55 protein-coding genes and 5 pseudogenes (2 of these 60 only partly in view) are annotated in these 55,371 nt (G+C 63.3%); 25 read left to right on the top strand and 35 right to left on the bottom strand.

Annotated features, from left to right (window positions below; translation table 11 throughout):
* Together ACE10X_RS02840 and ACE10X_RS02845 are read left to right on the top strand one after the other, a co-directional pair.
* On the top strand, positions 1 to 204 hold the 3' portion of the coding sequence (locus ACE10X_RS02840; RefSeq protein WP_375764034.1) for a Panacea domain-containing protein. The gene continues 297 nt to the left of window position 1, outside the view; 204 of the gene's 501 nt are visible here — the last part of the coding sequence; the start codon falls outside the window, past its left edge; the stop codon is at positions 202 to 204.
* Positions 205 to 216: 12 nt separating this feature from the next.
* Positions 217 to 981, top strand: a complete 765-nt coding sequence (locus ACE10X_RS02845) for a hypothetical protein (RefSeq protein WP_375764035.1) — start codon at positions 217 to 219, stop codon at positions 979 to 981.
* A 57-nt stretch (positions 982 to 1,038) separates the two neighbouring features.
* Here the strand turns inward: ACE10X_RS02845 and ACE10X_RS02850 are convergent, their stop codons facing one another.
* Positions 1,039 to 1,962: a tyrosine-type recombinase/integrase gene (locus tag ACE10X_RS02850; RefSeq protein WP_375764036.1), complete on the bottom strand. Its 924-nt coding sequence runs from the start codon at positions 1,960 to 1,962 to the stop codon at positions 1,039 to 1,041.
* A gap of 161 nt (positions 1,963 to 2,123) precedes the next feature.
* On the opposite strand from ACE10X_RS02850, the gene ACE10X_RS02855 reads away from it, so the two are divergent.
* Complete coding sequence (locus ACE10X_RS02855) at positions 2,124 to 2,561, top strand: hypothetical protein (RefSeq protein WP_018268855.1); 438 nt, start codon at positions 2,124 to 2,126, stop codon at positions 2,559 to 2,561.
* Here ACE10X_RS02855 and ACE10X_RS02860 read toward each other — a convergent pair whose 3' ends face one another.
* The 6 genes and pseudogenes from ACE10X_RS02860 to ACE10X_RS02885 all read right to left on the bottom strand — a co-directional run bounded on the left by ACE10X_RS02860 (position 2,562) and on the right by ACE10X_RS02885 (position 7,796).
* Positions 2,562 to 4,145, bottom strand: a complete 1,584-nt coding sequence (locus ACE10X_RS02860; RefSeq protein ID WP_018268856.1) for an IS66 family transposase — start codon at positions 4,143 to 4,145, stop codon at positions 2,562 to 2,564. It abuts the gene before it with no gap.
* 99 nt (positions 4,146 to 4,244) lie between these two features.
* Entirely contained in the window at positions 4,245 to 4,595 is a 351-nt protein-coding gene (tnpB, locus tag ACE10X_RS02865) for an IS66 family insertion sequence element accessory protein TnpB (protein ID WP_026191835.1), read from the bottom strand.
* Positions 4,592 to 4,759 carry a hypothetical protein gene (locus tag ACE10X_RS02870; RefSeq protein ID WP_244436053.1) on the bottom strand — a complete coding sequence of 56 codons (168 nt, stop codon included), beginning with the start codon at positions 4,757 to 4,759 and terminating at the stop codon, positions 4,592 to 4,594. Before ACE10X_RS02870 ends, tnpB begins: the two co-directional genes overlap by 4 nt.
* Before the next feature lie 93 nt (positions 4,760 to 4,852).
* A pseudogene (locus ACE10X_RS02875) lies at positions 4,853 to 5,056 on the bottom strand (hypothetical protein); the annotation flags it as partial.
* A gap of 59 nt (positions 5,057 to 5,115) precedes the next feature.
* A complete protein-coding gene (locus ACE10X_RS02880; RefSeq protein ID WP_375764037.1) occupies positions 5,116 to 5,877 on the bottom strand; it encodes an Arm DNA-binding domain-containing protein in 762 nt (253 codons plus the stop codon).
* 137 nt (positions 5,878 to 6,014) lie between these two features.
* Positions 6,015 to 7,796, bottom strand: a complete 1,782-nt coding sequence (locus ACE10X_RS02885) for an adenylate/guanylate cyclase domain-containing protein (protein ID WP_051003056.1) — start codon at positions 7,794 to 7,796, stop codon at positions 6,015 to 6,017.
* Between the two features lie 304 nt (positions 7,797 to 8,100).
* Here ACE10X_RS02885 and ACE10X_RS02890 point away from each other — a divergent pair, with 304 nt between their 5' ends.
* The 3 genes from ACE10X_RS02890 to ACE10X_RS02900 are packed head-to-tail and all read left to right on the top strand — an operon-like array spanning position 8,101 to position 9,606.
* Positions 8,101 to 8,910, top strand: a complete 810-nt coding sequence (locus tag ACE10X_RS02890) for a sterol desaturase family protein (RefSeq protein WP_375764038.1) — start codon at positions 8,101 to 8,103, stop codon at positions 8,908 to 8,910.
* Positions 8,897 to 9,184 carry a DUF5658 family protein gene (locus ACE10X_RS02895; protein WP_244435841.1) on the top strand — a complete coding sequence of 96 codons (288 nt, stop codon included), beginning with the start codon at positions 8,897 to 8,899 and terminating at the stop codon, positions 9,182 to 9,184. Before ACE10X_RS02890 ends, ACE10X_RS02895 begins: the two co-directional genes overlap by 14 nt.
* A gap of 50 nt (positions 9,185 to 9,234) precedes the next feature.
* Complete coding sequence (locus tag ACE10X_RS02900; RefSeq protein ID WP_038385612.1) at positions 9,235 to 9,606, top strand: hypothetical protein; 372 nt, start codon at positions 9,235 to 9,237, stop codon at positions 9,604 to 9,606.
* A gap of 111 nt (positions 9,607 to 9,717) precedes the next feature.
* On the opposite strand, the gene ACE10X_RS02905 is transcribed toward ACE10X_RS02900, so the two are convergent.
* The 6 genes from ACE10X_RS02905 to ACE10X_RS02930 all read right to left on the bottom strand — a co-directional run bounded on the left by ACE10X_RS02905 (position 9,718) and on the right by ACE10X_RS02930 (position 17,263).
* Positions 9,718 to 11,214, bottom strand: a complete 1,497-nt coding sequence (locus ACE10X_RS02905; protein ID WP_038385611.1) for a sugar ABC transporter ATP-binding protein — start codon at positions 11,212 to 11,214, stop codon at positions 9,718 to 9,720.
* Positions 11,211 to 12,308 carry a hypothetical protein gene (locus ACE10X_RS02910; RefSeq protein ID WP_304557446.1) on the bottom strand — a complete coding sequence of 366 codons (1,098 nt, stop codon included), beginning with the start codon at positions 12,306 to 12,308 and terminating at the stop codon, positions 11,211 to 11,213. Before ACE10X_RS02910 ends, ACE10X_RS02905 begins: the two co-directional genes overlap by 4 nt.
* A complete protein-coding gene (locus ACE10X_RS02915; protein ID WP_038385609.1) occupies positions 12,305 to 14,428 on the bottom strand; it encodes an SMP-30/gluconolactonase/LRE family protein in 2,124 nt (707 codons plus the stop codon). Before ACE10X_RS02915 ends, ACE10X_RS02910 begins: the two co-directional genes overlap by 4 nt.
* A gap of 77 nt (positions 14,429 to 14,505) precedes the next feature.
* A complete protein-coding gene (locus ACE10X_RS02920; RefSeq protein WP_028340412.1) occupies positions 14,506 to 15,522 on the bottom strand; it encodes a sugar ABC transporter substrate-binding protein in 1,017 nt (338 codons plus the stop codon).
* Between the two features lie 42 nt (positions 15,523 to 15,564).
* On the bottom strand, positions 15,565 to 16,536 hold the full coding sequence (locus tag ACE10X_RS02925; protein ID WP_018269503.1) for an ABC transporter permease: 972 nt from the start codon (positions 16,534 to 16,536) through the stop codon (positions 15,565 to 15,567).
* A 19-nt stretch (positions 16,537 to 16,555) separates the two neighbouring features.
* Positions 16,556 to 17,263 (bottom strand): TetR/AcrR family transcriptional regulator, encoded by a 708-nt coding sequence (locus ACE10X_RS02930; RefSeq protein ID WP_375764564.1) that lies wholly within the window; start codon positions 17,261 to 17,263, stop codon positions 16,556 to 16,558.
* A 391-nt stretch (positions 17,264 to 17,654) separates the two neighbouring features.
* On the opposite strand from ACE10X_RS02930, the gene ACE10X_RS02935 reads away from it, so the two are divergent.
* Entirely contained in the window at positions 17,655 to 17,831 is a 177-nt protein-coding gene (locus tag ACE10X_RS02935) for an MJ0042-type zinc finger domain-containing protein (RefSeq protein ID WP_311986722.1), read from the top strand.
* Positions 17,832 to 17,898: 67 nt separating this feature from the next.
* Here ACE10X_RS02935 and ACE10X_RS02940 read toward each other — a convergent pair whose 3' ends face one another.
* The 5 genes from ACE10X_RS02940 to ACE10X_RS02960 all read right to left on the bottom strand — a co-directional run bounded on the left by ACE10X_RS02940 (position 17,899) and on the right by ACE10X_RS02960 (position 21,095).
* The gene (locus ACE10X_RS02940) at positions 17,899 to 19,161 is read right to left on the bottom strand and encodes an MFS transporter (RefSeq protein WP_375764039.1); all 1,263 of its coding nucleotides are present in this window, start codon (positions 19,159 to 19,161) and stop codon (positions 17,899 to 17,901) included.
* Entirely contained in the window at positions 19,158 to 19,487 is a 330-nt protein-coding gene (locus ACE10X_RS02945; protein WP_016848133.1) for a hypothetical protein, read from the bottom strand. The genes ACE10X_RS02940 and ACE10X_RS02945 overlap by 4 nt, the downstream gene beginning before the upstream one ends.
* Positions 19,474 to 20,064, bottom strand: coding sequence for an isochorismatase family protein (locus tag ACE10X_RS02950; protein ID WP_304557447.1), 591 nt, complete (start codon positions 20,062 to 20,064; stop codon positions 19,474 to 19,476). Before ACE10X_RS02950 ends, ACE10X_RS02945 begins: the two co-directional genes overlap by 14 nt.
* Before the next feature lie 41 nt (positions 20,065 to 20,105).
* Positions 20,106 to 20,558: a MarR family winged helix-turn-helix transcriptional regulator gene (locus ACE10X_RS02955; RefSeq protein WP_038385605.1), complete on the bottom strand. Its 453-nt coding sequence runs from the start codon at positions 20,556 to 20,558 to the stop codon at positions 20,106 to 20,108.
* 222 nt (positions 20,559 to 20,780) lie between these two features.
* Positions 20,781 to 21,095 (bottom strand): hypothetical protein, encoded by a 315-nt coding sequence (locus ACE10X_RS02960; protein ID WP_244435840.1) that lies wholly within the window; start codon positions 21,093 to 21,095, stop codon positions 20,781 to 20,783.
* Between the two features lie 248 nt (positions 21,096 to 21,343).
* Here ACE10X_RS02960 and ACE10X_RS02965 point away from each other — a divergent pair, with 248 nt between their 5' ends.
* The 9 genes from ACE10X_RS02965 (at position 21,344) to ACE10X_RS03005 (ending at position 27,851) form a co-directional block, all read left to right on the top strand.
* Entirely contained in the window at positions 21,344 to 22,414 is a 1,071-nt protein-coding gene (locus ACE10X_RS02965; protein WP_038385603.1) for a sensor histidine kinase, read from the top strand.
* 49 nt (positions 22,415 to 22,463) lie between these two features.
* On the top strand, positions 22,464 to 23,120 hold the full coding sequence (locus tag ACE10X_RS02970) for a response regulator transcription factor (RefSeq protein WP_018269507.1): 657 nt from the start codon (positions 22,464 to 22,466) through the stop codon (positions 23,118 to 23,120).
* Between the two features lie 139 nt (positions 23,121 to 23,259).
* Entirely contained in the window at positions 23,260 to 23,646 is a 387-nt protein-coding gene (locus ACE10X_RS02975) for a hypothetical protein (RefSeq protein ID WP_225161526.1), read from the top strand.
* A gap of 1 nt (position 23,647) precedes the next feature.
* Positions 23,648 to 25,399, top strand: a complete 1,752-nt coding sequence (locus ACE10X_RS02980) for an OmpA family protein (RefSeq protein WP_375764040.1) — start codon at positions 23,648 to 23,650, stop codon at positions 25,397 to 25,399.
* Positions 25,399 to 25,899, top strand: coding sequence for a Rab family GTPase (locus tag ACE10X_RS02985; protein ID WP_038385598.1), 501 nt, complete (start codon positions 25,399 to 25,401; stop codon positions 25,897 to 25,899). Before ACE10X_RS02980 ends, ACE10X_RS02985 begins: the two co-directional genes overlap by 1 nt.
* A gap of 467 nt (positions 25,900 to 26,366) precedes the next feature.
* A complete protein-coding gene (locus tag ACE10X_RS02990) occupies positions 26,367 to 26,771 on the top strand; it encodes a DUF3597 domain-containing protein (protein WP_304557449.1) in 405 nt (134 codons plus the stop codon).
* A 78-nt stretch (positions 26,772 to 26,849) separates the two neighbouring features.
* Positions 26,850 to 27,134, top strand: coding sequence for a hypothetical protein (locus ACE10X_RS02995; RefSeq protein WP_157788016.1), 285 nt, complete (start codon positions 26,850 to 26,852; stop codon positions 27,132 to 27,134).
* Between the two features lie 79 nt (positions 27,135 to 27,213).
* A complete protein-coding gene (gene mscL, locus ACE10X_RS03000; protein WP_038385595.1) occupies positions 27,214 to 27,633 on the top strand; it encodes a large conductance mechanosensitive channel protein MscL in 420 nt (139 codons plus the stop codon).
* Positions 27,634 to 27,683: 50 nt separating this feature from the next.
* Positions 27,684 to 27,851 carry a hypothetical protein gene (locus ACE10X_RS03005; protein ID WP_162832428.1) on the top strand — a complete coding sequence of 56 codons (168 nt, stop codon included), beginning with the start codon at positions 27,684 to 27,686 and terminating at the stop codon, positions 27,849 to 27,851.
* Positions 27,852 to 27,896: 45 nt separating this feature from the next.
* On the opposite strand, the gene ACE10X_RS03010 is transcribed toward ACE10X_RS03005, so the two are convergent.
* Together ACE10X_RS03010 and ACE10X_RS03015 are read right to left on the bottom strand one after the other, a co-directional pair.
* The gene (locus ACE10X_RS03010) at positions 27,897 to 28,715 is read right to left on the bottom strand and encodes a class I SAM-dependent methyltransferase (RefSeq protein ID WP_038385594.1); all 819 of its coding nucleotides are present in this window, start codon (positions 28,713 to 28,715) and stop codon (positions 27,897 to 27,899) included.
* Entirely contained in the window at positions 28,702 to 29,166 is a 465-nt protein-coding gene (locus ACE10X_RS03015; protein ID WP_038385593.1) for an Rrf2 family transcriptional regulator, read from the bottom strand. The genes ACE10X_RS03010 and ACE10X_RS03015 overlap by 14 nt, the downstream gene beginning before the upstream one ends.
* Positions 29,167 to 29,506: 340 nt before the next feature.
* Between ACE10X_RS03015 and ACE10X_RS03020 the strand changes: the two genes are divergently transcribed.
* Positions 29,507 to 31,594 (top strand): tetratricopeptide repeat protein, encoded by a 2,088-nt coding sequence (locus ACE10X_RS03020; RefSeq protein WP_051003055.1) that lies wholly within the window; start codon positions 29,507 to 29,509, stop codon positions 31,592 to 31,594.
* A gap of 35 nt (positions 31,595 to 31,629) precedes the next feature.
* Here the strand turns inward: ACE10X_RS03020 and ACE10X_RS03025 are convergent, their stop codons facing one another.
* From ACE10X_RS03025 to ACE10X_RS03035, 3 genes are all read right to left on the bottom strand, one after another.
* Complete coding sequence (locus ACE10X_RS03025; RefSeq protein WP_244435836.1) at positions 31,630 to 31,875, bottom strand: helix-turn-helix transcriptional regulator; 246 nt, start codon at positions 31,873 to 31,875, stop codon at positions 31,630 to 31,632.
* Positions 31,876 to 31,907: 32 nt separating this feature from the next.
* Entirely contained in the window at positions 31,908 to 32,231 is a 324-nt protein-coding gene (locus ACE10X_RS03030; protein ID WP_038385591.1) for a type II toxin-antitoxin system RelE/ParE family toxin, read from the bottom strand.
* A gap of 66 nt (positions 32,232 to 32,297) precedes the next feature.
* Entirely contained in the window at positions 32,298 to 34,028 is a 1,731-nt protein-coding gene (locus ACE10X_RS03035) for an ATP-dependent Clp protease adaptor ClpS (RefSeq protein WP_375764041.1), read from the bottom strand.
* A 311-nt stretch (positions 34,029 to 34,339) separates the two neighbouring features.
* On the opposite strand from ACE10X_RS03035, the gene ACE10X_RS03040 reads away from it, so the two are divergent.
* From ACE10X_RS03040 to ACE10X_RS03050, 3 genes are all read left to right on the top strand, one after another.
* Positions 34,340 to 36,682 (top strand): mechanosensitive ion channel family protein, encoded by a 2,343-nt coding sequence (locus ACE10X_RS03040; RefSeq protein WP_038385589.1) that lies wholly within the window; start codon positions 34,340 to 34,342, stop codon positions 36,680 to 36,682.
* 321 nt (positions 36,683 to 37,003) lie between these two features.
* Complete coding sequence (locus ACE10X_RS03045; protein WP_038385588.1) at positions 37,004 to 38,104, top strand: LLM class flavin-dependent oxidoreductase; 1,101 nt, start codon at positions 37,004 to 37,006, stop codon at positions 38,102 to 38,104.
* 156 nt (positions 38,105 to 38,260) lie between these two features.
* A complete protein-coding gene (locus ACE10X_RS03050) occupies positions 38,261 to 38,815 on the top strand; it encodes a flavin reductase family protein (RefSeq protein ID WP_038385587.1) in 555 nt (184 codons plus the stop codon).
* Between the two features lie 99 nt (positions 38,816 to 38,914).
* Here the strand turns inward: ACE10X_RS03050 and ACE10X_RS03055 are convergent, their stop codons facing one another.
* Positions 38,915 to 39,448, bottom strand: a complete 534-nt coding sequence (locus ACE10X_RS03055) for a LysR substrate-binding domain-containing protein (RefSeq protein ID WP_244435837.1) — start codon at positions 39,446 to 39,448, stop codon at positions 38,915 to 38,917.
* 206 nt (positions 39,449 to 39,654) lie between these two features.
* Positions 39,655 to 39,801, bottom strand: a pseudogene (locus tag ACE10X_RS03060) (LysR family transcriptional regulator); the annotation flags it as partial.
* A 72-nt stretch (positions 39,802 to 39,873) separates the two neighbouring features.
* Between ACE10X_RS03060 and ACE10X_RS03065 the strand changes: the two are divergent.
* Positions 39,874 to 40,648 (top strand): annotated as a pseudogene (locus ACE10X_RS03065) (MBL fold metallo-hydrolase).
* Between the two features lie 144 nt (positions 40,649 to 40,792).
* On the opposite strand, the gene ACE10X_RS03070 reads toward ACE10X_RS03065, so the two are convergent.
* Positions 40,793 to 41,269 carry a hypothetical protein gene (locus tag ACE10X_RS03070; RefSeq protein ID WP_038385586.1) on the bottom strand — a complete coding sequence of 159 codons (477 nt, stop codon included), beginning with the start codon at positions 41,267 to 41,269 and terminating at the stop codon, positions 40,793 to 40,795.
* 449 nt (positions 41,270 to 41,718) lie between these two features.
* Between ACE10X_RS03070 and ACE10X_RS03075 the strand changes: the two genes are divergently transcribed.
* Positions 41,719 to 42,474, top strand: a complete 756-nt coding sequence (locus ACE10X_RS03075) for an SDR family oxidoreductase (protein ID WP_038385585.1) — start codon at positions 41,719 to 41,721, stop codon at positions 42,472 to 42,474.
* 9 nt (positions 42,475 to 42,483) lie between these two features.
* Here the strand turns inward: ACE10X_RS03075 and ACE10X_RS03080 are convergent, their stop codons facing one another.
* From ACE10X_RS03080 to ACE10X_RS03110, 7 genes and pseudogenes are all read right to left on the bottom strand, one after another.
* Positions 42,484 to 42,888, bottom strand: a complete 405-nt coding sequence (locus ACE10X_RS03080; protein ID WP_038385584.1) for a hypothetical protein — start codon at positions 42,886 to 42,888, stop codon at positions 42,484 to 42,486.
* Positions 42,888 to 44,321, bottom strand: a complete 1,434-nt coding sequence (locus ACE10X_RS03085; RefSeq protein ID WP_375764042.1) for a hypothetical protein — start codon at positions 44,319 to 44,321, stop codon at positions 42,888 to 42,890. Before ACE10X_RS03085 ends, ACE10X_RS03080 begins: the two co-directional genes overlap by 1 nt.
* A gap of 191 nt (positions 44,322 to 44,512) precedes the next feature.
* Complete coding sequence (locus ACE10X_RS03090) at positions 44,513 to 46,420, bottom strand: sigma-54-dependent Fis family transcriptional regulator (RefSeq protein ID WP_051003054.1); 1,908 nt, start codon at positions 46,418 to 46,420, stop codon at positions 44,513 to 44,515.
* Between the two features lie 339 nt (positions 46,421 to 46,759).
* Positions 46,760 to 48,895, bottom strand: a complete 2,136-nt coding sequence (glgX, locus tag ACE10X_RS03095) for a glycogen debranching protein GlgX (RefSeq protein ID WP_038385582.1) — start codon at positions 48,893 to 48,895, stop codon at positions 46,760 to 46,762.
* 330 nt (positions 48,896 to 49,225) lie between these two features.
* Positions 49,226 to 49,390: pseudogene (locus tag ACE10X_RS03100) on the bottom strand (JAB domain-containing protein); the annotation flags it as partial.
* A gap of 246 nt (positions 49,391 to 49,636) precedes the next feature.
* On the bottom strand, positions 49,637 to 50,776 hold the full coding sequence (locus ACE10X_RS03105) for a 5'-methylthioadenosine/S-adenosylhomocysteine nucleosidase (RefSeq protein ID WP_223153803.1): 1,140 nt from the start codon (positions 50,774 to 50,776) through the stop codon (positions 49,637 to 49,639).
* A gap of 96 nt (positions 50,777 to 50,872) precedes the next feature.
* A pseudogene (locus ACE10X_RS03110) lies at positions 50,873 to 51,061 on the bottom strand (hypothetical protein); the annotation flags it as partial.
* Positions 51,062 to 51,347: 286 nt separating this feature from the next.
* On the opposite strand from ACE10X_RS03110, the gene ACE10X_RS03115 reads away from it, so the two are divergent.
* From ACE10X_RS03115 to ACE10X_RS03125, 3 genes are all read left to right on the top strand, one after another.
* A complete protein-coding gene (locus ACE10X_RS03115) occupies positions 51,348 to 53,159 on the top strand; it encodes a hypothetical protein (RefSeq protein ID WP_375764043.1) in 1,812 nt (603 codons plus the stop codon).
* A 115-nt stretch (positions 53,160 to 53,274) separates the two neighbouring features.
* Entirely contained in the window at positions 53,275 to 53,829 is a 555-nt protein-coding gene (locus ACE10X_RS03120; protein WP_011082907.1) for a restriction endonuclease, read from the top strand.
* Positions 53,830 to 53,834: 5 nt separating this feature from the next.
* Complete coding sequence (locus ACE10X_RS03125; RefSeq protein WP_071908403.1) at positions 53,835 to 54,062, top strand: restriction endonuclease; 228 nt, start codon at positions 53,835 to 53,837, stop codon at positions 54,060 to 54,062.
* Between the two features lie 129 nt (positions 54,063 to 54,191).
* Here the strand turns inward: ACE10X_RS03125 and ACE10X_RS03130 are convergent, their stop codons facing one another.
* Positions 54,192 to 55,328, bottom strand: a complete 1,137-nt coding sequence (locus ACE10X_RS03130) for an SAVED domain-containing protein (RefSeq protein ID WP_375764044.1) — start codon at positions 55,326 to 55,328, stop codon at positions 54,192 to 54,194.
* A protein-coding gene (locus ACE10X_RS03135; protein ID WP_202557271.1) for a hypothetical protein crosses the window boundary here: on the bottom strand, positions 55,312 to 55,371 show its end. Its footprint extends 390 nt past the window's final position; the window shows 60 of its 450 coding nt (coding positions 391–450); its start codon lies off the right edge, out of view — the gene reads right to left on this strand; it ends in the stop codon at positions 55,312 to 55,314. The genes ACE10X_RS03130 and ACE10X_RS03135 overlap by 17 nt, the downstream gene beginning before the upstream one ends.

Genomic DNA, 55,371 nt, shown 5'->3' on the forward strand with positions numbered 1-55,371 from the left:
GCCACAACAGATGTGCTCACAAAAGTTGTTGAGTTCTATTCGCGCCTCCGGCCAGGTGACCTAGTCGAACTTACCCATGCTGTAGGTGGGCCGTGGTACACTGTGTGGAATCACTCAGGGGCGATAAACCCCGGCATGAAGATCAGCGACGACCAAATCGTAAGTTTCTACTCTAAGCGCGTGCCAAAATTCATTCTGCAATGAAGAGGGGACGGCGTGTCAAAGCTCAAAGTGCCATCAGTACAGCACCTCGCACGGAATTGGCGCAGTTCGCCCGAGCGGATTTGTCGCAAGCTTGTTTCACTGGCCGAAAGTCCTCCCAGCTTCAATTACAATCCATTATTCGGCGCCGTACGGGACATGCTGGTGTTCAATCAGCCGTACGATGAGATTGTGGAAGGTGTCCGCCGGCACATCAAACGATCTGATGTTCGAGAGAATTTGCTAGGCGTCCTTCCATTGATCAGGAGTCACTTTGCCAACGTATCTCCTGATTTTGTGCAAGCTATCGATCGTCGCTACTACTCTATCGGGCGCGGCTTGAGGGTGCCCTTCGATCCACCTCTGCTCTACGGAGTTGGCGGCAAGCTGATCTTTCCCTGGTTCAGCTTCTGGCGTTCAAATCCGTTGGCGGATGTGCGGCTATCGCTGTTTGCCAGCTTGGTGGATGAACTTCTCGCGGATGATCCCGATCTCGCGGCGGCCGATTTCCAGATATTGGATTTCAGTGTGCCGAAGGTGAAGACGAAGCCCGGCGAGCAGAAGCCACCCCGGCAACTTCGCGTCGTTGATGCTCGTGATATTCCCCGTGTCAGCGACGAGATAAAATTGGAAATGCTGACAATCTTCGCGGAAGGCTATCGCATGGCGGTAGCGGAGTTGTCCTCTACAGTGAAGACCACACCATCGGATGAGCAAACTCGCCAGCGGGACGTTAGGCAGGCCGATCTTTTTGACGATGATCCCCAGGCCAATTCCTAAGCTTTAGTTTTCCTTGGTGTGGCTTGCGAGAGCTAAGTCGAACAATAATAGTTCGCACTATCCCTTGAATGTGCTCCGCAGCCGGATCACCTCAGCGGCCGGACGCCCTTCAAGGCTGGCCGCGATCCTTTCGCCGACAAGATCATTAAGAGCCCTCACCGGATCGTCGGCCTTGTTCACATATCGGCCAGTCATTGCTACGTTGGCGTGCCGGAGAAGGTCACGGACGAGGAAGGCATTGGCGCCGGACTGCCCCGCGTAGGTGCCAACCGTGTGACGAAGATCGTGCATCCTTACATCGTTGATGTTGGCAACAGCGCGTATCCTCTGCCATGCGGCCTCCATCGCGTCCTTTGCCAGCGGCTTCCATTGATCTTTGTCTGATATTCGCTTGCCGGGAAGCACCCACGGGCAATCTTTGTCACGGCTGAGGCTGTTCAACACTTGCCGTGCCGGTGCATTGAGCGTCACCGTTTGCGGCTTACCGGCCTTTGTCTTGCGCAACAGGATCGTGCCGGCATTAAAATCGATTTGGTCCCATCGAAGCGACAGAACTTCCGAAAGGCGACATCCGGTGTACAGCAGAAGTTCGACTACCGCCGTGGTGACACGGGAGTAAACCGTGAAGCGATGTTCTGCACCGGGCAAGTGCTTGGAGTTGGGTTTCGATTCGTCCACCTTCCAAGGCAAGCCAGTGGTTTCGGCCTGACGCAAAACAGCGCCGAGGCGAGACAATTCGTCGCCCGAAAGGAAGCGCTCTCGGTGCATTTCGGCGTTGCGTTCAATCCGCTTGCAGGGATTGGTGCCATCCGGGCGCATGTCCCACAGTTCGGCGAGGCAGAATGCCTTTGAGCAAACGGATAGCGCAAAGTTGGCCTGTCGGGGCGTGCCTGACAGGGCGCGATGGAGTTTCGATATATCGTTGCGAGTCACGGCCGCCACCTTGAGGCCGCCGAGCGCCGGGCGGATGTGAATTGTCACCAACCGTTCCACCTCAGCTTGCGTGTGAGCGTCACGAGAGGATCACCGGTTCCCGGGCTTGACCTGCGCGGAATGCTCTGGATAGCGCGGTCGGGATGATTGACGCCGCCGGCGCACGATGATGGGTTGATCCCGGTTCGGAGTGGGCGACGGGGATCAGAATGACCAGCGAGTCGCAGCTGCGCGAGAAGCTTCGGAAGATCGAGGCGTTGTTCGTGGGTGCCGGAACTGCTGGCGAGCGCCTTGCAGCGGAAGCCGCACTGCAGCGGGTGCGGGCCCGGGTCGAGGAACTTGCTCGCCACGATCCACCGATCGAACAGCAATTCTCACTTCCCGACCAGTGGTCTCGGCACCTGTTTCTGGCACTTTGCCGCCGATATGGGCTGCGGCCGTTTCGTTATCGCCGGCAGCGACGCAACACGGTGATGGTCCGTGCGTCACGGGGCTTCGTTGATCGAGTCCTGCTGCCGGAGTTCACAGAGCTTGAGGGTGCGCTACAAGTGTATCTGCACGAGGTGACGCTGCGCGTGATCCGCGAAGAGATTTACGACGACGCCAGCGATGCGCAGGAAGTTCCCGACGCCTTGCCGTCGAACTGATCAAGCGGCGAGCTTTGCCTCGGAACCGTCGCGCGCGGCTTTCCAATGCCACGGCAACAGCGTGTTCAGCTGATTGATCTTGGTGCGTCCGGAGACGATGCGCTCGAGAACGTCAGTAAGATAGTGCCGCGGGTCGATGTCGTGAAGTTTTGCCGTGTTGATGAGCGACGCGAGAATGGCCCACGTCTCGGCCCCGCCTTCACTACCGGCGAACAGATAGTTTTTCTTTCCCAACCCGATCGGCTTGATGCTGCGCTCGACCGTATTGCTGTCAATCTCGATGCGCCCATCATCGATGAATCGCGTCAGGCCTTCCCAATGGTTGAGGGTGTAGCGGATTGCCTTGCCAAGGCCGGATTTCTTCGAGACTTCCAGCAGTCGCGCTTCGAGCCAGGGCTTGAAGTCCTCGATCAGCGGTCTGGTGTCGGATTGTCGCACCGCAGCTCGCTGCGTCGCCGGCAAACCGCGAATGCGATCCTCAACGGCGTAGAACATCGCGATCCGCTGCAGCGCTTCCGCGGCAATCGGCGACTTCGTCGCGACGTGAACGTCCCAGAACTTCCGCCGCGCATGCGCGAAGCAGAACGCCAGCTGCATCAGACGGCTGCCGCTCTTGATCAAGCCCTTGTAGGCGGCATAGCCATCAACCTGCAGGATGCCGCGATAGTCCCCGAACAGCCGCTTGGCGCGGATCGCCTTGCGATCCTCGGCGAACACGTAGACCACCGCCGGCGGCGCCGGGCCGCCCCATGGGCGGTCATCGGTGGCGATCGCCCAGAACTGGCAGATTTTGGTTCTGCCACGGCCGGGATCGAGAACTGGCAGCGGCGTCTCGTCGGCAAACAGCCGCGGATAGGACATCACCGCGTGGTGCAACAGCGCGTGAAGCGGCTTCAGCCACCAGGCGACGCGGCCCATCCACGAGGCCAGTGTTTGCCGGTCGAGCGTGATGCCTTGGGCGGCAAACATCTGTTCCTGGCGATACAGCGGCAGCTGGTAGCCGTATTTCATCACCGCGACGTGGGCCAGCAAGGCTTCCGTCACCATTCCACCGTCGATCGCCTGGGCCGACGCGGGTGCCTGTACCACACCCTGGCGGCAGCGCCGGCAGCCGTACCGCGGACGCACGATGCGCTTGATCCGGTACTGCATCGGAATGACGTCGAAGGCTTCCTTGACGGTCTCCCCGATCTTGTGCAGCTGCTCGCCGCAGCAGGGGCAGCTGTGGCTCTCGATATCGATCACGACATCGATGCGCGGCAAATGCTCCGGAAGCTTCCCGCGGTTGCGTCGCGCCGGTCGCTTTCCACGGCCCTCCGCTCCGTCAGGCAGCCTGCCTCCGGCCACATCGTCGTTGGCAGCGGCACGAGCCGCCTGTGCGCTGATGGTGAAGAGAGACAGCTGTCCGATATCCAGTGTCTCGGAGCGCGGACCGAAGATCATGCGCTTGTACTGGGACAGGATCATCAGGAGCTTGTCGTTCTCCTGGATCGCAGCGTCGCGGTGAGCGATCGCTGCATCACGCTCGGTCGCCAGTGTGCTGCATTCCTCCGACAACGCCGCAAGCCGTGACGATAGCGCCATCACGGTTTGTCGGAGCAATGCTGGATCGGAAGGCAAATCACTCATGCAGAGTAATTCTACAACAACTCCGCATGAGTGACGAACGCCTCTTGATAATGATCAACCAGCTCGTACCGGCTGATCCACAGGTCGCATCGGCACACGCTTCCAGTCCGAGCCATCGAGCAGCACCGAGAGCTGAGCATGAGATAGCGACATGACGCCTTCCTTGATCGGCGGCCAGGTGAACTGCCCCTCGATTCTTTTGTAGTAAAGGACAAGGCCGCTTCCATCCCAGGTCAGGATCTTCACGCGATCTCGGCGCTTGGAGCGGAAGACATAAAGTCCGCCGTCGAACGGATCGGCTCCAAAGGCCTCGCTCACCAGCATCGCCAGCGAGTCCATGCCGCGGCGGAAATCGACCGGCTGCGTCGCAATCCAGATCGACAACCCAGCTCGAAGCCCGATCATCGACCAACCGTCCCGACCGCCGCCAGCACCTCGCACAGTGCCTGCCGGTCGACTGTCCCCCTAACACGGATGCGAACCGCGCCGACCTCGATCTCGATCGTCGCCTGCTCCTCACTCGGGCCGCTACGGCCGGTGATCGCGACCGGCACAAAGCCAACTGGCATGCCTCTGTCCCCGTGCTCCGCGACCTGCGACCGCGTGGCCTGGCGACGCCACAGGAACAACAAGCTTGGACTGATGTCGTGTCGCCGAGCCACCGCGGACACGCTTGCACCCGGCGCAAAACTCTCCGCGACAATCGTCGCCTTTGCATCGGTCGACCAGCGCCGACGCCGGCCCGTCCCGGTGATGATCTCGACACGCTGCAGCGTGTCAGCGCCGTGTTCGAGGATAGGTATATGCCTATCCTTATCGCTATCCTTACGACTATCCTTGGACATTGTGACCTCGCGACAAACCATTCCGCGAGATCTTCCTAGCCGACCAGATCAACCCTCAGTGCGTGGTCTCTGCATGACGCTCACGCTTGCGTGGTCGCGGCGTTCCTTTTTTTGACATGCTCCGTGAGATAGCGGTCCAATAGATCGCTTACAGTCGGCGCCGTGCGGAAGGTTTCACGCTCGGCGGCAGGGTCCTTGCCATCGGCCGCGCTATGGAGCACGCGCTTGGCGATGGTGCGCGCCTGATCGACAGTGACTTTGCCGTGAGCGCCGATCGTGTACCAGCGGGAACGCCCTTCCTTATTCCGATACTGGACGAAATAGGATCGATGGCCGCTCGGCATCACCCTGACACCAAACCCGGCCAGGCCGGCGTCAAAAACCACCACTGGCCGTGCCCCGGGCTTGAGGCTTTCGACGTACCGTTTTGTCAGAGCGCGGTCATTGGCCTGGCGCATAGCTCTCCTCAAACGTTTGGACGCAGCTGGACGGCCACGGGCGGCAACACCGTTGCGCCGCAAGTACTTGCAGCCATTGAGATCGGGCGGCGCCGGACGGCTCGGACGGCCTTTCGCGGCCATAGGCCACACTGCCGCATCGCCTATACATATTCGCGTGCCAGATGGTTCAAGCCGTGCAAGCACCGTGCAAGCAGGAAACATAGAAATCGATGGAAGGCGCTCGAACGTTGTAGCAAAGAAAAAAGCCAATCTGTAAGCATTTTCAGTAGTGCACAGTACACTACTGAAATCCATGAAAATCAACATAAACAGACTACGAATCTGAGGGTCGGACGTTCGAATCGTTCCGGGCGCGCCATTTTCGTTCAAAATCACGAACATTGCCGTTCTCGACCCGGTTGCCTGCGATGGTGGCGCGGACCGAGGCGCCGGGTCGCAAGCCGACGTTAAAAGATGGTCAGGATGCGGGGTGAGATCGGGCCGGGAATCGGCTGTCGGTGTCGGGCGCTTCAGAGGATCTATTCGGGCATGCCGGACAGTCGCCAGGCCGCCGCGACCTTCTCGACATCCTCGCTGCGCACAAAGGGCGTCGTTCTCTTGTATTCCGCGATCGTCAAGCCCGGGCTCAATCGACGGACCTGATCGCTGCATTTGGTAGCTTCGTCTATCCGGCCCAGCATCGCGAGAGCCGCCATCATCTGACGATGGAGTTGAACAAAGTCAGGCCATCGCCGGACGCCGTCGGATGCCCATACCAAAGCCTCGTCGTACCGTCCTGCCTGGAAGTGTGCACTCGCCAATCCTTGATAGGCGAGGAAAGTTCGTGGATCGAGCGGGCTCAATCGCAATGCAAGGTGCAACTGCTCGATCGCCTCATCATACTCGCCGAGGAAATTCTTGGCTCCGCCGAGCCATAATCGCGCCGTCGCAAGATTAGGGTCCAGATTGACTGCGCGCGAGAGGAGTGCCTCGCCTTCCGCAACCTTCTTCACGACATAGTTCAAGACTTGACCCGCGAAAGCGAGCACTCGCGGATCGTCATCGCCCAGCCGCAATGCTTCGCGCGCGATTCGCTCGGCATGCTCTATCTCGACGCGTCCGATGCTAACCCAGTCGAAGGCCTTGGCCGTGATGTACCATCCAGCATGAACTGCGTGCGCAAGTGCAAAGCCCGGATCGAGTTCGGTGGCGCGCACAAAAAGAGGCAAGGCCCTGCGATGCGCCTCTCTTGTAAACAGATAAAAGGACGAGAGGCCGCGAAGGTAGTGGTCATAGGCGGTGAGGCTCGCAGGCGGCTTGCGAGCTGCAAGCGCAATCTCCGCCTTTTCGATGCTGGGAAGGATCGCTCCGATTACGCTTGACGCAACCGTGTCCTGCAGCTCGAACATGTCGTTTAGATATCCGTCGAAGCGATCCGCCCAGATATGGGCCTGGTTTGTCACCTCGATCAATTGTCCCGTTATTCTTATTCGGTCGGCCGACCTTCGCACGCTGCCCTCGAGGACATAGCGGACTCCGAGCTCCCGTCCGACACGGCTTATGTCGATCGCCCTTCCCTTGTATGTAAAGGCGGAGTTGCGTGCGACGACAAAAAGGGCGCGACTGCGCGATAGTGCCGTCGTGATCTCCTCAACCATCCCGTCGGCAAAATACTCCTGCTCGGGATCGCCGCTCATGTTCTGAAACGGCAAGACCGCGATCGAAGGTTTGTCAGGAAGAGTGAGCGGCTGCGGATGGGCCGAAGCTGACCTTTCGCCGGATGACGTTTGAGTGCTCAACCGGGATCGCCAAGCCTGAATTGGTTCTGCGATATTCTTCAGAGACTGCAGGCCGATATCCTCAAATACAATGTCGACCTTGCTTTTGATCTGTCTGTAAGCGTCGTCGGATACGCAGATCCCGCCCGGTTCGGCGATGCTTTCGAGTCGAGCGGCGATGTTGACGGCATCCCCGAAAATATCGCCTCGATCGATGATGATATCGCCGGCATGAATGCCGATGCGAAATTCTATCTTTTGATCCAGGGGCACGGCGATCGTCTGTGCCGCCAACTTGTTTTGAATTTCAACGGCGCTGCGTGTCGCGTCGACGACGCTTGCAAACTCGACGAGCAAGCCATCTCCCGTCGTCTTGACGATGCGGCCCCGATGGGCGGCTATCGTCGGATCAACGATGGTCTCTACAAGGGTCTTCAGGCAAGTCAGCGTGCCTTCCTCGTCCCGTCCCATCAGCCGGCTGTACCCAGCGACGTCAGCCGCGAGCACTGCAGCCAATCGCCGCTCGATGCGATCGGAGGCCAAGGCATGCCCTCAAAATATTCTCAAAATAATGCCAGCGATCAAAGCACGGCGGGCTGCGCCTGAGCCAGCGAAAACTTCCGAAATGGGTTCGAAAGGCGACGCCGGTCGGCTTCTTCAGACCAGAAATAGGGCCCCAGCGCGTCTGGATGCAACCTGTCCCGGGGCCCCCACTCGGACCCGCCCCCCGTAAAAACCCTGCTTGCCCCCGCCGGAACGTTGAGAAAAAATAAGCTTTTTTAGCTTATAGGCACACAAATGTTTTTATTCTTATTGTCTGTCCCTTTGAACCGGCGAGTCATCCCTCATGCAGAGTGACATCGCGAACGCCGTATTTTATGCGGCCGTATTCCTGGGCATCGTCTACACCAGTCGCATCCTGGAAAAAAGATGGCCGATCGCGGACGTTCCCTACGGCGAGTTTCGCGATGACTGGCTCGCGGTGATCGTGAGCCTCGGGCTGTCGTCCATGCTCGCTCCGATCGCGGCGATCAGCGCGGGGAAAATTGCCAGCTATACCGGTCTCGGCTGGATCAAGCTGCCGACCGACGGTTACTGGTGGTACGTCTCCCTCGCAATCATCGTGGTCGCATTCGATCTCTACAAGTACGCATACCATCGCCTGCAACATGCGATCCCCTTTCTATGGGCGATGCATTCCTTCCATCACAGCGCGAACGGCGTGACGTTCATTACCGGCGGCCGGCATTTCTGGCTGGAGCGGGTGTTGTCCGACGCCTTCCTTCCGATCATGGCGATCCTGTTCCGCATCCCGCCGGACATGGTGATAGCGGTGGGATTTATCTTCTTCATGCCCGATGCGTGTGCCCATCTCAATGTCCGCATTCCGCTCGGTCGGTACGTGACATGGATCAACAATCCGCAATGGCACCGGATCCATCACTCGGTCCTTCCCGAGCACAGGGACAAAAACTTCGCTGCCTGCTTTCCGCTCCTCGACATTCTGTTCGGCACGGCCTGGGTACCGACGCCGGACGAATATCCTGCAACGGGCCTCGTGCCTGCCGAGCGCGTGGACATCATCAATAGCGTGATCTGGCCAATCCGGCATCTTCGGCATTACTGGCATCGGGAGTCTCGGAATGAATTGGGTTAAGGGTCTCTTGGTGCTCCTCGCCCTGCTGCTGGGTTACGCCGACCTCGTGTCGACGAATGTGATCCTGAGTCTCGGACTGGGTGAGTTGAACCCATTCATGCATCTGGCGCAGACATGGTTCGGCGTATGGTGGCTGGTGCCCAAGCTTGGCCTGACGTTCGTGGTCACGTGGCTGCTTTGGCGGAGCAACAACGTTTACAACATCGCTCTCGTCGTCGCCTTCTGCTCCACGCCTGTCCTGAACAATCTCGTCATCATCGCGGGCACGAACTGAATCAATCCCTTCGCCGGTTGCCGCAACTGGCGAAATCAGGAGGATCAGCGATGTCGGACAGGTATGTCGTCGCCTGCATGGTCTGGTGTGTCCTGGTCCTGGGGGCTCCGGGGGCCGTGCACGCGCAGACGCCGTCGAGCTGCAAGGAGCCGCAGACCGGCACCAGCCGCGTCCCGATGCTGTCGCCGCCGCTGGCCAATGTGGTGACGGGCACGGGACGGCTGCAATTCTACTCGGCGCCGAACCTGCACTGTCCGATCCGCGGGGTGTTCGTCATTCCAAACGACGCGCTGATCGCGTATGCGCAAACCAGTGACGGCTGGTCGTCGGTGATGTACCTCAATCCGGGGACGGGCAACGACGTCTCGGGTTGGGTGAGGTCGGCGAGACTGAAGGTGACTGGAACGGTCGGGCCAAAGTAGCGCGCGACCGGGATTGCAGCAGGCGGCTTCCCGCACACACCTGCTTGAGCGATGCCTGCACGAATGCACTGCGCGCGGCGAGCCGGCCGTGACGCATGTCCGCTGCGGCGATCAATGAATCGCCGCGTACATGATCTTCTCCTCGGTCGCTTCGAGCGCGGAGAATTCCTCGACCACCTTGCCCTGGCGCGAGACCAGGATGCGGTCGGACAGTGCCATGATCTCCGGCAGATAAGACGAGATCACCACCACCGCCTTGCCCTCGTCGGCGAGCTGGTTGATCAGCTCGTGGATCTCGACAATGGCGCCGACGTCGACGCCGCGGGTCGGCTCATCGAAGATGATCAGCTCGGGCTCCTGCACCAGCGATTTGGCGATCACCACCTTCTGCTGGTTGCCGCCCGACAGCTCGACCACCTTGGCCTCGTCGCCGATGGCGCGCACCTTGAGGCGCTGGGTCCAGGTCTTGCCGACCGAATTGGTCTCGCGCCGCGACAACATCATGCGGCCCCCGGGAAACTTGGAAAGCAGACCGAGATAGATGTTGCGGGCGATCGAGGCGGTCTCGAAGAAGCCCTCGACCTTGCGATCCTCGGTCACATAGGCGATGCCGGCCTTGACCGCCGGCGCCGGAACCCGGTAGCGCACCGGCTTGTCGTGCAGCAGGATCTCGCCGCCGTGGAAGAAGTCGCGTTTCAACACGCCGGAGACGATCTTGAAGGTCTCGGTGCGGCCCGCGCCGACCAGGCCGAACACGCCGGTGATCTGCCCGGCGAACACCGATAGCGAATTGTTCTTCACCATCGGCGCCATCTTGAGGTTTTGCACCGTGAGCACGCGCGCCCCGGCCGGCCGGACGCTGCTCTTCCGCGCGCCGTACAGCGTGTTGGAGAGGTCGCGCCCGACCATCGCCTGCACGATCGCAGCGCGATCGAATTTCGCGGCGTCGTCGGTGATGACGTGCTTGCCGTCGCGCAGCACGGTGATGCGATCGGCGAGCAGCAGAGCCTCTTCCAGCGCGTGCGAGATGAAGATGATCGAGACGCCGCGCTTCTTGAGGTCGCGGACCAGGTCGAAGAAATACTTCTTCTCTTCCGGCGTCAGCGACGCGGTCGGCTCGTCGAAGATGATGACCTTTGCCTTGTGCAGAACCGCGCGCGCGATCTCCACCATCTGCTTCTTGGCGGCGCCGAGCCCGCTCACGGTCGCGGTCGGCGTCACGTCGAAATTCAGCGATTGCAGGAATTGCTGGGCGGCGATGTAGATGCCGCGCAGCCGGTTGTAGAATTTCTCCTGCCCGAGAAACAGATTTTGCGCGACCGTCATGGTCGGCACCAGGCTGTTCTCCTGGAACACCATGGCGATGCCGAGATTGCGGGCCTCGAGCGGCGTGCGGGGCGCGACCTCCGCGCCGTCGACACTCATGCCGCCGGAGGTCAAGGTCACGACGCCGGCCATCACCTTGGTCAGCGTCGACTTGCCGGCGCCGTTCTCGCCAACCAGCGCGTGGATCTCGCCGCGGCGCAGATCGAAGTCGACGCCCTCGATGGCGGGCACGCCGGCGTAAAGCTTGGTGGCCTTGCGCAGGGAAAGCACGGTGTCGCTCATGAGCCGACCTCCTCGGCGAGCCCGGCGAGGGGCAGTTTCAGCACGCGACCCGGTCCCTTGGCGATCAGCACAAGGTCGCCGCCCAGCTCGAGCGCCGCGACGATGCCGTGATTGACGCCGTCGACCCGGCTGTGCAGCGAATATAGCGGCTTGCCGTCCTCGCTCAGCCGGATGACGAGGCCATAGGAGCGCGGCGGCGCCCACGGCTTGATCACGCCCATCGTCTTGATGTGGGCGCCCTGCATCGGCTCCTTGAACGAGAACCCCGAGCGCAGCCGCGGCGCGACCCAATAGGCCGGGTCGATCTCGGCCATCATGCGACGCCGATAGGCCGGCTCGCGCAGCACGAACTCGATCAGCTGGGTGCGTGCGGTGAACGCGGTGAGCCAATAGCCGCCGCCCGCGGCCTTCGACAGCCGCGACGGATACACCGGCAGGTGGCCGAGCACGACCTGCGGCGGCCTTCCATTGGAGACGAGGACGAGACGATGCCGCCAGCTCTCGCTGACCAGCACGCCGTCGCCGCGCGCGCAGGCGCCGAAGGCGTAGCCGAGCTTCGACGCCAGCGGCTGCGCCGATTTGGTCCTGGGATCGAGCCGGAACACGCGGCCGCTCCGGTTGAGCTCCATCAGGTCGCGCGCCCAATCATCGATGCCGCAGGTCGCCGAACCGTCGGTTGCGATCAGGGTCCCGTCGCCGGCCTGCGTCAGCGCGTTGATCGCGTTGAAGGCGGCGTCGTTGAACGTCGCGCTCGGCTCGCGCGACGAGGGATCGGCATAGAGCCGCACCTCGCGGCCGCCGAGCGCGACCGCGATGCCGCCGCCGGTGAGCGCGCAGAGCGCCGAAATCGGCTGCTCGAAGCTGCGCAGCTCGGCCGCTCCGCCGCCGTCGAGGCGCAGCAGACGCCGGCCGTCGGCGACATAGAGGTTGCGGCCGTCGGTTGCGAGATCCTCTAGCGCCTCGCATTCCAGCAAGGTGGTCGCAGATTCCAGTTTCTGGTTCGGCTTGAGCGCGCCGTCGAACGACGGCACGGTGATGGTGGCCTCGCCACGGCCGAGAAAGCGGTTGGCGAATTCCCTGACGGCCGCGATCACGACAGCTTCCCCCAGCGCTTGTCATACTGCACGAAGTTCGGGTCCGCGTTCTCCAGCTTGTAGCGGCCGATCCGGTTGTTCATGATGCCGCCGAGATAGAGATAGCCGCGATGCTCGCGCATCGAGGTGATCATCGGATGGTTCTCTCCGCGCAGGTCCCAGAACGATTCGAGGATCTTGCCCTGTTCGTTGAACTTGACCACGCAGCCGGTGTTGATGTTCGGGAACAGCCATTCGTCGACCGGGACGCGCTTGGCCATGCGGCGGCGGAAGCCCGGCATCTTCCAGGCGAGGTCGAGCGAGGGGCTGCGCATGCCGACCAGCGCCAGCCAGTAATTGCCGTCGGAGGCAAGATTGATGTTGTCGGGGTAGCCCGGCAGATTGTCCATCACGACCTCGACCTGGCCCTTCTTCGGTCCCGCGAACCACAGCCGCTTGATCGAGCAGCCGAAGGTCTCGGCGAACAGGATCGACTGGCCGTCGCTGGCGACGCAGATGCCGTTGGGGAATTTGAGGCCGCGCAGCGCCGTATGCGTCGCGCCGGTCTTGGTGTCGTAGCAGATGATGCGGCCGTTGCCGCGCGCCTCGAGGCCGTCGATCGGCCATTCGTCCATCTCGTAGCGCACGGTGGCTTCCGAGAAGAAGATCAGGCCATCGTCGGTGATGTCGAGGTCGTCGGCCAGCCGCAGCCGGCTGTCGTCGTTCACCGAATGCATGCTGCGGTTGGTCTCGTCGGTCGCCTTCTCCACGGTGCCGTCAGGCGTGATGCGGTAAAGGCCCATGCCGCCGATGCAGACATAGAGATTGTCCTGCCGGTCGAACGCCATGCCGAGCGGCTGACCGCCGATATGGGCGAACACCTCCATGCGCTGATAATCGGGCGCATGGAAGCGGATGATGTCGCCATGGCGCGAGCCGGCGTAGAGATTGTTGTTGCGATCGAGGATCACGTCCTCCGGCGCCTCGATGCGGCCGAGGCCGATCAGTTCGACGTCACGCAGCTTGTCGTTCTGCTCGAACGGGCCGCCCTGGCCGATCTCGGTGGCCGGTGGCGGCGGCAAGGCGTGATAGGTCGGCGCGACATAGACCTTGCTGATGATGCGGGTGCGGTTCTTCTGCCAGCGGATGTCGACCATCGCGGCGACCAGCAGGATGCCCGCCAGCGCCATGCGGTTGATGCCGCCCCGTGCGTTGAGCGTGGTCAGGCCGTTGGTGATCAGGAGCACGATCAGCACGCCGACCAGCGATTTGGCGACCGAGCCCTTGCCGCCGCCGAGCGTGATGCCGCCGAGCACGGTCGCGGTCAGCACGATCACCTCGAGGCCGACGCCGATGTCGCCGCCGACGGTGCCGAGCCGGGCCGCGAAGAACAGCGCGGCGATGCTGGTCAGCACGCCGCTTGCGACATAGCAGAGCGCGATGGTGCGGCGGACCGGAATGCCGGAATTGTAGGCGGAACGGCGCGAGCCGCCGATCGCGGTGATGTGCCAGCCCGGGCGCAGCCGCGTCATGAAGATATGACCGAAGATCGCGATCGCGATATAGACCAGGGCGACGCTCGGAATGCCGAACACGTCGCCGCCGCCGATGAAATTCCAGGACGGGATGTCGGGGAAGGCCGCGGCGATCGAATTGGAGTAGCGCTGGATCAACAGATCGAACGCCGAGCGGTAGATGATCAGGGTGATCAGCGTGGTGATGAAGGCGCGTAGCCGTAAATAGCCGATCAGGACGCCGTTGACGGCGCCGAGCAATGCGCCGCAGATGAGGGTGGCGACCACCACCGCGGGCACCGGCCAGTTCAGCACGTCGAGCAGATAAAGCGCGCAGAAATCCGTCAGCGCGAAGATCGAGCCGACCGACAGATCGATGCCGCCGACGATGACGACCAGCGCCATGCCGAGGCCGATGAAGCCGATCTCGCCGGCCTGCCGCGCGGTGTCGGCGAGGCTCGACGGCGACAGGAAGTGATCGATGGAACGGCTGAGCGCGAAGCCGACGATCAAAAGCAGGATCACCGGTATTGCGGTCTCGGTCCAACGCTTGGACAGGATCTCGCCGAGGAGATGATCCGGCCAGTAGCGGTAACGCAGGCTCGTCAGGGTGTCGCGCATCGGCATTCCAGCAAGGCGTTCGATTTGGGAAGATCGACGTCCCGAGGTGAAATCGCCCGGGACGTCGAGCGGGAATGGCCGGACTATTTCTTCAGGTCACTGAGATTCCAGCACGCGGTCTGGCTGTCCGCGTTCTCCTTGGTGATCGGAATCAGCGTCGTGTATTCCGAACCCTTGATCGAGCCGGCCTTGGCGCCCGACGACAGCAGCCATTTGATCGTGCCGGCCATCTGCGCGGCCTGGGTCGGCACGTCGTAGCTCATGTTGAGATCGAACGCGCCCGACTTCACGAGCTCGCAGGCGCCCTTGCGCTCGCCGCCGCCGGAGGTCGCGACGAACACCTTGCCGGTCAGGCCGGCTTCCTTCACCGCGGCGGCGGTGCCGATGTCCATGCCGTCCCAGAACCCGACGATGCCGCAAAGATCGGGATTCTGCTTCAGCACGGTCTGGGTGATCGCCTTGGCCTTCGCTGCATCCCAGTCGGCAGCCTGGCTCGAGACCACCTTGATCTCCGGATGCTTGGCGAGCACGTTCTCGACGCCCTTGAGCGTGTAGGCGCTGGCGGCCGCCGAGAGCGCGCCCTGCACGATGGCGATCTTGTTCGACTTGCCCTGGCAGGCCTTCACCACGGCTTCGGTGTCCCGCTCGCCGATCTCGATCCAGTTGGCGCCGACGAAGGCCGAAGAGCGATAGGCCGACCCCATGTTGATCTGAATGACGTAGATGCCTTCGTTCTCGGCGCGCTGCAGCAACTTGGCGTAGGTCTGCACGTCCGGATTGTGGATCACCATCACCGCCGGCTTCTCCGAGATCAGCGAGGTTACCGCCTGCGCGCCGGCATTGGTGTTCCAGTTGGGATCGCGGATCTCGAACTTCACGCCGAAGGGCTCGAGCTCCTTCTTCATGCCGGCGTACCAGCCTTCGGTGAGGTCGAAGTTCATGGCGACCGGGACGTAGGCCACCGTCTTGCCGGCGAGGGCTTCCCTGAACGGCTTCTGGAACGGCTCGTCCAGGCCCTGCTGGGCCAGAGCCGGAGCGGCGATGGCTGCGAGCCCGAGCGCTGCGGCGATCACCTTTGCAGTCCTGACAGCGTATTTCATTGCTTCCTCCTTGGTCGTGATTGAATGTTCTTGTGGCTTGGTTCAGATGTCGCCCTGCTGTGCCGTTTCTTCGTTGCGCGGATTCAGGAACGAATCCGTGATGACGGCGAGCAGCAGGACGACACCCTTGACGAGATTTTGTCCGGCGTAGGAAATGTCCATGATGGTCATGCCGTTCAGCATGGTGCCGATCAGCAGCGTGCCGATGATGACGTTGAGGACGCCGCCGCGGCCGCCCGACAGGCCGATGCCGCCGAGCACGACGACGAGGATGACGTCGTAGATCAGGGTCGAATTGAAGATGCGGGTCGGCATCGAGTTGACCGATGCCGCCATCACCAGGCCCGCGAAGCAGCCGATCAGCGCCGCGACGACATATTGCAGCACGATGATCGGGCGAGAGGGGATGCCGGTGACGCGGGCGGCGTAGGGATTATCGCCGATCGCGTAGATATAGGCGCCCCAGCGCGTCTGGCGCAGCAGGAACGCGACCACGACGCAGGCGATCGCGAACATCACGATCGAGGTCGGAATGCCTGATATGGTGCCCTGTCCGAGCCGCTCGAAGCCCTTCATGCCGTCGCTCCACTGCACGACGTCGAGCTGAAACAGCGCGGCCTGCCCGAGGCCGGCGAGCAGCAGGCCGGTCGCCAGCGTCGCAAACAGCGAAGGGACCTCGGCGTAGGCGATCAGCCAGCCATTGACGAGGCCGAAGGCGATCGTGAGCAGTACGGCCGTCACCAGCGCGGTCGGCAGCGAGTGGCCGTTCTGCACCATCTGCAGCACGAGCCCCGGCGGCACCGCGAGGGCTGCGATCAGCGAGATGTCGATGCCGCGCCCGATCACGACGATCGCCATCGCAAGCCCGAGGATGCCGAGCACCGCAACGTTCTGCAGCAGCGTCAGCATGTTCTCCGGCGTCAGGAAGCCGCGCAGGAAAATCGAGAACGCCAGGAACAGCACGGCAAAGACGGCGAAGACGATCTCCTGTTGATTGAACCGCAATCGCTTCATTGCCTCGTCCTTCCTGCGGCTATGGGTGCGCCGTCTGCCTGGATCTTGTGCGGGAGCCGGTCGCGATGCGGCCGGGCCGCGTCCTGGCTGCGACCGCGGCATCGACGAACGTGCCGACGACGTTGATGTAGGTTTCGATCGAGGTGCCCCGCCTGCGGTACTTCGGGCGTTTGACGTACCAGTCCTGCAGCAGCGGCTTGATCAGCGATGCCGTCAGCGTGACCTGGTCGATCGCGAAGACGCCGCTGGCGACACCCTGCTTGAGGACGCCGGCGATGATCTTCTCGGTCATCACCTCCATCTCGATGGCGCGTTGGCGCTCCGCGGGTGGAAACGACTTCGCTTCCATGAAGCAGAACACGAACCAGGGCTGCATCGCCTCGCTCATGCGGACATGGGTCGCGATGATCCAGTGCAGATGCTTGCGCGCATCCTGCTTCACGTCGGCGGGCGGCGAGTTGAGAACCTCCGCCACCGTCTCGGCGACCTCGCCGAGGATCATCGACAGCAGCGTCGGCTTGCTGTCGAAGTACGTATAAAGGCCGCCCATGCTGAGGCCAGAGGCCTCCGCGAGCTGGCGCAGCGTGGTGGCGTGGAAACCGTGCTTGTTGGAAAGCGTGAGCGTGGCGCCGATGATGCGCGTGAGATTCGGAACGGCGAGATGGGTTTTCTGGACCCGGATGGAATTCCGATGACGTTCGAGGATGCGCGCGCAAAGCACGTCCATCGCGAACGCATTCGCCGTCCCCGGTCGCTGACGCGCGAGACCCACGTTGCCTCCCTGGCTATGCTCCCGGACCATTTCATTTTGTTGCTGGTCCGGGCTGGGCTTTACGCCCTTGCGTAATTCCTAGCCCACGAAACGGCGCTCGGAAAAGGGGGATGACGAAATTTTCTGAGAGAGCGCTCGCTCGTTTTTTGGTCCGCAACCTGGTTGCCCGGCTTGGGCTCGGCGTCGTTCCGGCCATCGTCGGGAACTTTTCGCGCTGAAAGCACTGCACAAATTCCAGATAGTCTGGTCGACCAGGATGCCGGTTAGACGGCCGTCACATTCCGATGATGGGCGTGTGGGAAGCTCAAGAGCGCAACGGCTTGCTGATTCGATGCGAAAATCTGACGTGACGTGCCCCCATTGCCAGGCCGGCTATCGCCGGATCGAATTGACGTCGAAGGGCGGCGTCGCCGGTGAGTTTCGTTGCCTGGTGTGCGACCACATCATCGAGCTGATGGATGGTTCGACTGATGTCGCCTTTCGGCTGACCGTGCAGCCGGGCAAGCCGTCCTACGCCTATTAGCGTTTTCGGTTCGCGTGACGGACACACGTCCAAACACAGGGTAGGGGCGCCGGCCGGCGGCGCCAGCTCAACGCTGCTGCGGCAGGTTGACCTCGCTCCTTCGCGCCTCCTGGCTGCGGCGCTCGGCTTCGCCGCCCGATCTGGACAGCATGCCGATCGCCACGATCGCGGCGGCAAAGCCGGCGGCGGCCCCGACGCCGAGTGCCCAGCGCGGGCCGAGGTGATCGGCGACCCAGCCGACGATCGGTGCGCCGATCGGCGTGCCGCCGAGCGCAACGCCGAGCCGCAGCGCCATCACCCGTCCGCGCATCGCGGGCTCGGTCGAGAGCTGCATCAGCGCGTTCGAGGTGTTGGTGACGGTCAGCGCGGCGACGCCGATCACGACCAGCGCCGCGGCGAACAGCCAGTAGCTCGGCGCCAATGCGGCGAGCGTGCAGCCCAGCCCGAAGATCGCGGCGCCCAGCATCAACGAGCCGAAGCGCGGCTCCTCGCGGCTCGCGGCAAGCAGCGCGCCCGACATCGTTCCGAGCGCCATCATCGACGACAGCAGGCCGAAGCCGCGCGCATCGGTGTGGAACACGCCAACCGCCATGGTGGAGATGAAGATCGGAAAGTTCAGTCCGAAGGTCCCGATCAGGAACAGCATGATCAGCGTCGCCCTGAGATCGGGCCGGGACCAGACATAATGGAAGCCCTGCATCACGCTGCCCTTGGTGCGAAGGGCGCGCGCGTTCGGGCGCAGCTCGGAGGTGCGCAGGAGGGTCAGCGACGTCAGCACCGCCAGGAACGATGCGCCGTTGAACAGGAATGCCCAGCCGGTGCCGACGGAGGCGATGATGAGGCCGGCAACGGCCGGGCCGATCATGCGCGCGGCGTTGAACGAGGTCGAATTCAGCGCGATCGCATTCGACAAATTGGTATCGCTGACCAGCTCGGCGACGAAGGTCTGCCGCACCGGAGCATCGAGCGCTGCCGCGCAGCCGAACAGGAACGCGAAGGTATAGACATGCCAGAGCTGCACCAGCCCGGTGACGGTGAGAATGCCGAGGATGAGTGCGAGCGCGCCCATCGTCGCCTGGGTCGCCATCAATAGCTTGCGCTGGTTGAGGTGATCGGCGGCAAAGCCGGTCCACGGCATCAATAATAGTTGTGGCCCGAATTGCAGCGCCATCACGATGCCGACGGCGGACGCGCTGTGATTTGTCAGCTGGGTGAGAACGAGCCAGTCCTGCGCCGCGCGCTGCATCCAGGTGCCGATGTTGGATACCAGCGCGCCGGCCGCCCAGACCCGGTAGTTGAAGCTCGCGAGCGATCGAAATACGCGTCTCATGTTCTCTGAGGTTCATTCCCGCCGTGAAACCGCCCGAACCGCCGCGCCAGGAACAGGCCGATCAGCAGACCGCCGAGACCGAGCGCGGCGACGTCGCTGGTGGTTCGCAAGCCGAAGTCGCCGACGCGGCAGACCAGGAGATATCCGACCGCGAGGTTGAAGAAGCCCCACACGATGTTGACGGTCGATGAGGACAGGCCTTCGCCGGGCGGCTTGGCGAACGGGCTCTGGAACGCTTCGCCCATCATGCCGGCGACGACGTGGGGGATCGCATTGGTGAGAAAGGCGCCGCCGAAGAAATAGGCGACGAGATCAAGCCAGTTCATGCGCGTTGGTCCTTTTAACGAGATTGATGATCGCCTGCGTCGAGCCGGTTTCACCGAGCCGCGGGAACACGTGCTCGACGCTGTAGGCATGTGCGTGCGGCCGCGCATCGGTCATGGCGTCGATCGCGAGCGTGACGTTGAAACACGCTTCATAGGCCTGTCTTGCCGTCGATTCGACGCCGCCGGCGGTGGCGACGCCGGCGATCACGACTTGCGTGACGCCGCGGGCTCTCAGCAGGCTTTCGAGGTCGGTGCTGGCAAATGCGCCTCGCGTTCGCTTGGTCACCACGATGTCGCTGGGCTGTCGGTCGAGCTCCGGAATGAGATCGGTCCATCCGTCGGGAAGCGCGCCGCCGATTGGATTTCCATGGCGCGGCGGCTGCTCGGTTCGTCCCGGCGAGCTGCCGTCGACATTGACCAGCGCGACCGGCAGACCGCGCCGCCGGAACGCAGCGCCAAGCGCGGCGGCACGAGCCACGATGTCGCCGATCGGATGGGCGAAGGGCCAGCCCATGAGGCCGCTTTGTAGATCGATGACGATCAATGCGGTGATGGGATCGAGCGTGGTCAAGGCCATGGTCGTTACCTTTCTCGCAAGCGGTCGCGGCGCGGCCAGCCTCAATCCTCGACCAGCCGTTTCAGCAAGCCGACGGCGGCGGCGAGTTCGTCCTGCTCCCGCGCCGACAGCCGCGCGGCAATGGTGCGCGACAGCCAGTCCTGCCGCGCGGCGCGGCCGGTGCGCAGCCGCTCGCGGCAGCTATCGGTGAGCGACATGATGGTTTGCCGGCCGTCGTCCGGATCCGGCGCGCCGCGGACCAGGCCAGCAGCCTCGAGCGCCGATATCGCCGAGCTCATCGACTGCGGACGCATGCCCTCCGATCGCGCCAGGCTGGACACGGTCGCAGGGCCGTCCTTTTCGAGGCGAAGCAGCACCGCGACCTGGGAAGGCGGGAGGTCCTCGCGCTGCCCCTGCTCGCGAAGCCGCCGCTTCAGCGTTCCAATCAACAGGCGAAGATCTTCGGCCAGCGCGGATGTGCGCGCCGAGCCGGGACGGGCCGGTGCATTGCTCATGCCGTATCGGATAGCATATATGAAGGTAAACTGTAAAGATTATCTTCGCAGTTTATCTGCATACGTGTCCTGCTGCAGCCAGCCGGCTGGCCTGACGCTACTCGCGGCCGGAATCGGCGCGGCATGCGAGAGCGTGCGCGCGCGTGTGACGCCGGCCAGGCCTCAGCGGAGAAATGAAATGGATGGTGAGGGCTTCGAGTGCCTCAGCGCGATCGCGCGCGCTTACTCGGGCGCAGCGTCGCTGCTTGCCGCGGCCTCGTACATCTCGCGCGCGCGCCTGGTCACGGCCGCATAGCGCGCCGTGGCGCTGAGGCTCATCAGGCCGGCGCGCACCAGTCCGAGAATGGCGCGTCGGGAGTGGAACGGTCCGGTCTTGCTCGCGGCATATCCGCGCGGATAGAGCTGCAGGCGGCCGGCGAGCGCTTCCTGCAATGCCACCTTCTGGGTTGCGCTCAGGCGCCGGCGCCGCGCGGGTTTGCTTGCTTCCGCCAGCATGCGCAGCTCGATGCCCGACGGTTTCCGTGGTGCGCCCTTCATTGTCAGCTCACATTCCGGCCGACTGGCGCGACCTTCCGCGAGGCCTGGCGCCCGGCCGGCATCGCCATGGACGCCGGCATGTGGCACATCATGGCTTGCGCTGTTGCTCATTCGTGAGACAGAACCGCATTTCGAGCAGCGGCGGCATCTGACGAAGGTCAGGACCGGTTGTGACGAAAGTCATATTCGTTTGCGACCGCTGCCGGCTTACGCCAGAGTGGGCTGCTCGCTGAGCTGATGGGCAACGCATGATCGATCTGAGCGCGGATTTGCTTGCGGCCGCAGAAGCCGACGTCATCGGTCTCGCCGTCATCGGCGCCGATCGAAGCATGCAGCGGAAGATCGGCCGGCTGGTCGAGTGGCTTCCCGCAACCGGCGTCGATTGCTGCGAGTGTGTGTTGCTGGTCGGCATGGAAGCCGAGTTGGCGGCGCTCGCCCAAGGCCAGCGGGACATGATCGCACTGGCCGGTGTGCGTGGCGCGTCGCCTGACATCACGCAGCCGATGACGGCGGTCGTGCTGTGGAATGGCGCGCAGTCGCATTACTTCGTCATCGCCATGCCGGATTTTGCCGGCCGTCAGGTCGAAACGCTGCTCGGCAGCGAGCGCCGGGCCCGGCGCCTGATGGAGCAGCAGCTCGAGGCGGCGAGCGCGGAGGTGCGCTTTGCCTCGCTGGCGCGAACGCGGCTGCGGCTGGCGCGCGATCTGCACGATACGCTGGTGCACTCGATCGTGGCGCTGCTGACCCAGATCCGGCTGATCCGGCATTATCTGTCGGCCGATCCCGCCCGTGTGGCGGACAGCCTTGCGACCGCTGAAGATGCGGCCGCGAGCGGCCTTTCGCGCGCTCGCGAAGCCATCGATCGCCTGCGCACGCCCGACGATCTGAAGCTTGATCCCGACGTCGAGGGGCTGCTCAGCGACTTCGCCGCACGCAGCGGCGTCAGGGTGTCGATCCATATCGACGAAGCGGCGCGCCCCGGCTTGCGCGATTGCGGCTTGACGGTTCAGCGCATTCTCAGCGAGGCACTGCGCAATGTTCAGACGCATGCGCAGGCGCGCCGCGTCTCCTTTCACGCCTTCGACGAACCGGCCGCGGTCGGCCGCAAGCTGATTGTCGAGATCCGCGATGACGGCCGCGGCTTCGATCTCGCGGTCCCGACGCCAGGACATTTCGGATTGATTGGAATGGCCGAATTTGCTGAACTTGTCGGCGGCAGCTGCGCGGTGGAGAGCGCGCCCGGGCAGGGAACGCTGGTCCGGATCTCGCTCCCCGTGGCGGTGCCGCCGGCAGCATCTGCCGGCGTGCTGGCCGATTGAATTCGTTGCCGCGCATTCAACGCGTGTTCGAGAGGAAGACGGAAAGCCCGTGAGCAGAATTGAGAAGATACGGGTGCTGATCGCCGAGGATCAGACCCTGATCAGGGAAGGTATCGCCACGCTGCTTGCCCAGCAGAACGACGATTTCGAGATCCTTCCCGGCGCAGCCGATGGCGAGCAGGCCATCGAATTCGCGCGGCGCTATCGGCCGGATGTCATCCTGATGGATTTGCAGATGCCGCGGGTCGACGGCATCGCCGCGACCCAGCGGATTCTCCGCGAATTGCCGCAGACCCATATCGTGGTGCTGACGACGTTCGAGACCAACGATCTGATCTTCGAGGCGGTGAGCGCAGGCGCCAAGGCGTATCTCCTGAAGGACGCCAGGATGGAGGAGATCGCCTCGACGATCCGCGCGGTGATCAACGGCCAGTCCGGGCTTTCGCCCAGCGTCGCCGCGCGCATCCTCGACGAGTTCAAGCGGCTGCGCGGCCCGCGCGTCTCGGCGAAGCTGCCGGTTCGTGACGGGCTGACGGCGCGGGAGAATGAAATTCTTACGCTGATCGTCGAGGGCAAGAGCAACACCGAGATCGGCGAGCAGCTGCATTTGGCGGAAGGAACCGTGAAGAACTACGTCAGCACGATTCTGGAGAAATGCCAGGTCAAGAACCGTACAGAACTCGCAATAAAGGCAATAACTTACTAGAAACAATTGGCCGCGATCACACAACCACGCGGTTGATCCGGCTGAGATTGCTCGCCTTTCTCTGGGCCGCGCCCGCAAAATTGGCTATAGGGTTGTTTCGGATTTGCTTTTTGACACCGCAGGTCCGGATTGCGCAGCTATGAGTAAGCGGGAAATGACCATGAAGGGTATCGAGCGCCAGACCAAAGGTACGGACGGACCGGCGGACGCTCCGGCGGCCGGCAACGGCGCGGACGCCGCGGCGCATGGCATGGCGGCGATCGATCAGGTTCGCGACCTGCTGTTCGGCGGCGCGCAACGTTCGCTCGAGACCAACCTCTCGGGCCTGCGCGAGGAGATGCAGGCATCGCTCAAGCAGATGCAGGCGGACTTCACCAACGAGCTCACCGCGCTTTCTGCGCGGCTCTCCGACCTCGAGCGTGATACCGAGCAGAAGCGGCTCGACTCGCTGAAGGATGTCGGCGCGGCGATCACCCAGCTCGGCTCGGTCATCAGCGGATTGGGATCCGGCCGCACGGGCAAATAGCATGGCAGCTGCTGCCGGCCAGAACCGCGAGATCGAGCAGCTCAAGACATTGCTGTTTCAGCCCGAGGCGACGCGTCTGACATCGCTGGAGGCCGACCTCGACTCGCTGCAGCGCTATGTCGGCAACGCCGACCGCCTGGAGACGGCAACCGCGGGCATCCTGGTCGAGGCGCTGGAGCGCGCCGAGGTCAACCGGCCGCGCGAGCTCGCCAGCGCCATTGCGCCGGTCGTGGTCTCGGCGATCCGCAACGAGATCAAGATTTCGCGCGAGCAGATGATCGAGGCGCTCTATCCGATCGTCGGCCGGCTGGTCAGCGCCGCCGTGGCGAATTCGTTCAGGGAGCTGGTTGCCTCGCTCGAGCAGCGCATCAATGCGTTGACCTCGGCGCAATTGTGGGTCGGCCGCGTCAAGTCGCTGGTGACGGGACGCCCGATCAGCGAATTCGTGCTTGCCGATCAGCCGCCGCAGATCAACCGGCTCCTGATCATCGAACGCGGCAATGGCCGCCTGATCGCGGACTGGAAGCGCGATGCGACCGCCGACGAGCGCGCCGACCTGCTCAGCGCGATGGTCGCGGCGATCCTGGAGTTCTCGGTGCAAGCGCTCGCCGGCGAAGGCAATCTGCAGACGCTCGATTTCGGCGGACGGCAGCTCGCGCTGCGCGCCTCGCCGCGCTTCATCCTGGCGGCGGAGTGCCTGGGACCGCTGCGGCCCGCCGACAATGCCAGGATCAACTCGCTGTTCTTCGATGCGATCGAGCGCATCGACCGCGGCGCGGACTGCGACGGGCCGATGCTGGCGTCGCTGGCAGCCGCGATCGAGACCGACGGTACGCCACCCAGGATCGCGAGCCGGCGCGGCAAGGTGATCCTTTTCGCCTTGCTCGCGGCAGTGGCCGCGCTGTTGCTCTGGCTTGCCGCGACGTCGGTGACGCGCGGTCTTGTGGAGCGGCGGACCCATGCGGCGCTGGAACAGCTCGCCGCGAAGCAGCCGTTGCTGGCCTCGTTCCCGCTGCGGCTCGACTTCGATCACGGCAGTCGAAGCGTGGCCGTTTCAGGCATCGAGCCGAGCCAGCTGGAGACCGCGCCGTTGATCGATGCGCTCGCCGCGGCCGCGGCACCGTACAAGATCGTCAACCGCATCGGTCTGGTGTCCGCACCGGAGCAAATCGCGGCATCGCAGGCCGGCATCGCGGGCCTGCAGCAGAGCCTGACGCGCCTGCAGGCGAGCCTCGACCAGATGCGCGAGGCGATCGGTGCGCAGGCGAAGTCGGGCGACCAGAAATCTGCCGTCCTGACCGAGCAATATGACAAGCTCGGCGAGCAGTACGCCAAACTGGGCGAGCAATACGCGAAGCTGCAATCCGTCGTCGACGGTCCGGCGGCGCGGCTCGACCGCTTCATCGCCACGACCGCGATCTTCTTCGCGAACAATTCAGACGAAGTCCTCGACAACGACCAGGCCGAGCAGCAGCTGCGCGAGCTCGCCGGACTAATGGCGAACAACGATCTCAGGCTGCGCATCGTCGGCTATGCCGATCAGAGCGGCACGGAAGGCACCAACCGGACGCTGGCGCGCAAGCGGGCCGAGCAGGTCCAGCGCAGGCTGACCGCGCTGGGGGTCGATCCGTCGCGGCTGATTTTGGTTTCGCGCGCGGCGACGATGCCGATCACCGACCGGGTCGACGCCACCGTCGGCGGCAATCGTCGCGTGGCGTTCGAGACGGTCTATCGAGGCGAAGTGGCCCGCTGATGCTCACCGCGAAAGTCATGCTGCTCGGCGATATGGGGGTCGGCAAGACGTCGATCCTCTATCGGCTGATCTACAACCGGTTCGAGGGCCAGTACAAATCGACGCTGGGCGTCGAGATCCTGAGCCACGACGTGGTGCCGGCGGACGGCAGCGATCCGATGCGCCTCGTGCTGTGGGACACCGACGGCGATTTCGGCACGCAGATCTTCGACACCGTCTATGTCACCGGCGCATCTGCCGCCATCATCGTGTCCGACGTCACGCGGCCGCAGACGGTGACCCGCATGGTCGAACTGGTCCGCGGCTTCGAGGAGCGCTTCCCCGGCCGGCCCTACCGGGCGCTGCTGAACAAGATCGATTTGCCGGAAGCCGCGGGCAGCGCGGGCGCGATTGCCGAGCTTGCGAAGTCGAGCGTCAAATCGGTCAGCGCCAAGACCGGCGTCGGCATTGCCGAGAGCTTTGTCGAACTCGCCCGGACCATCCGCCGCCGCCAGCTCTAGCTCGAATAGCGATCGCGATGACGCTGCACCCCCTCTCCCGGGGAGAGGGTTGGGGTGAGGGGCCGTCTCCACAAATACGGTGATAGCGGCGTTTGCGGAGACTCCCCCTCACCCGCAACGCATCTAACGATGCGTTGCGACCTCTCCCCGCACGCGGGGCGAGGTGATCCTGAGCGCTAGGCTAGCTCGCGATACCGAACGCATGTCTGTGTCAGCCGTCCCGACTTCTCGGGGCTGGCGAATCGGGCCGGGACGGCTGACTTCATCGCACGTGGGGCGTACGATGAAAGGCTCTCGCGCGGCCGCAGAAAGCCGCACGCTTTCCCCGCCGACAGCACCACGCCGTCCCACACTCCGATAGTGACGATGGTCATCTTCCGCTCGGCCAATGGCCTGCCTATCGTCCGCCCCGTCACTGGAAACAGCCACGGGACGAACGGTGTCTCGGGCGCATGGAGCGAGAGATCATGAGCATTTTTGGAAGCATCATGGGTGCAATCTTCGGCCACGGCGCCCAAGCCAAGACCGCTGAGAGCACGACGGCGGCAGCGCCCGGCGCAGCGCCATCGGCATCGACGTCTGCATCCGCTGCGCCCGGCACGGCGGCGGCACAAACCGTCGACGTCGCCGCGATCGTCGACAAGGCGGCTGCTGCGACCGGCGAGAAGCTCGACTGGCGCAGCTCGATCGTCGACCTGATGAAGGCGCTCGGTCTCGACAGCAGCCTTGCGGCGCGCAAGGAGCTCGCGAAGGAGCTGCACTACACCGGCGACACCAGCAACACCGCCACCATGAATGTCTGGCTGCATCAGCAGGTGATGGCCAAGCTCGCCGCCAATGGCGGCAAGCTGCCGGACGACATCAAGACTTGACGTCCTGCCTCCAGCCGCGCGCGGCGCTCGCGCCCCGCGCGGTTCCGAACGATGTGTATTGCGTGAGGAGCAGTTGCGATGACCTCATCTCATCTTGCGATCCTGAACAGGCCGCGGCCTGCCATGCTGCGGTTTGGCGCGGCGCTTGCTGCGGGAATTGGATTCGTTGCGCTGGCGCTTGGCATCCATGTCGCCATCGCCCGCGCGGATAATTCCGGCGACGAGTTGCACCCGGCCAATGCGAATGTGCAGCACGGTGCGCAGAACCTGCCGCCGGCGCGGGTCATCCTGCCGGCGCCATGGGAGCAGGCCGCGCCTGCGCAGCCGGTCGCGGCGCCCGCGAAGCCGGCCGATCGCAAATAGTCTTTCGTCGCGCTTATAGCGGCCGGCGACCCAGTCGCCGCGCCGTGCCATCGCATTCATTTGGAAAACAGGAGATCACATGCTGAAGGAATTCAGGGAATTCGCCATGAAGGGCAACGTCGTCGATCTCGCCGTCGGCGTGATCATCGGCGCGGCATTCGGCGCGATCGTCTCGTCGATGGTGGCCGATATCATCATGCCGACCATCGGCGCGGTCAGCGGCGGGCTCGACTTCTCCAACTATTTCACCGCGCTGTCGAAGTCGGTGACGGCGACCAACCTTGCCGATGCCAAGAAGCAGGGCGCGGTGCTGGCCTGGGGCAACTTCCTGACCCTGACGCTCAACTTCATGATCGTCGCCTTCGTGCTGTTCATCGTGGTCCGCCTCATGAACCAGCTCAAGCGCGAAGCGCCCGCGGCGCCGGCCGAGCCGCCGAAGCCGACCAGGGATCAGGATCTGCTCACCGAGATCCGCGATCTCCTCAAGTCGCGCGCGTAGCAATCGCTGCGAATGCCACTGCGTACAGCCCCCAGCTCTGGAGCCTAGCCATGCCAGATCAGGTCAAGCTGCCTCGAAAATTGTCGCAAGAGCCCGGTGGTGCAGAGCCGCTACGGCCGAGCCACCGGCGGGTCATCGAGGAACTCGATCGCTGGGCCAACAGCCCCGGCCTGCAGCCGCCGAGCGATCAAGAAACGCCGGACGACGACAAGCGCTAGCGCCGGCAGGCGACCGCAAACGTAGTCGGATCACGCCAGCTGCGGTCAAGCCCGCCGGGTCGTTGCGATCAGCGCGGTCGACGGAATCGCGAAGCTGTCGCCGACCCGCCTGCGCTCGATCTCGGCGCGGAAGGCGCGCGCGACTGCGGCGCTCTGTTCGGCGTCGAGCCCGCTCCAATGCGGCATGAACTCGAACAATTTGTCGACGTCGCCGGGATTGGCGACATTGAGCTTGAAGTCGTGGGTGATCTCGGCAATCGCCGGATCGGAGAAGCCGGCGGCGATGAGCGCAGCGGCGAGGCGGCCGGGATCGGCGAGCTCGGCGAGGCCGGTGCAGGGCATCGGCGTGACGTTGTCAGGATAGAGCCGTCGGATGATCTGCGAGAGCAAGAGATGCACGGCGGCGCCATCGGCGCTTTTCCAGACCGCAATCGCCGCCGATCCGCCCGGTCGTGTCACCCGCGCCATCTCGCAGAGGCCGGCGCGCCAGTCCGGAAACAGCATCACGCCGAATACCGACACCGCCGCATCGAAGGCGGCATCCGGCAGATCGAGCGCCTGGCCGTCCATCTGCCGCGCCTCGATATTCGCCGCACCATGCGCGCGGACCCGCGCCACCATGCCGGCGGAGAAGTCGATCGCGGTGACCTGGGCCCCGGTGCGGGCGGCGGCCAGCGCCGCGGCGCCCGTGCCGGTGGCGACGTCGATCACCCTGGATGACGGGTCGATCGGTAGCGTTGCGACTGCGGCGTCGGCGAACAGCGTCGTGAACGGCTGCGACTGCGCCTCGTAGGCGGCGACCATTTTGTCCCAGTGCGCGGGATCGTTGTACGGCAGAGGTTTCGCCTGCTCAATTGACTGCATGAATCTGGTCCTCGAGGCTTTGCTTGTGTTTGGCGAGCCGGCGCTTGAAATCCCTCGCGAGCGCATCGAGCGTCACCGTGCCGATACGCTTCAGGAACAGCGCCTCGACCTCGCGAAACGTGTCTCCGAGCGCGTCGTTGACGGCCTGTTCGACCAGGCAGCCGGGATTTTCCGAGCGATGGCCCATCGCAACGATCGCGGGCGCGCCGACCGCGCGATAGATGTCGGCGAGCGTGATGTCGGCGGGATCGCGCGCCAGCGTCCAGCCGCCGCCATGGCCCTTCTCCGAATGCACCAGACCCTGCTCGCGCAGCCCCGCCATCACGCGGCGCACCACCACCGGGTTGGTGGCCATCGCCTGTGCAAGTTGCTCCGACGTGACCGGCTCGCCGGCTCCGATCATGTGGAGCAGGCCATGCAGGACACTGGACAGGCGGCTATCGCGGATCATGTAACTTCATATGTTACATGATCCGATTGCCGTCAAGAGCCGCGATGGCGGGTATCGTCTCTCCTGGTCGCCCTCTCACCTCCCCTTGAAAAGGGGAGGTCGCTCTGCTCGTCAGAGCAAAGCGGGTGGGATCAGCTCTCTCCACTTGCAACGTCGTCTGCGGCTGACCCCCATCCCGACCTTCCCCCTTTCAGGGGGAAGGAGAAGACATCAAGGACCTGCACCTTGGCTTTGATTGTTCAACCGGGATTCGCGTGCCGGATTTCGCGGCGCCGCCCGTTTAATCCGCATCGGGGTCTTTGGCAGGGGCGGTATCGTGGGCAGTGTGGCGGTCGATCGGATGTTGCGGGATGCGGTGGCGCATTACGGCGTGGGCCGCGCGGCGGAGGCCGGCACGCTGTGCGGCGACATCCTCACCGCCGATCCCGACCATGTTCCGGCGCTGCATCTGTCCGCCGTCATCGCCTTCGTGACCGATCGTGCCGCGGAAGGCGCGCTGCTGCTGAATCGGGTCTTCAACCTCGATCCGGATCATGCACCGGCTTTCGCCACACTCGGCGACGCGCTCGCCGTGAAGGGCGAGCACGAAGGCGCGGCGGCGGCGTTCCTGCGCGGCGTCACGCTGCGGCCGGACGATGCCGGCCTGCACATCAAGCTCGGCGTTGCGCTGTGCGATCTGTCGCGCTTCGACGAGGCCGAGGCCGCGTTCCGCCGCGCGATTACGCTCGATGGTGGCCTGACGCGGGCGCGGTTCAACCTCGCCGTCGCGCTGGCCGGGCAGCAACGGCCGGTCGAGGCGGAACAGGCCTATCGCGAGGTGATCGCGCGCGATCCGGTCTATCGCGGCGTCTGGCTCAACCTCGGCAATGTATTGACCGATCAGAAAAGGCACGAAGCGGCCGCCACGGCCTATCGCCGCGGACTTGCCGCGGATCCCGACAATGCCGGGCTGCATTGCGGCCTTGGCGCGGCGCTCTATCGCCAGGGCTTGCTGGAGGACGCAATCCCGCACTACCGCCGCGCGATCGCACTCGATCCCGGCAACGTCGCGCCGCAGCGCCTGCTGGCCATGGTGCTGCACGAGGCGGGCGAGCGCGAGGAAGCCGTGCGCATCTATCGGCAGGTCTCGGCCCGCGACCCGTCCGATCACGTCATCCTCAACAATCTCGGCGCCTGCCTGTTCGAGCTCGGAGAGGTCGACGACGCCATCGCCTGCGCCGAGCTCGCGCTGGCGTTGAAGCCGGACTACGCCGCCGCGCACACCAATCTCGGGATCATCTTCGAGGCGCAGAATCTGGTCGAGGCCGCGGTCGCCGCGCATCGGCGCGCCATCGAGCTCGAGCCGCTCTATGCCAAGGGCCACGCCAACCTCGCGGTCGCGCTGCGCAATGCCGGCGACATCGATGCGGCGCTCGTGGCCTCGCGCCGGGCCATCACGCTCGATCCAGAGCAGCCGCTGGCGCATTACAACCACGCGCATTTCCTGCTGATGAACGGCGAGTTCGAGGAGGGCTTTGAAGAGTACCAGTGGCGCCGCAAGACCAGGATGCTCAGCGACGGCGATCCCGTGTTCGACGAGCCGGAATGGCAGGGTGAGCCGCTGGCGGGACGCACGCTGCTGCTGTTCGCCGAATACGGCCTCGGCGATGCCATCAATTTCGTCCGCTATGTGCCGATGCTGGCGGGCAGGGGCGGCCGGATCATTCTGCAGGTGCAGCCGGCGCTGGTCGCGCTGCTGCGGCCGATGCTGCCCGATGTCGCGGTGTTCGCGCGCGGCGAGCCGCTGCCGCCGTTCGATCTGCAGCTGCCGCTGCTGAGCCTGCCGCGGATCTTCCGCACCACCGTCGAGACCATTCCTGCCGCGATATCCTATCTGCGGGCGGATGCCGGCAAGCTCGCGCGCTGGCGCGAGGCGCTCGCCGGCGTGACTGCGCTGAGGGTCGGCGTGGTCTGGGCCGGCAATCCCAGGCACAAGGGCGACCGCCAGCGCTCGCTGCCGGCGGACGCCGTGCTGCCGCGGCTGATCACTTCAGGCGTGCAGCTCTACAGCCTGCAAAAGGAGCCGCGGGCGGACGATGCTCCGGTGCTGCGGGGCCTTGGCGCAGGTATCGTCGACCTTGCGCCGATGCTCGGCGATTTCGCCGACACCGCGGCGGCCGTCTGCGCGCTCGATCTCGTGATCGCGGTCGACACCTCGGTGGCGCATCTCGCCGGCGCGCTGGGCCGTCCAGTCTGGATGCTGTGTCCTTATGCGCTCGACTGGCGCTGGCTGCGCGATCGCGCCGACACGCCCTGGTATCCGACCATGCGGCTGTTCCGCCAGGACAAGCCGCAGGCCTGGGAGGGCGTGCTGGCCCGCGTGTCGGAAGAGCTTGCCTGCGTCGCGGCCGGCGAGGGCGCGCTGCTGCTGCCGCAAACGATGAAATGATCGGCCAGCCGTGCTGTCTGCTGCTTTGGCAGGCCTTATGCGGCTGAAAGCCGGATCTGGAACTTGCTGCCAGTCGCCTTGGCAAATCGCAGCAACGTTTTGGTGCTTGGAAGCGTCTGGCCGCTTTCGAGGCGGGCGATGGTTGACTGGCTGGTGCCCATCTTGGCCGCCAGCTCGGATTGCGACAGTCCCGCGCGCTGACGCGCCCTGAGTAACTCGGCAGCGATTTCGAACTCAGGCGCGAGCGCATCGTATTCCGCCCGGACCTTCGGATTGGCCAACAGCCGCGCCTTGAGCTTTTCGAACGGTACAGTCATGTGACTTCCTTTGCTCGCCGCAGCGCTAACTCGATCTCACTCGGTGGCGTCTTTTGAGACTTCTTCACGAACGCGCGGACGATCACAACGCGCCGGCCGAAGGCCGTCACATAGAGTGCCCTTGCGATTCCATCGCGCCCGGTCAATCGCAACTCCCAAAGTTTGCCGACCAAATGCTTCACATGCGGTTCGCCCAGGCTTTCGAGCCCAGCGGCAGCAATGCGCTCCGAAAGGCGGATGAAACGCGCCTGCATGTCGGCTGGCAGCGCCGCGATCTCTTCCACGACGACCTCGTTGAGGATTTCGACGCTCCAGGACATCGTGAGGGTATCTCATTTTTGAGATAGAGAGAAGCAGCAAATCGGCTGGAAGCGCAGCCATTCTGATCACCCCGCACTCATCCCCTGCGCGCCGCCGAGCAGCTTCACGTTGAGCCGGCCGCCGTCGAACAACATCTCGTTCAGCGCGCCGTCGATGTCGTCAGCGGTGACATCCTGGCCTCCCCCGCGGGCGATGCTGGCCTGCGCGATGCGGCGCATCAGCTCCTTGATGAAGGCGGCGCTGACGCCGGCGGTGCGCTGCACCGCTGCATCAACGACGGGCAGTTCGAGCGGCAGGCCCTTGCCGTAGAGCCGGATCAGCTTGCCGCGTCCGGTCTCGTCGGGCAGCGGCACCTCGATGGCCTGGTCGATGCGGCCGGGCCGGCCGGCCAGCGCGCCTTCCAGCTCTTCCGGCCGATTGGTGGTCAGCACGAACAGGATGTCGCAATCCTCCTTCAGGCCGTCCATCTCGTTGAGCAGCTTGTTGAGCAGCGATTCCTCGCACGGTCCGCCCATGTCCTCGCGGTTGCGTGCGATCAAATCGACATCCTCGATCACGACCATGGTCGGCTGCAGCAGCCGGGCAAGGCTCATATAGGCGCCGAGCAGGCCGACCTGCTCGGCGGTGATGATCAGCGTTGTGTGGTTTGGCAGGTTGGTGGCGAGATAGCGGATGGTGTGGGTCTTGCCGGTGCCCGGTGGGCCATACAGCAGGATGCCCTTGCGGGTCGACTGGCCGAGCTTGCGCAGCAAATCGCGGCTCTCGACAAAACCGAGCACGTTGCGGTCGAGCAGCCGCAGCGTCCGGTCCGGCAGGATCACGTCATCGCGAGCGACCGTCGGCAGGCGATGCACGGTCAAGCCACGCGAACGTCCGCGATAGTTGGCGCCATCCTCGAGCGACAGGATCTTGCCGCGATAGGATCGCGCTGCATGCACAGCGGCCTCCAGCTCGGAGAAGGTGCGTTGCACGAAAGCATTGCCGGTCGCCCCGGCGGGCAACGCAAGCTCGATTCGCAGCGACGGCTCGTGATTATACTCGCGATGGAACGTCAGCAGCACGGCGTAGCGCAGTTCGCCGGTTCGGCACAGCCATAGTCCATTGGCAAGGCATTTTACCGGCTCGGCCTCGCCGATATCGACGTCGCGATATTGCGGCGGCGCGATCGCCGGCGCATTGCGGCCGGCCTTCATCAGCGCCGCGAAGTCGAGCGTCTCGTAGCGATATTCCTCATGGATGCCGAAGAAATGGATGGGATCGGTGAGCAGCTTGTCGATCGCGACCTGAACGTCGGCGCGCATGTGGCCCGGAAACTGTCGCGCCCGTGTCACGATCAGGTTGCGCGGAACGCCGGCGAAATGCCAGTCGAGCGCAACGTAAGCGGACCGAAACGTCTCGCCCGGCAATTCTTCCGAGCTGCGGCGTGCAGCGAGCAGGCAGTCGCTGCACAGCGATGCAGTCGTGCCGGGGATCAGAATCTCCGTCACGGCCCTCGGGGCTTCGCAGAGATCGCAGGGGCGGCTGGTGTCGGCGGATTCGGTGGTGATCATCAACGGCTGGCCGTTGGGGCGGATCAGCCACTTCGCCGAGTTGAAGATTGCCCGTGCGACCGGTCCCGGGTAGGGACCGCACGGAATGGCGCCCTTGGCCTCGATCAAGGCAGCGCAGGCGATGGCTTCCTGCTCGGATTTCCCAAACACCGTGCGCAACAAATCCTGCACGAATTCCAGCGGGGTCTCATCGTCGTCGTGAATGAAGAGCCGCACCGGACCGTCGTCGCTAAACACGTCGTGCATGAGACCCCCGAAACGCAATTGGGAACAAAAGAACAAAATAAGAACATCACGGCTTCTCCTGCGCGTCAAGCGAAAGATTCTGCCGTCTCATCCCTGACGTGTAGTGAGCCGATCGGCCGGGAACGCGCAGTGGAAGTGTAAACGCGGCTCAACGCCTGTGACGATTGTGTTGCGGTAATGCCAAGAGATGGCCGTCACAGCGGCAAACTTCCGACACACGATCGGGGCGAAAAGGAGTATCCGACATGGCGCGAGCGCGAGAGCAGATTCCTCCAAGGGTTTGCGGTCGCGCAGTTATTTATGAGGCCCTCGTGTCGCACAAACTTCGCCTTGCGCTGCTTCTCGTCTTCACTTTGTTCGTCTCTCCCGCGTTCGCGCAGCCGGCCGCCAAGCCGGCGCCGCCGCAAACCGTTACCAGCGACGCGCTGACGCCCGAGCAGGCGAAACGCGCGCTCGACACGCTGCAGGACGACAAGAAGCGCGGCGAGATCATCAACACGCTGCGCGCCATCGCCAATGCGTCGCCGCAGGCGGCGGCGCAGCCGGCGCCCGAGCAGCCGCAATCATCGATCCCGCTCACCGCCGACAGCCTCGGTGCGCAGCTGTTGCTGATGGTGTCCGAGCAGGTCGGCGAGATGTCGCGCGAGGTCGCCGACGTCGCGCGCACGCTGACGCATTTCCCGGCGTTCTATTACTGGTTCGTGCGTACCGCCAATGATCCGGTCGCCTATGGCCTCTTGATCGATATCGCCTGGAAGCTGGCGCTGGTGTTCGGCTGCGCGCTGGCCGCCGAATGGGTGGTGTTCCGCCTGATCAAGCGGCCGGTCGCGTTCCTGGAAGCGCGGCTGCCGCAGACCGCGCGCGTGCCGGTGCAGACGCTCGCCAGCGTCGATCCGCCGTCGTCGGTTGCCGACGTCACGCCGGCGCCCGAGTTGCAGCGGCGCCGGCTGAGCTTGGCGCGGGCCTGGCAGTCGCTGGTCCGGCTGCCCTTCGTGCTTGGGCGCCTGTTGCTCGAATTGCTGCCGGTCGTCGTGTTCGGCGGCATCGCCACCGCGCTGCTCGGCACCGAGATCGGCGATCAATCGACCACGCGGCTTGTGATCCTGGCCGTCGTCAACGCCTATGTGTTCTCGCGTGTCTTGATCTGCGCGGTGCGCGCGCTGGCGGGGCCGTTCGGCCTGTTCCGCGTCCGTGCCGAGACCGCGGCCTATATCGAGATCTGGGCCCGGCGCATCGTTGCCGTCGGCGTCTCGGGTATCGCCTTTGCCAATGTCGCGCTGCTGCTCGGGCTGCATCGCGCCGGCTATGCCGCGCTGATCCGGCTCGTGATGCTGGTGGTGCATCTCTTCGTCGTCGTCATCATCCTGCAGTGCCGCCGCCAGGTCGCCGACGCCATTCGCGCGCCGGCCGATCGCACCGGGCTTGCGGCGCGGACGCGCAACCGGCTCGCGGCGCTCTGGCATGTGCTGGCGATCGCGCTCGACCTCGCGCTGTGGGCGGTGTGGGCGCTCAACATCCGCAACGGCTATTCGCTGCTGCTGCAATATTTCGTCGGCACCATCGCGGTGCTGCTGGTTACCCGCCTCGTCACCATGGTGGTGCTGAGCCTGATCGATCGCGGCTTTCGCATCAGCCCGGAGCTGATCCAGCGCTTCCCGGGGCTCGAGACGCGCGCCAACCGCTATCTGCCGCTGCTGCGCAAGGTGGTCACGGCGGTGATCGCCTTCATTGGCTTCGTCGCGCTGCTCGAGGTCTGGGGCGTCGACGCCATCGTCTGGTTCTATGGCGGCCAGATCGGAAGCCGCCTGATCTCGGCGCTGGTGACGATCGGCATTGCCGCGCTGGCCGCGGCCGTGATCTGGGAAGTCGCCAATGCGCTGATGGACCGGCAGATCGACACCCTGTCGCGCGACGGGCATTACGCCCGCGCCGCGCGCCTGCGCACCTTCCAGCCGATGCTGCGAACCGCGCTGTTCTGCATGATCGTCGCGGTGGTCGGCCTCACGGCGCTCAGCGAGATCGGCGTCAATGTCGCGCCGCTGCTCGCCGGCGCCGGCATCGTCGGCATCGCGATCGGCTTCGGCTCGCAGAAGCTGGTGCAGGACCTCATCACCGGGCTGTTCCTTTTGATCGAGAACACCGTGCAGGTCGGCGACAACGTCACGGTGTCGGGCCTGTCGGGCGTGGTCGAGAACGTCTCGATCCGTACCATGCGCTTACGCGCCGGCGATGGCTCGGTGCACGTTGTGCCGTTCAGCGCGGTGACGACGATCACCAACTCCAGCCGCGGCGCCGGCAATGCCGCGGTCAGCGTCAACGTGTCCTACAAGGAGGACACCGACCGCGCCGGCGAGGTGCTGAAGGACATCGTCGCCCAAATGCGCCAGGAGACGGCGTATCGCGCATTCATTCGAGGCGACCTCGAATTGTGGGGCGTCGACAAGGTCGACGGCTCGGTCGTGACCATCGTCGGCCAGATCCGCTGCACCGATAGCGGGCGCTGGGCGGTGCAACGCGAGTTCAACCGCCGCATGAAGCGGCGCTTCCAGGAGGAGGGCATCGAGATCGCCTCGATGGGCCAGACCATCCTGATGCAGCTTCCTCCACCCTCCGAGCCCGATACCAACGCCCAGCCGCGCCGCGCGGCGGGCTGATTCCTGACCCTCATCCTGAGGAGCCCGCATAGCGGGCGTCTCGAAGGATGTAGGCCGCAGACGGGCCTCATGGTTCGAGACGCGCATTCGCGCTCCTCACCATGAGGGGCATTATCCGTCTCACGATTGCGATACGTCTCGCGACCGTGAGACGGTCGCGGCGCTCCTGAGCCCGAAGACCGGCGCGCAGCCGGCCGAAATCCGGCCGTTCTCACCCATTCCCTGCGACTTCCTCCGCTGGCACAGCGCTTGCTGATCGTCATGCAGTGCGCGGCAAGACGCATTGCATGACTGAACCCAACGCGAAGGAAGGAAACGCACATGGAGCTTGGCTACTTCACCATGCCCTCGCATCCGCCGGAGTGCGGATTGAAGGAGGGCCACGACTGGGACCTGCAGACGCTGCGCTGGCTCGACGAGCTCGGCTATCAGGAAGCCTGGATCGGCGAACACCACACCGCGCCGTGGGAGCCGCATCCGTCGCCCGACCTGCTGGTGGCGCAGGCGTTGCTGCAGACCAAGAATCTGCGCATCGGGCCCGGCGGCTTCCTGCTGCCATATCATCACCCGGCAGAGCTCGCCAACCGCGTCGCGATGCTCGATCATCTCTCGAACGGGCGCCTCAACTTCGGCGTCGCGGCCTCGGGCCTGCCGAGCGACTGGGCGATGTTCAATGTCGACGGCATGTCGGGCCAGAACCGCGACATGACCCGCGAAGCGCTCGAGATCATCCTGAAGATGTGGTCCGAGCCGGCTCCCTGGACGCACAAGGGCAAATATTGGACGGTGAGCAAGCCGGACACGATGTTCGACTTCCTCAAGCCGCACATCAAGCCGTTGCAGGGCCCGCATCCGCCGATCGGCGTCGCCGGCCTGTCGAAGAACTCCGACACGCTCAAGCTCGCCGGCGAGCGCGGCTTCATCCCGATGAGCCTCAACCTCAACCCGGCCTATGTCGGCAGCCACTGGGATTCTGTGGAGGCCGGTGCAGCCAAGACCGGCCGCAAGCCGAGCCGCAAGGACTGGCGGCTGGTGCGCGAAGTGTTCGTGGCGGATACCGACGAGGAGGCGTGGAAGCTGTCGACCGGCGACATGATGGGCCGGATGATGAGCGAGTACTTCCTGCCGCTGCTCGGCCACTTCGGCTTCAAGGACTATCTGAAGCATGCGCCCGACGTGCCTGATAGCGACGTCACCGTCGAATATTGCGCGCGCCGGAATTGGATCGTCGGCTCGCCGGCGACGGTCACCGAGAAGATCGAGAAGATCTACCGGGAGGTCGGCGGCTTCGGCGTCCTCTGTGTGTTCGGCTTCGACTACAAGCACAAGCCGGAAGCCTGGCGACACTCGCTGGACCTGCTCAAGAACGAGGTGATGCCGCGGCTCAAGCATCTCGGCGCCGAGTTCGAGAAGGCTGCATGACAGCTGCGCGGGGTGCGGGGCTTGCCTCGCACCCCGCCTCGCATATCTTGAACGGAGTGTTTTTTACCGAAGCATGATCCGGACCCGGAGGGCCGCGTTAGCGCAAAGTGCGAAGCGGTTTTCCGGGCAAGATCATGCTCAAACAGGGTTTGCGGCATGACGGTCGACGCACAGAGTTTCAAGCAGGCGATGCGCCATTGCGCGGGCGCTGTCGCGCTGGTGACGGTCGGCTCGGAGACCGGGCAGCGCACTGGCCTGACCGTGACCTCGGCCTGCTCGCTGTCGGACAATCCGCCCTCGTTGCTGGTCTGCGTTAACCGTAACGCCAGCGCGCATCAGCGCATCCGCGAGGAGCGCCATTTCGTCATCAACTTCCTGAACGAGGACCACGCGCTGCTGGCGCTGACCTTCTCCGGCCAGAAGGGCGTCAACGGCGACGACCGTTTTGCGTTTGGGCGCTGGACCACCGGCGCCACCGGCGCCCCGGTGCTGGAGGATGCCGTCGCGGCATTCGACTGCGTGCTGGCGCAGGAGCTCGAGACCAAGACCCATTCGATCTTCATCGGCGAGGTCCAGCACGTCCGCGCCGCGACCACGGTCGATCCGCTGATCTATCTGCGCAGCGGCTTCCAGAGCGTGCGCAACATCCATGATCCGATCGAGCTCGGCGACCTCGACGCGCGGCGTGTGAGCTGGAACGAGTTTTCGTAAGGCTTGCGCTTAGGGCCTTCCCCGGCATTTCCTCAATGATCTGCGCGCGGGCCATCTCGCCGACAGTAATTCGGGTACCTCTGCGGCTCTGCAGCGAGTCTAATCCTCGAACAGCGCGCGCTCATTGGCGAAGATGTCCGCGAGATGCCGGGCAACGGTGCCGACGAGAGGGTCATTTCGGTCGCGGCGCCTGGTGATGAGCCAAAGTTCGCGTGGCGGCGGGGCGTGCGCGAGTTTGCAGGCACACAGCTTCCGTTCGGCTCGGCCGATGAAATGCGGAAGCAGGGCTATGCCCGCGCCGGCCTGTGCGGCCGCGGCCTGCGCGGCCCGGTTGCTGGTCCGGAAGGACATGCGCGCATGGGGAAATTTCCGGGACAACCACAGCGCTTCGGGAAGATGGGCATTGGCCTCGTCGAAACCGACGAACACGGGCTCGTCGCCGGCGTCGATCCTGCGGCGGCAATCGGCGGTCGCGTAGAAGCCGAAACCCATCGACACGAGTCGCCTGGCGATGACATCGCCATCCTCCGGACGGCCAAATCGCAGGGCGATGTCTGCCTCGCGCCTTTCGAGGCTGACGGTTCGAAAGTCGGTTGCCAGATCGATGTCGAGTCCCGGCTGCTGCCTGGACAGCCTGGCGAGGCGATGGACGAGGAAGTTCTGCGAGAGGCTCGGGGCGCGTTGATGCGGACAAGCCCGGTCGGCGCGCCCGACGTACCTCTGTGGCCAAGCCTTGCTGCCGCGGCCTCCATATCGTTGGCGGCATCGAGCATGCGCGCGCCTCTCCGGGTGAGGACGTAACCGTCGGGACGCCGTTCGACCAGCCGTTCGCCGATCGCGGTCTCCAGTGACTTCACGCGGCGGGCGACGGTCGCATGGTTCACCGAGAGCGCACGCGCGGCTCCCGACAGGCTGCCGTGGCGGGCAAGTGCGGCGAACAGCCGGACATCCTCCCAATCGATCGCTGTGCGATTTTGATCAGCCATTGAGAAAGAATAGCGAATTCCGCTCAGGACGGGAGCTGGTTATTTGGGCTGACAATTGCGCGGGAGCAGTTCATGGCGGCACCGAATCTCACCTTGACCCTGGTCGGCGGTCCGACCGTGCTCATCGAGTACGACGGGTTTCGTCTGCTGACGGACCCCACCTTCGACCCTCATGGCGAGTATCAGGGAGCGTACAGCCCGGTGCGGCACAGGAAGACGGATGGGCCGGCCCTTTCGGTCGAACGGATCGGCAAGCTCGACGCAGTCTTGCTCAGTCACGACCACCACTTCGATAATCTCGACAATGCCGGCCGCGCGCTTCTTCCGCACGTCGGCATAACCTACACGACGGATTCCGGCGCGCAGCGTCTCGGCGGGAACGCATTGGGCCTTGCTCCATTCGAGACCCGCGTCCTCGAGAGCGATCGCAAGAAGTTGTTTGTGACCGCCACGCCGGCCCGCCATGGACCCGTCGGGGTCGACGCCGGCGACGTGGTTGGATTTGCGCTCGGCGCCGAGCAGCCGGGAGACCTGCTTTACGTCACCGGCGATACGCTTTGGTTCGAAGGCACCGCCGAGGTCGCGAGGCGGTTTTCGCCCAAGCTCGTTGTGCTGTTCACGGGCGCCGCGGAGCCCCGTGGCCGTTTTCCATATGACGATGGGCAGCGAGGATGCGCTGGAGGCTGCGCACGCCTTTCCCGACGCAGCCCTTGTCGCGGTCCACAACGAAGGTTGGGGCCATCTGCGCGAAAGCCAGGACCAGCTTTTGGACGTCTTCGCCAAGTTCAATCTGGCGGGCCGTCTGATCCGGCTTGAAAAGGGCAAGCCGCTGCCGCTGTCATGGTGAGCCGGCCGTGGCAGAACCTGAACACGGGGCTGACCGCGGCGCCGTTTGATGGCGTGGGCCCGGCGCGGCCATACGACCGCTGGCCGGGCCAACGCTCATGTGAGGCGTCGCTGTCCTTGCCGTGGTCCCGCGGACGCTGCGCTGCTATGACCCCGGCGTTCTCACGACCAGTTTGATGTTCAGGAGATTGACCCCCTTGAACGGGTTCGGCGCGCTTTCGATCGTTCCTGTGCCCGTCGCATTCGCATAGGCGCCCGTGCCCGAAAGGATCGTATATTCGCCGTTTGATTTTCCGTCCCTGATCGCGCCGGTGTAACGCGCGGTGATCGCGCCTTCCTCGAACGTGTAGGTGCTGTAACCGTAATAGGAGCCCGAGCCCTTCAGCATGTCTCCTGAATGGACGAACTCCTTCACCCCGATATGGCCGTCACTGAAGACGGCGACACCAAAGAACTTGCCGGAAACGACCGTCTGCCCATCGACGTTTGCTGCCTCGATGACCTTGAGGTCGACAGGCTTGGTGACGAGCTTGAACTCGAGCACCTTCTCACCCGCTAACGCGGTCGACCCCGCAACGACGATTGCCAGGCTGGAAACGAAAAAGGTGATAAAATTCCGCATAGACTCCTCCTGCGTTTGCTGAAATCAAATCAAGGAGTGCACAGCGGGCTAAACGTCATGCCCAGCATTTGCGTTGCAGCACGAAAGAGAGCCCGCGGTGATATCCCGGCAGCGGCCGAAGCTTTCGGTACCCCAGCACGCTGGCTGGAACGCACGCATTAGTTTACGCGACGGTAGAAGGTTCAGCAAGCATAGCCACCGACGGCTCGTGCGCATCAAATGGCAGGTTCCGCGACATCAGAACAGCCGTGGCATGCTATAGTGTGGTTGCATGCGAGCGAGCGACCGAGGATGGAGCGCGAACTCATCAGTTCTTCTCCCCGCTGCCGTGGTCGGCCGCGCGCGGCAACCATCGAAGTTGCAGCGGATCGACATACCCATGACGATTGCCGCGGGCAAATCCGGCAAGCATGTCTCGAGAAACCTCGTCACCGACAAGGAGTATCACCATGAAGATCGTTGTGATCGGCGGTACAGGACTGATCGGCTCCAGGACCACGGCCATACTGCGCCAGGGCGGCCATGACGTCGTCGCCGCCTCGCCGAAAAACGGCATCAATGCGATCACCGGCGAGGGGCTGAAGGAGGCGCTGGCCGGCGCGGCGGTCGTGATCGACCTCGCCAATTCGCCCTCGTTCGAGGACAAGGCGGTGATGGAATTCTTCGAGACCTCCGGCCGCAACCTGCTGGCGGCGGAGAAGCCGGCCGGCGTCAGGCACCACGTCGCGCTGTCGATCGTCGGCACTGACCGCACGCCCGAGAACGGTTACTTCCGCGCCAAGGTCGCGCAGGAGAAGCTGATCGAGGCGTCCGGAATTCCCTACACCATCATCCGCGCGACCCAGTTCATGGAATTCGTCGGCGCGATTGCCGATGCGAGCGTAGCTGGAAACACGGTCAGGCTCTCGCCCGGACTGTTCCAGCCGATCGCGGCGGAAGACGTATCCGCGCTCGTCGCCGATATCGCGCTCGAGCCGCCGCGCAACGGCATCGTCGAGATCGCAGGTCCCGACCGCGCGCCGTTCAACGAGATCGTGGCGCGCTACCTGAAGGCAAAAGGCGATCCGCGCGAGGTGGTCAAAGATCCCGACGCGCTCTACTGGGGCGGCCGGGTCGAGCAGCACTCGCTGGTGCCGCTCGGCGAGGCGCGCCTCGGCCGCATCGATCTGAACGAATGGCTGCGCCGCGCGCGACCGGCGGCGTGACGGTATCGGCTATTTGAGCCACACCAGCAGCGGAACGGGCGCGCGTCCTTCGCAGGACAGCGTGCCCTCGTAATTGCGCGTCTTGCGGGCGCTGTAGGTGCAGGGCGCGCCGTCCAGCACCAGCTCGGCGGTGACCTGCGAATCCGCACCCGTGATTTGCAGCTTGATTTCTCCGGCGCGTTCGTCCGGCCCGTCCTGCGTGCAGATGCCCACATGCTTCATCTTGAGCGGTCCGGAAAACTGCCTGGGCGTGCCCGGCGTGCTTTCGGTGAGATGTCCGGTCAGCTCCCATTCGCCGAGCACGCCGGCCTGGCCGAGGATCTCCATCGCGCCAACCGGCGGCACCTGGCCAAGCGATAGCGCAACGACGCCGAGCAGCGCCGCACCACCGTTGCGCCATGTCGTCAGTGGCATCACAGCTTGCTTCCGGTCGTCTGGTGCAATTCGATCAGCTCCGGCCGCGATAGATCGGCGTCGGCCGTGAGTCGGGCGATCTGATCAGCGCATTCCTGGGTCTTGGCCTGATCGCCGGCCGCCTTGGCGCTCTTGATCATGCCGAGATAAGTCGCCAGCCGGTTGGGCTCCTTCTTGAGCACGGCCTCGTAGGCGGCGAGCGCCTCCTTGGCCATGCCGCGGTCGAGCAGCATCGCGGCGTAGAGCTCACGCGCCGGCGCCAGCGGCCCCGGGGTGACCGGATGCTTCTCGGTCTTGTCTTCCGCCTCCGCGGCGGCGTTCATCGCGCCGAGCGCCTCGTCGTATTTGCCTTCCGCGTACAGCACCCAGGCGCTGGCGATCTGCTGCTGGATGTCGACGATGTTGGACCAGTAGGCGTCCTTCGTGTCCTTCAACTTATTGCGCAGCTCGACCAGCTTGGCGACGTCGGCCTTGGCGGCGGCGGGATCACCGGAGCGTGCGGCGCCGACCGCGCGGGCGAAATAGGTGATGGCGTCCGCATAGGCGTATTTGGTCGGATGCACTTCAAGCGCGGCAGCACCCTTCCAGTCGCCGCGTTCGAAGACATAGCGGGCCTGGCTTGCCGCCACCGCGAAGGGGCCTGCGAACCGGTCGAGCTTGAACTGGAGCTTGCCGAGCTCGTCGACCACCGCACGCGCCTCCTTGTCCTGGCCGAGCTGGAGATAGGCATAGACCAGATAGTCCATCGCGTGCGCCTGGTCCTGCTGCTCGCCGTCTTCCTTGGCGATGCGCGCGGATTCCTTGTTCGAGGCGATCGACTCCTTCCAGTAGCCGACGCGCGTGAAGATGTGCGACGGCATGTGCTGGGCATGCGGCGCGTGTTCGGCGATCTTGGCATAGCGCATCGCCGCGGGGAGGCCCTTCTCCGCGAGCGCCGGATAGTCGTAGAGATGGATCAGATAATGGGCGATGCCGGGGTGCTCGGGCTGGCGCGTGAAGATCGGTTCGAGCAGCGCCGCGCCTTTCAGCTGGTTGGCATAGGTCTTGTCGCCCGGCGAGGCCGCGACGTTGAGCGTGATCGCATAGGCGATCTGCGCCTCGTCGTCGTCGGCATAGTGCGTCGCGACCTGCTCTTCGGCCGCGAGGAATCGCTGCACGCGGGTGCGGTGATCGACCTTGTCGTAGTCGACATACATCGCCGCGATGGCATCGATGTATTCGCGCTCGCGCGGGGTGCTGGCATTCAGCGCCTGGCCTTTTTTCGCAGCTTCGAGACCGAGCGGAAGGTTTTCCGGCGGCGGCGGCGCGTGCGGATTGTAGAGATAGCTGAGCGCGATGCCCCAATAGGCGATGGCGCATTGCGGGTCGGCCTGCAGCACCTCCTCGAAGGTGCGTCGCGACGCGCTGTACCAGAACGAATGCTGATACAGCATGGCGCGATCGAACAGCTCCTGCGCTTCAGGCTTGCAGGATGTTACAAAATGGACTTTGCCCAATCGTTGCTCAGTAGAATCCGAGGCGGCAGGCTGCGAAATGGTCGCGGCAATGAGGCCAACGACCACAGCGAGGGGAAACCGTGTCATGGGACCCGCTCCGTGGCGTTGAAGGCGAAAACCGTACGATATCACCTTTCCCGCACCGCCGGAACAGCAGGGGCCGTTCTGGTCCAGCTGTCCAGCGCGATCCCTAACGCCTTGATCTTCCGGTACAACGTCGCGCGGCTGAGCCCGAGCGCCCTGGCGGCGTCCGTCACTCTTCCGTCATTGGCGCGCAATGCATCGACGATTGCGGTGCGCTCGCTCGCTGCGTGATCGGCCTCCACACCGCGCGCGCTGAACGGCGGCAGATCGAGATCGGCCTCGGTGATGACGCCGCCCTCGGCGGTGGCGCCGGCGAGCCGCAGCACGTGACGAAGCTGGCGCATGTTGCCGGGGAACGGATAGGCCATCAGCTGTGTCCAGGCGTCGGCCGCGATGCGGCAGTGCGGCGCTTCCTCGTCGGCGATCTGCGCGATGACGTCGCTGCGGTCGGCGCGTTCGCGCAGCGCGGGCAGGCGGATCTCCATGCCGCGCAGCCGGTAATACAGATCGGAGCGGAAGCTGCCGTCCTCCGCCATCCGCGCCAGATCACGGTGCGTGGCGCTGATCAGGCGGATGTCGACCGCGACAGGCTTCAGCGCGCCGAGCGGCCAGACCTCGCGGTTTTCCAGCACGCGCAGCAGCCGGGTTTGCAGCGAAAGCGGCATGTCGCCGATCTCGTCGAGGAACAGCGTGCCGCCAGAGGCCTGCACGATCAGCCCCTTCGATCCCTCGCGCCGCGCGCCGGTGAAGGCGCCGGCCTCGTAGCCGAACAGCTCGGCATCGATCAGGCTCTCCGGCATCGCCGCGCAGTTCAGGGCCACATAGTTGCGGCCAGCCCGATTGCTCGCGGCATGGATGGCGCGCGCGAACACGTCCTTGCCGGCGCCGGTCTCGCCATGCAGCAGGATCGGCAGATCGAGATTGCCGACCGTCATCAGCCGCTTCACGCCCTTGATCAGCACGGGATCGCGGCCCGCCAGCCTGTGCAGGCCCGAAAACTGTCCGGCCGGTTTTTCGCGCGGCGGCGTGGATGGTGGACGCGGCGATCGCGCCCGCACCGGCGGCGCCAGATGGCCGCGGCCCCACGGCGTGCCGTCGGCGCGGCGCAGCGCGACCGGCTCGTCCGTGGCCCGCGTCGCGCGATCGTCCAGTTGAATGAGATGCGACAGGTCGATGCCGTCGTCGAGCATCGCGTCCGTCAGGCCGAACGCGGCGCGCGCGGTGCGGCAGGCGCCGACCACGCGGCGGTCGTCGTCATAGGCCAGCATGCCGTGCCCGTCGCCGGGCAGCATCGCGATCCAGGAGGCGCGGTAGCGCCGGCGGAAGAACGACTGCTCGATCCGCCGCGTCGCCTCCGTGGTGACGGCGAGCGCCAGTTCATGCGCGCTGCGGCCGAGGTCGCTGCGGCACGAGGTGATGTTGACGGCGCCGGCGAGCCGCCCGGCATGATCGAACAGCGGCGACACCGCGCAGGTGAACATGTGCCACTGCTCGCGGAAATGCTCGTCGCCATGCACCAGGATCGGACGCTGCTCGGCGAGCGCGGTGCCGAGCCCGTTGGTGCCCTCGAAAGTCTCGGCGAAGTTCGAGCCGGTATAGATCTTCCATTCCAGGAACATCCGCGCGTAGTCGCCCCCGGGCAGCCGGCTCACCAGCATGGTGGCGTTGGGATCGGCGAGGTTGACGCAGTAGCCGGAGTCGTGGAGCACGCGGGCGAGGTCCTCGAGCTCGGGGATCGCGACCTGGATCAAATCCTCCATCGGCTCGGCGAGGTGCCGGACCTCGGCCTCGGTCAGGGTCTGCGGCGGGCCGCGCCGGGCCGGATCGAGGTTGTGACTGACCACGCAGCGCCGCCAGGACGCGGCTATCCGCGTCTCGGTGTTGACGCCGGCCACCTGGTTGGCCGCCGACAAAACACGGGCAACGTGATTTGAGGCCGAAAGATTGGCCATCCAGAGGTCTCCACCCCTAATTTTCCGCGAAGTCTGGCAGCCCATGGCCGAATGTCAATTGGCCGACGGGGTCGCGGGGTGGGGAGCATTTGGGGGGAGGCAGCTCTGTCCAGAGGATCAGCGAAGCGTAATCCGCCATTCCGAGCGGATCGGCTCCAACCTCCCCTTGAAAAGGGGAGGTTGCTTTGCTCGGCAGAGCAACGCGGGTGGGGATCCGCTTCGGGCAAAGGAGAAGGCAGACCGTAGCCCGGATGGAGCGTAGCGTAATCCGGGGCTGCTCTAGCCGGGGATGGTCCAGCCCCGGATTGCGCTCGCTGCATCCGGGCTACGGGGATGACTTCACATCGCCGGCGGTGAAGAGCACGAAACATCGCCGGCGGTGAAGAGCACGAACGAACGCCCCGCCGCCTTGTACGTGCCGTCGAACGCAAACTGCGCGCCCGGCGGCTCTTCCGGCGCGTTGGTATCGAGCAGCAGCGACCACTGTGGCCCCGCCGACGTCGGCGGCAGCTTGAAGTCGACCTCGCCGTCATAGCTGTTGAGGATGACAAGTACGGTGTCGTCCTCGGCCTCGCGCGCGATCGCGGTCTTGCGCGCGCGGCCGTCGAGCACGACGCCGAAACATTTGATCCAGCCGGTGGTCCAGTCGGCCTGCGTCATCTCCGTGCCTGCGGTGCTGATCCAGACCACGTCGCGGATCTCGAGCTGCGGATCGCGATCGCCGGAGAGGAAGCGACTGCGGCGCAAGATCGGATAGTCGCGCCGCAGCTTGATCATCCGCTTGGTGAAAGCGAGCAGCTTCCCGGCGTCGTCGGAAAAATTCCAGTCGAACCACGAGATGTCGTTGTCCTGGCAGTACGCATTGTTGTTGCCGCGCTGGGTGCGGCCGAACTCGTCGCCGCCGAGCAGCATCGGCGTGCCCTGCGAAGCCAGCAGCGTCGCCAGCATGTTGCGCTTCTGGCGTTCACGCAAAGTGCGGATATCCGGATTGTCGGTCGGGCCCTCGGCGCCGCAATTCCAGGAGTGGTTGTCCGACGAGCCGTCATTGTTGTGCTCGCCGTTGGCTTCATTGTGCTTGTTGTTGTAGCTCGCCCAGTCGTTCAGGGTGAATCCGTCATGGGCGGTGATGAAGTTGACGCTGGCCCAGGTGCGGCGGCCCTCGCGGTTGAACACGTCGTGCGAGCCGAGCAGCCGCGGCGCCAGGCTGCCTGGCGCCGCCTCGCCGCGCCAGAAATCGCGCACGACGTTGCGGTACTTGTCGTTCCATTCCGCCCAGCCCGGCGGGAAGCCGCCGACCTGGTAGCCGCCGGGGCCGCAGTCCCAGGGTTCTGCGATCAGCTTGACGGTCGCGAGCAGCGGGTCCTGGTTCATCGCCTTCAGGAAGCCGGACTGCTCGTCGAAGCCGTAGACCTCGCGCGCCAGGATGGTGCCGAGATCGAAGCGGAAGCCGTCGACATGCATGTGGCCGGCCCAGTAGCGCAGGCTGTCCATCACCATCTGGATCACCCGCGGATGCGACAGGTTCACCGTGTTGCCGGTGCCGGTGTCGTTGATGTAGTAGCGCCGCTTGTCCGGCAGCAGCCGGTAATAGCTCGCATTGTCGATGCCCTTGAACGACAGCGTCGGGCCGCGCTCATTGCCTTCGGCGGTGTGGTTGTAGACGACATCGAGAATGACTTCGAGCCCGGCGCCATGCAGCCGCGACACCATCTCCTTGAATTCGCGCAGGCTGTTCGGCACGTCGGCGGCGTAGCGCGGATCCGGCGCGAAGAAGCCGATGGTGTTGTAGCCCCAGTAATTGGTGAGGCGCTTGTCGAGGAGGTTGCTGTCGTTGATGAAGGAATGCACCGGCAGCAGTTCGACCGAGGTGATGCCGAGCGCCTTGAGATGGTCGATCGCGGCGTTCGAGCCGAAGCCGGCATAGGTGCCGCGCAAATGTTCGTCGACGCCCGGGTGCTGTTTGGTGAAACCCTTGACGTGGGTCTCGTAGACCACGGTCTCGTCCCAATGCACGTCCTGCCGCTGCGCTTCCTGGATCCAGTCGAAATTGGGATCGACCACCACGCATTTCGGCATGAACGGCGCGCTGTCGCGCTCGTCGAAGGTGAGGTCGTCGCCGCTTTCCATCTTGTAGCCGAACACCGCCGGATTCCACGTCAGGCTGCCGGCATGGGCGCAGGCGTAGGGATCGAGCAGCAGCTTGTTCGGATTGAAGCGGTGGCCGCCGTCCGGCTGGTAGGGGCCGTAAACGCGATAGCCGTAGAACGTCCCCGGCTGCACGCCGTTGATGAAGCCGTGAAACACCTGGTCGGTATATTCGGGCAGCTCGAAGCGATGCGTCTCGCGCTCGCCGTCGAACAGGCAGACCTCGACCTTGGTGGCGTTGGCGGAAAACACCGCGAAATTGGTGCCGTGGCCGCTCCAGTGGGCGCCCAGCGGATAGGGCAGCCCCTCCTCAATGACGTAATCGGACATCGGTCCCCCAGCCATGAGATCAACCTGCAACAAACGCCGCCGCGCGGAAAACGTTGCATGGGCCATTTTAGGAGAGTTTGCCCCTGGCCTGTGTGACGGTTCAAACGCGACGCCGCTCTCTCCGTTCGCCATTCGGGGCATACGAAGCGTATGTGTGACTCACTGAGCGCGCAACATATTCACTGTCGTCCCGGCGAAGGCCGGGACCCATTACCCCGGATATCAGTTGGTTGGCGATGCTGGGGCCGCAGCCTGCTTCAACAATTCACCCCGTGGTTATGGGTCCCGGCTTTCGCCGGGACGACAGCGGGGGGCTTGTTGAGTGCAATGCTAAATCAGCCGCATGCCCTTGAAGCTGGTATGCCCGTTCTTGCCGACGATGATGTGATCGTGCACGGCGATCCCGAGCGGCTTGGCGATCTCGACGATCGCTTTGGTCATCTGGATGTCGGCCTGCGACGGTGTCGGATCGCCGGAGGGGTGGTTGTGCATGAGCCTGCGGCGTCTATTATCTATTTGAGTTTGCTGTTATTTTAGATTCTGATCGAGCTGTAGGAGGCGGAGACTGGGGCATGTAGTGGGTGATTGTTCGTGATAGTCACGAGAGTTCACGCTCGGTCCTGGCCGCTTCGATTGGAGTCCTTGTTTCAATGCCCGATCTGTCCGTGACATGCATTTCAGTGCGTATCGACGGCTTACGGACACCGCCGAAAGCATCAGCCTGAATGCTCAGGTTTTCCGTTAACGTGTCCTTTCATCGACGGCTTCCTCCAATACGTGCAACGTATCGCGCCGCTCGAACAGTAAAATTAGCTCTCTGACCCGGGCCGATTTGCGGTCGCCGGGAATTTCGTCAATGTCCACGCCCAGGAGAAAGCAAAGGTTCTTAAACTCTTCCATATCGAACGCCGTACACAGCTCATCGAACAATTTCTTACGTTGAGCTATCGAAATACGCGACTTCGTTGCCGCTACCGAAGCAACGGACTTCGGCCACGCCCCCTCCGAGAGGGAAACTGGGCGCGACTCAATGAAGCTTCGCAAGCACGAAGCCGCGGAATACGCTGCGTACTCTTGCCACATGTCATTCTTTTTGCCGTCGGCGAAGTCGCAGATGGCTCGGATCGTCAAGAATCCCACCTTCTTGACAGCGCTGAATGCCGCAGAAGCGACTCCTGCACTCTCCATCTCAATTGCGATGAGATCGCGTTGCAACGACCGAAGCTCTTGGGCAGCCTCGCTTGAAGCAATCACCTTCTCTCCAGAGGCAATTGGTCCGACATGAATTCTCGGCTCGATGGCGCTCGCGCTTTTCCCATCGGGCCTTGAAGGCAAATGTGCGCGCCACGTTGAGTCGGTCAAGTTCAGTATTCCATCCACGAGGATGGGGTCCGCCTGAAATTGCCGAGCTCGATGCTCCTGATGATTGGGTCGAACCTTCGAGAGCTCATAATAGAAAATGGAGTTCGAGGCCACGATATCGCCGAAGCCCTGATCCTTTCTAGAGATTCCACCAGCAATTCCATTCACAAGTACAAATCGCGGCTTCCATTTGTGGATGAGGTCCGATGTCGCATGTGCGGCATCGAGATTTCCCATCGAATGAAGGAGAGTGGCAACAACTCGATACGAGCCGCCGCGTCTTGTTGGAATCGTTCCGCGAAGGTACGTGCGGGTCGAATCCGATGTCGACGAAATCGGTACCAGCTCAGGAAAATAATGCTTAAGCGCAGCCAATTCCTTCCGCAACGCGACGACAACTGCGAAGTCGACTGATTCGTCCTCCACCTGTCGCGAGAGGTCGGTAGCCTGCTTGTCAGTAAGCTCGACAGCAACCGAGCTGAGAAATGCTGCGACGCGGCTCTCATGGCGCCGTTTCATGAGAAGCAACGAATCCGCTGTGTAAGTGGTCGGATCCTGATCGACCAAACGATGATGCGTTGGACATAGGATGATCAAGTTGTCTGCGTCGTTGCGCGACTCTTCGGATTGCGCGGGATCGAATCTCGGCCCCCCGGGAGAGGCCGCACGAATGTGGCAGAGTTCGCCCAGTAATGCGCGAGATTGAGGCTGAACGAGCTGCGTTGTACATCCCGGGAAAGCGCATAGGCCCCCCGAAGAAGCGAACAGAATCTTTATCGAACGATCACTGGGTTGTCGTCGCATAGCACCTCAAGCACGCTCCGCATGCCGTCGCCCCGTAGTCAAGAGATCATAGCCTTCAACGCCCATCAACCGGATACGTGTCGATAAGCCGACACTTTGTGGCTAACGTTGCTATTGAGCAGGCCGTCTAGAGCTGCGCGACATCGAGTAGCCTTCTAACTCTTCTTTGCGGGGGGCATGTTCTTTCCATTTGCATCGTGGAGGCATTCGCGCTTAAGTTGATCATATTGAAGGTCCGTCTTAATTGACATGGCGTACTTCCGCGCGGAAACGCGACGGGGGATGGATGATCGACTCTCTTCGCGTTGCAAAAACAGCAAATTTTCACATTCTTAAGCGGCAGATGAGCAATGCCGCATTGGATGACCTTTTTCGCCAAGTTCGGGCAAGCCAGCCCTCGGCCTCCCAAAACATATTCTACCATCGGCGCGTCCAAGCTGGGCGCGCGCGTTGGTCTGCGATCTCCTTCCTCTATGACCGCTCGCCTTCATTCTTAACCGAAGACGCAGGAATCCGAGAACGAATCTGCGGATTTATTCTTTTGATCGAATATCGCGATCATCTCGCGATTCTTAAATCCAAGCTCGATCTTCCGGCAGGATTTTTCACCCGCTATCTCGGTCGAGTATCAGCCGAACGCGTGGATCGTGCGGTCGCACGGCAGGGAGCGGTGTTCGAAAAGATTCGGCTTCGAAACATGTCGGTCTCCAAGCACGTGATGAGGAGTAAAACGTTCGAAGCCGATGACCTACAAAATGTTGTCGGGCCTGCTGGCGCAAACCGGTATGTGCCCCAGGCGTACGCGGTCCGGTCGGGAACTGACCACTATTCTACAACTCCTAGCACCGGCAGGATAGGGCAGCGGTCTGATCGGGTCGATCACCTCGCACTTGTGGAGTACGCGAAATCTGTAATTGACGAGCTGGTAGGTGGAAGAGCTGCACCTGCCAGCTTTCTCCGTACCTTAGCCCGCGCTATCGATTTGGCGAGTATTGGCGGCACCGCGCGTCCAACAAGTTTTGCCGTCGACGTTGCGGGATTTGTTGATGCGATCCATGTCGATCGCGAAATCAGACTTGTACATGAAGATAGCGGTAGACTCACTCAACTCTCCAAGCATGAAATCGATGCAGCGTTAAATGAGCTCGATCGTGCGTTTAGGGTCAGCGGCGACGGAAAGAGGATGGATATCTTCGACGGTGCTGATTCGGTTGGAGCAATTGCAATCAACCAAGCTCGCGTAGCATTGCGTGACTTGCAATTGCCGATCACTGCCGGCATCGAGGTCGAAAGTACAGAGTATGCTCTCGGTCACGATCCAAATCGGATCTCGCTCCGACGCTACATCGATCGCGAGGATAAGTTCATATTGCTGTTCGACGCCCTCTCTTTAGCTTACATCGACGGGACCTTGTTCCGCGACGAAGGCTTTGTAGATGGTGGCGCAGCCCTGTTGCGCCATTTGCGCTCTGATCCGCTCCTAGACGGAGTGACTGATGAAAAGGGTAACTTTTCGACGCGAAAGGCCACCTTTGATGCTGACTCCACTTTCGGTGTGATCGAAGCGAGTGTTGCGGACGGGGACGATGTGCTTGTGTGCGACGATCTTGGCGACGAATGGGCGGACTATATTGGGCTAAACAACTCCAGCAGCCCGCCTAGAATTACCTTTTATCACGCAAAGCATGGTCCACTATCGCTCGGTGCTGGGCCGTTCCATATCTCCGTGAGCCAAGCAATTAAGAACTTGCAGCGTATGAGCCTTCCGCCGGAATCGATGGAAGCGAAAATTCGTGGTTGGAACAGCAAGTATGTAAGCGGTAGCGGAGTCAAAACCCGGATCAAGAGGATTGTCCGAGGCGATGCCGACGAGCTAATGAACGAATTCGCTCAAGTGCGGCTTGCGCCGGATGCAATTCGTCGGGTCTTCATCGTGACCTCTTCGCTGAGCCGCGGTGCTGTTGAAGAGGCGCTAAAGGAAGTCGCAGCCGGCCAAGCGCCAGACCCATACTTCGTTCAGCTCTATTGGCTGTTGATGTCATTCTTCTCGGCGTGTACCGAAATGAACGCACATGGATACGTGATCTGTCAAACTTAGCAGGCGCTGATCACGGAGTCGGTATTCGAAACTGCGATTTGGCTATTCCGGCTGTTAAGGCCCGACAGCCGGCTGACTGCTAACCTATGCGCAGTTGTAGTAAAGAGCGCGTGCCATGCTTACTTTGCAGCAGATGGAAGAGGTAAGGGTTCGCCTAGCGCAGCAACTGATATTCTACATGCCCGTTAAGCTGTTTCCTATTGCGCAGAAATTAGCGTTTCCGATTCTTTTAGAGTTCACACGACTAGTGGATTTTAGGAATCTGGAAATTCCACCAGAGAAGATCAAAATTACTGACTTGATCTACGAAGACAGGCTTCCGTCAGTGTTCGAGTCGTTTATCGCTCGGCGGTTTTCCGAGGGGAATAAGCAAGCGGAGTTGCGAGTAGCGGGAATCATTACACCAGATCACAAGATCGTCCTGGCAGATCGTAAAACGGCAGAGGGATTTCTAATAAAGGCAAACTCAGCGGTTTGGTATGAAATTGTAGCAAGCCTGCAATCGGATTGGAGCCAAGCGTATTCACTTTCTGCGACGCGTTGGGAAGAGATCGTCGCTGGTGCCTTCGATAAAGCGGGGTTCGACGAGGTGACATTAACGCCACGCTCAGGGGATCACGGACGGGATGTCATAGCTGTTCGAAGGGGGTTGGTTGCATCAAGATCATAGGATCGGTGAAGGCGTATAAGCCGAGGAACGAGGTTTCATATGATGACATTCGTGCATTGCTGGGCGTACTCAGCGGGGAGCAGAATGCCTCTAAGGGAATCCTGACTACAACGTCGGACTTTCCGCCAAGGCTAATATCTGATCCGTTCATAACTCCCTTTCTGCCGACGCGTCTCGAATTGATGAACGGTGACAGCCTTCAAAAGTGGCTTGGTGGCCTCCTGAAAAAATAGGCTTCTCCCGTTCGGATACATGCCTCTACGAGAGAGGGCTTGGGTCCGGACTTAATTGATCCACCAGGTAATCGCAGCGGCGAGGAGGATTGCGGACAGGAAGATGTCCGCGCGCTTGTCGCATCGGGTTTAGGGAATATCGAAGGTCCGTATGAACCCGTGCGATCGATTGTTGTCGTAGAGCCGGAGGGAAAGATCCGATTTGGGCATCCAGACGCGGCCGACCTCGACCGCCAGGGAGGCGGGAAGCGCGGGAAAAACATGCAGCAGCGTTCCCTCGCCATGCCGAGCCTTGATGCGGTCGTAGAGCCGTCGGAGTTCGCGCCGAAATGCGGCCTGATCGTCAGCTCGCCGCAAGACGTCGTTGTGAGGTTGATCCGCGCAGAGCGACCAGATCGCGGCTTCGTCGCCGAGAACCGCCTGGAGTCGCGCGTCGGTCACGGTAGCGCTGACACCGAGCTTTAGCGCGACCGAGCCTGACAGCCCGATATCCGGTTCGGTGACCTGGAATGTGATCGGGGGGCCATCGGACGCCCATCGCCAACTCGCGGGTTCGCGATGCCTTTGATGAACGACGGCCGGAACGATATCGCAGAGCAGCCAGCCAAGCTCGATCAGCAGCGGCTGCGGTGCGAGTGCGAATACGCTTAGATGCCTAATCTCCTGTCGCTCTACGCGGCCTCGCACCTTCGCTTCGAACTGGCGTCTCAGGTTCTCGCGCTGGACCGTCCAATAGGCAGGCTCGTTGTCTCGAAACGCACAGCCTACCATTTCAAGATCCAACCTCTGGCCGCTGGCTGGGTGGCGGTCGGGCGGCATCGCCGAAAAGATCGCCTGCGTCGATACAAGCGCCTCGTTGTCACAAATGCTCGCCCCAAACCTGATGACGTGAGATGCCCGGTCTTCGTCGATGCCGGCAACGATCGCGATCCGGCCCTCGTGCTCGGCTTTCATAGTTAGCAGAACAGATTCCGGATGATCGGCGACGGCGTCAAGATCGATCAGCTTGTGATGTCGGGCGCACATCAACATTAGATTTTCCAGACTACGCGCGAGCTGAGTCGACCGGATCGGATCGCCGCGCGGGCCGCCTTCGACGTCAGCCACGATGTGTGCGATGAAGCCGAAGATCCCGTCTTGCCGCCCGGCCACCAGGTCGCCGACCAAATCAGTATTGCATCCACGATATTGGCAGCGGCCAGCAGCCCGCGCCCACAGCGCCGATTGGACCTTTTGCGGAATGCTGCTCTTAGACACCGACGCCACCTGCTACGACGTGGCGGCCGCTCGCTGTCCATTGACCCGTTGC

It is taken from the genome of Bradyrhizobium sp. Pha-3, assembly GCF_042258325.1.
In the GTDB taxonomy this organism is placed as follows: domain Bacteria; phylum Pseudomonadota; class Alphaproteobacteria; order Rhizobiales; family Xanthobacteraceae; genus Bradyrhizobium; species Bradyrhizobium elkanii.

What these genes read in the sequence shown, in the direction of transcription:
- ACE10X_RS02855 (WP_018268855.1), top strand. Translation starts at nt 2,124, where the DNA reads ATGACCAGCGAGTCGCAGCTGCGCGAGAAGCTTCGGAAGATCGAGGCG.
- ACE10X_RS02860 (WP_018268856.1), bottom strand. Translation starts at nt 4,145, where the DNA reads ATGGCGCTATCGTCACGGCTTGCGGCGTTGTCGGAGGAATGCAGCACA.
- tnpB (WP_026191835.1), bottom strand. Translation starts at nt 4,595, where the DNA reads ATGATCGGGCTTCGAGCTGGGTTGTCGATCTGGATTGCGACGCAGCCG.
- ACE10X_RS02870 (WP_244436053.1), bottom strand. Translation starts at nt 4,759, where the DNA reads ATGCCAGTTGGCTTTGTGCCGGTCGCGATCACCGGCCGTAGCGGCCCG.
- ACE10X_RS02880 (WP_375764037.1), bottom strand. Translation starts at nt 5,877, where the DNA reads ATGTTCGTGATTTTGAACGAAAATGGCGCGCCCGGAACGATTCGAACG.
- ACE10X_RS02890 (WP_375764038.1), top strand. Translation starts at nt 8,101, where the DNA reads ATGCAGAGTGACATCGCGAACGCCGTATTTTATGCGGCCGTATTCCTG.
- ACE10X_RS02895 (WP_244435841.1), top strand. Translation starts at nt 8,897, where the DNA reads ATGAATTGGGTTAAGGGTCTCTTGGTGCTCCTCGCCCTGCTGCTGGGT.
- ACE10X_RS02900 (WP_038385612.1), top strand. Translation starts at nt 9,235, where the DNA reads ATGTCGGACAGGTATGTCGTCGCCTGCATGGTCTGGTGTGTCCTGGTC.
- ACE10X_RS02905 (WP_038385611.1), bottom strand. Translation starts at nt 11,214, where the DNA reads ATGAGCGACACCGTGCTTTCCCTGCGCAAGGCCACCAAGCTTTACGCC.
- ACE10X_RS02915 (WP_038385609.1), bottom strand. Translation starts at nt 14,428, where the DNA reads ATGCCGATGCGCGACACCCTGACGAGCCTGCGTTACCGCTACTGGCCG.
- ACE10X_RS02920 (WP_028340412.1), bottom strand. Translation starts at nt 15,522, where the DNA reads ATGAAATACGCTGTCAGGACTGCAAAGGTGATCGCCGCAGCGCTCGGG.
- ACE10X_RS02925 (WP_018269503.1), bottom strand. Translation starts at nt 16,536, where the DNA reads ATGAAGCGATTGCGGTTCAATCAACAGGAGATCGTCTTCGCCGTCTTT.
- ACE10X_RS02930 (WP_375764564.1), bottom strand. Translation starts at nt 17,263, where the DNA reads ATGGACGTGCTTTGCGCGCGCATCCTCGAACGTCATCGGAATTCCATC.
- ACE10X_RS02940 (WP_375764039.1), bottom strand. Translation starts at nt 19,161, where the DNA reads ATGAGACGCGTATTTCGATCGCTCGCGAGCTTCAACTACCGGGTCTGG.
- ACE10X_RS02945 (WP_016848133.1), bottom strand. Translation starts at nt 19,487, where the DNA reads ATGAACTGGCTTGATCTCGTCGCCTATTTCTTCGGCGGCGCCTTTCTC.
- ACE10X_RS02950 (WP_304557447.1), bottom strand. Translation starts at nt 20,064, where the DNA reads ATGGCCTTGACCACGCTCGATCCCATCACCGCATTGATCGTCATCGAT.
- ACE10X_RS02955 (WP_038385605.1), bottom strand. Translation starts at nt 20,558, where the DNA reads ATGAGCAATGCACCGGCCCGTCCCGGCTCGGCGCGCACATCCGCGCTG.
- ACE10X_RS02960 (WP_244435840.1), bottom strand. Translation starts at nt 21,095, where the DNA reads ATGAAGGGCGCACCACGGAAACCGTCGGGCATCGAGCTGCGCATGCTG.
- ACE10X_RS02965 (WP_038385603.1), top strand. Translation starts at nt 21,344, where the DNA reads ATGATCGATCTGAGCGCGGATTTGCTTGCGGCCGCAGAAGCCGACGTC.
- ACE10X_RS02975 (WP_225161526.1), top strand. Translation starts at nt 23,260, where the DNA reads ATGAGTAAGCGGGAAATGACCATGAAGGGTATCGAGCGCCAGACCAAA.
- ACE10X_RS02980 (WP_375764040.1), top strand. Translation starts at nt 23,648, where the DNA reads ATGGCAGCTGCTGCCGGCCAGAACCGCGAGATCGAGCAGCTCAAGACA.
- ACE10X_RS02985 (WP_038385598.1), top strand. Translation starts at nt 25,399, where the DNA reads ATGCTCACCGCGAAAGTCATGCTGCTCGGCGATATGGGGGTCGGCAAG.
- ACE10X_RS02990 (WP_304557449.1), top strand. Translation starts at nt 26,367, where the DNA reads ATGAGCATTTTTGGAAGCATCATGGGTGCAATCTTCGGCCACGGCGCC.
- ACE10X_RS02995 (WP_157788016.1), top strand. Translation starts at nt 26,850, where the DNA reads ATGACCTCATCTCATCTTGCGATCCTGAACAGGCCGCGGCCTGCCATG.
- mscL (WP_038385595.1), top strand. Translation starts at nt 27,214, where the DNA reads ATGCTGAAGGAATTCAGGGAATTCGCCATGAAGGGCAACGTCGTCGAT.
- ACE10X_RS03005 (WP_162832428.1), top strand. Translation starts at nt 27,684, where the DNA reads ATGCCAGATCAGGTCAAGCTGCCTCGAAAATTGTCGCAAGAGCCCGGT.
- ACE10X_RS03010 (WP_038385594.1), bottom strand. Translation starts at nt 28,715, where the DNA reads ATGCAGTCAATTGAGCAGGCGAAACCTCTGCCGTACAACGATCCCGCG.
- ACE10X_RS03015 (WP_038385593.1), bottom strand. Translation starts at nt 29,166, where the DNA reads ATGATCCGCGATAGCCGCCTGTCCAGTGTCCTGCATGGCCTGCTCCAC.
- ACE10X_RS03020 (WP_051003055.1), top strand. Translation starts at nt 29,507, where the DNA reads ATGTTGCGGGATGCGGTGGCGCATTACGGCGTGGGCCGCGCGGCGGAG.
- ACE10X_RS03030 (WP_038385591.1), bottom strand. Translation starts at nt 32,231, where the DNA reads ATGTCCTGGAGCGTCGAAATCCTCAACGAGGTCGTCGTGGAAGAGATC.
- ACE10X_RS03035 (WP_375764041.1), bottom strand. Translation starts at nt 34,028, where the DNA reads ATGCACGACGTGTTTAGCGACGACGGTCCGGTGCGGCTCTTCATTCAC.
- ACE10X_RS03045 (WP_038385588.1), top strand. Translation starts at nt 37,004, where the DNA reads ATGGAGCTTGGCTACTTCACCATGCCCTCGCATCCGCCGGAGTGCGGA.
- ACE10X_RS03050 (WP_038385587.1), top strand. Translation starts at nt 38,261, where the DNA reads ATGACGGTCGACGCACAGAGTTTCAAGCAGGCGATGCGCCATTGCGCG.
- ACE10X_RS03070 (WP_038385586.1), bottom strand. Translation starts at nt 41,269, where the DNA reads ATGCGGAATTTTATCACCTTTTTCGTTTCCAGCCTGGCAATCGTCGTT.
- ACE10X_RS03075 (WP_038385585.1), top strand. Translation starts at nt 41,719, where the DNA reads ATGAAGATCGTTGTGATCGGCGGTACAGGACTGATCGGCTCCAGGACC.
- ACE10X_RS03080 (WP_038385584.1), bottom strand. Translation starts at nt 42,888, where the DNA reads ATGCCACTGACGACATGGCGCAACGGTGGTGCGGCGCTGCTCGGCGTC.
- ACE10X_RS03085 (WP_375764042.1), bottom strand. Translation starts at nt 44,321, where the DNA reads ATGCTGTATCAGCATTCGTTCTGGTACAGCGCGTCGCGACGCACCTTC.
- ACE10X_RS03090 (WP_051003054.1), bottom strand. Translation starts at nt 46,420, where the DNA reads ATGGCCAATCTTTCGGCCTCAAATCACGTTGCCCGTGTTTTGTCGGCG.
- glgX (WP_038385582.1), bottom strand. Translation starts at nt 48,895, where the DNA reads ATGTCCGATTACGTCATTGAGGAGGGGCTGCCCTATCCGCTGGGCGCC.
- ACE10X_RS03105 (WP_223153803.1), bottom strand. Translation starts at nt 50,776, where the DNA reads ATGAAACGGCGCCATGAGAGCCGCGTCGCAGCATTTCTCAGCTCGGTT.
- ACE10X_RS03115 (WP_375764043.1), top strand. Translation starts at nt 51,348, where the DNA reads ATGATCGACTCTCTTCGCGTTGCAAAAACAGCAAATTTTCACATTCTT.
- ACE10X_RS03120 (WP_011082907.1), top strand. Translation starts at nt 53,275, where the DNA reads ATGCTTACTTTGCAGCAGATGGAAGAGGTAAGGGTTCGCCTAGCGCAG.